General features: G+C 72.6%; 51 protein-coding genes, 1 tRNA gene and 1 pseudogene (2 of these 53 running past the window's edge). 10 read left to right on the forward strand and 43 right to left on the reverse strand.

The window, feature by feature from the left end:
- The 11 genes from rplW to rfbB form a co-directional block, all read right to left on the reverse strand.
- On the reverse strand, positions 1–56 hold the beginning of the coding sequence (gene rplW / locus QMQ26_RS14700; protein ID WP_099899929.1) for a 50S ribosomal protein L23. It extends 262 nt beyond the left edge of the window; only the first 56 of its 318 coding nucleotides appear in the window; the start codon lies at positions 54–56; its stop codon lies beyond the left edge, outside the window.
- Positions 56–733 carry a 50S ribosomal protein L4 gene (gene rplD / locus QMQ26_RS14705; RefSeq protein WP_100837831.1) on the reverse strand — a complete coding sequence of 226 codons (678 nt, stop codon included), beginning with the start codon at positions 731–733 and terminating at the stop codon, positions 56–58. The genes rplW and rplD overlap by 1 nt, the downstream gene beginning before the upstream one ends.
- Before the next feature lie 5 nt (positions 734–738).
- The gene (rplC, locus tag QMQ26_RS14710) at positions 739–1,386 is read right to left on the reverse strand and encodes a 50S ribosomal protein L3 (RefSeq protein ID WP_282205972.1); all 648 of its coding nucleotides are present in this window, start codon (positions 1,384–1,386) and stop codon (positions 739–741) included.
- Between the two features lie 14 nt (positions 1,387–1,400).
- The gene (gene rpsJ, locus QMQ26_RS14715; protein WP_012785157.1) at positions 1,401–1,709 is read right to left on the reverse strand and encodes a 30S ribosomal protein S10; all 309 of its coding nucleotides are present in this window, start codon (positions 1,707–1,709) and stop codon (positions 1,401–1,403) included.
- 426 nt (positions 1,710–2,135) lie between these two features.
- Positions 2,136–4,058: a hypothetical protein gene (locus tag QMQ26_RS14720; RefSeq protein WP_282205973.1), complete on the reverse strand. Its 1,923-nt coding sequence runs from the start codon at positions 4,056–4,058 to the stop codon at positions 2,136–2,138.
- A gap of 13 nt (positions 4,059–4,071) precedes the next feature.
- Positions 4,072–4,986, reverse strand: a complete 915-nt coding sequence (locus QMQ26_RS14725) for a glycosyltransferase family 2 protein (protein WP_282205974.1) — start codon at positions 4,984–4,986, stop codon at positions 4,072–4,074.
- A 3-nt stretch (positions 4,987–4,989) separates the two neighbouring features.
- Positions 4,990–5,385: a DUF2304 domain-containing protein gene (locus QMQ26_RS14730; RefSeq protein ID WP_100837827.1), complete on the reverse strand. Its 396-nt coding sequence runs from the start codon at positions 5,383–5,385 to the stop codon at positions 4,990–4,992.
- Complete coding sequence (locus QMQ26_RS14735; protein ID WP_282205975.1) at positions 5,385–6,149, reverse strand: glycosyltransferase family 2 protein; 765 nt, start codon at positions 6,147–6,149, stop codon at positions 5,385–5,387. Before QMQ26_RS14735 ends, QMQ26_RS14730 begins: the two co-directional genes overlap by 1 nt.
- 2 nt (positions 6,150–6,151) lie before the next feature.
- Positions 6,152–7,477 (reverse strand): polysaccharide biosynthesis protein, encoded by a 1,326-nt coding sequence (locus tag QMQ26_RS14740; protein ID WP_282205976.1) that lies wholly within the window; start codon positions 7,475–7,477, stop codon positions 6,152–6,154.
- The gene (gene rfbD / locus QMQ26_RS14745) at positions 7,474–8,331 is read right to left on the reverse strand and encodes a dTDP-4-dehydrorhamnose reductase (protein WP_404814178.1); all 858 of its coding nucleotides are present in this window, start codon (positions 8,329–8,331) and stop codon (positions 7,474–7,476) included. Before rfbD ends, QMQ26_RS14740 begins: the two co-directional genes overlap by 4 nt.
- Before the next feature lie 71 nt (positions 8,332–8,402).
- Complete coding sequence (gene rfbB / locus QMQ26_RS14750) at positions 8,403–9,380, reverse strand: dTDP-glucose 4,6-dehydratase (protein ID WP_100837823.1); 978 nt, start codon at positions 9,378–9,380, stop codon at positions 8,403–8,405.
- An 82-nt stretch (positions 9,381–9,462) separates the two neighbouring features.
- On the opposite strand from rfbB, the gene rfbA reads away from it, so the two are divergent.
- The 3 genes from rfbA to QMQ26_RS14765 all read left to right on the forward strand — a co-directional run bounded on the left by rfbA (position 9,463) and on the right by QMQ26_RS14765 (position 12,424).
- Positions 9,463–10,341: a glucose-1-phosphate thymidylyltransferase RfbA gene (gene rfbA / locus QMQ26_RS14755; protein ID WP_100837822.1), complete on the forward strand. Its 879-nt coding sequence runs from the start codon at positions 9,463–9,465 to the stop codon at positions 10,339–10,341.
- A complete protein-coding gene (gene rfbC, locus QMQ26_RS14760) occupies positions 10,338–10,937 on the forward strand; it encodes a dTDP-4-dehydrorhamnose 3,5-epimerase (RefSeq protein WP_100837821.1) in 600 nt (199 codons plus the stop codon). The genes rfbA and rfbC overlap by 4 nt, the downstream gene beginning before the upstream one ends.
- A 176-nt stretch (positions 10,938–11,113) precedes the next feature.
- Complete coding sequence (locus QMQ26_RS14765) at positions 11,114–12,424, forward strand: acyltransferase family protein (protein WP_282205978.1); 1,311 nt, start codon at positions 11,114–11,116, stop codon at positions 12,422–12,424.
- Between the two features lie 122 nt (positions 12,425–12,546).
- Here QMQ26_RS14765 and tuf read toward each other — a convergent pair whose 3' ends face one another.
- From tuf to QMQ26_RS14800, 7 genes are all read right to left on the reverse strand, one after another.
- Positions 12,547–13,740: an elongation factor Tu gene (tuf, locus tag QMQ26_RS14770; protein ID WP_282205979.1), complete on the reverse strand. Its 1,194-nt coding sequence runs from the start codon at positions 13,738–13,740 to the stop codon at positions 12,547–12,549.
- Positions 13,741–13,944: 204 nt separating this feature from the next.
- Complete coding sequence (gene fusA, locus QMQ26_RS14775) at positions 13,945–16,050, reverse strand: elongation factor G (RefSeq protein WP_282205980.1); 2,106 nt, start codon at positions 16,048–16,050, stop codon at positions 13,945–13,947.
- Positions 16,051–16,089: 39 nt separating this feature from the next.
- Positions 16,090–16,560, reverse strand: a complete 471-nt coding sequence (gene rpsG / locus QMQ26_RS14780) for a 30S ribosomal protein S7 (protein WP_123554985.1) — start codon at positions 16,558–16,560, stop codon at positions 16,090–16,092.
- A 2-nt stretch (positions 16,561–16,562) separates the two neighbouring features.
- The gene (rpsL, locus tag QMQ26_RS14785; protein ID WP_014136303.1) at positions 16,563–16,934 is read right to left on the reverse strand and encodes a 30S ribosomal protein S12; all 372 of its coding nucleotides are present in this window, start codon (positions 16,932–16,934) and stop codon (positions 16,563–16,565) included.
- Between the two features lie 295 nt (positions 16,935–17,229).
- Complete coding sequence (locus QMQ26_RS14790) at positions 17,230–18,858, reverse strand: DUF2142 domain-containing protein (RefSeq protein ID WP_100837818.1); 1,629 nt, start codon at positions 18,856–18,858, stop codon at positions 17,230–17,232.
- Complete coding sequence (locus tag QMQ26_RS14795) at positions 18,837–20,507, reverse strand: hypothetical protein (RefSeq protein WP_159073177.1); 1,671 nt, start codon at positions 20,505–20,507, stop codon at positions 18,837–18,839. Before QMQ26_RS14795 ends, QMQ26_RS14790 begins: the two co-directional genes overlap by 22 nt.
- Positions 20,508–20,734: 227 nt before the next feature.
- Positions 20,735–21,283 (reverse strand): DUF1707 and DUF4190 domain-containing protein, encoded by a 549-nt coding sequence (locus QMQ26_RS14800; protein ID WP_318552242.1) that lies wholly within the window; start codon positions 21,281–21,283, stop codon positions 20,735–20,737.
- 269 nt (positions 21,284–21,552) lie between these two features.
- Between QMQ26_RS14800 and QMQ26_RS14805 the strand changes: the two genes are divergently transcribed.
- From QMQ26_RS14805 to QMQ26_RS14825, 5 genes are all read left to right on the forward strand, one after another.
- Entirely contained in the window at positions 21,553–22,332 is a 780-nt protein-coding gene (locus QMQ26_RS14805) for an ABC transporter ATP-binding protein (protein ID WP_100837815.1), read from the forward strand.
- Positions 22,329–23,957, forward strand: coding sequence for a transporter (locus tag QMQ26_RS14810; RefSeq protein ID WP_282205981.1), 1,629 nt, complete (start codon positions 22,329–22,331; stop codon positions 23,955–23,957). Before QMQ26_RS14805 ends, QMQ26_RS14810 begins: the two co-directional genes overlap by 4 nt.
- Before the next feature lie 33 nt (positions 23,958–23,990).
- A complete protein-coding gene (locus QMQ26_RS14815) occupies positions 23,991–25,001 on the forward strand; it encodes a hypothetical protein (protein ID WP_282205982.1) in 1,011 nt (336 codons plus the stop codon).
- Between the two features lie 188 nt (positions 25,002–25,189).
- Positions 25,190–26,494: a DUF2786 domain-containing protein gene (locus tag QMQ26_RS14820; protein ID WP_282205983.1), complete on the forward strand. Its 1,305-nt coding sequence runs from the start codon at positions 25,190–25,192 to the stop codon at positions 26,492–26,494.
- Between the two features lie 34 nt (positions 26,495–26,528).
- Entirely contained in the window at positions 26,529–27,674 is a 1,146-nt protein-coding gene (locus QMQ26_RS14825; RefSeq protein ID WP_282205984.1) for an ADP-ribosylglycohydrolase family protein, read from the forward strand.
- A 34-nt stretch (positions 27,675–27,708) separates the two neighbouring features.
- Here the strand turns inward: QMQ26_RS14825 and QMQ26_RS14830 are convergent, their stop codons facing one another.
- The 19 genes from QMQ26_RS14830 to QMQ26_RS14920 all read right to left on the reverse strand — a co-directional run bounded on the left by QMQ26_RS14830 (position 27,709) and on the right by QMQ26_RS14920 (position 50,456).
- Positions 27,709–28,689 (reverse strand): ADP-ribosylglycohydrolase family protein, encoded by a 981-nt coding sequence (locus QMQ26_RS14830; RefSeq protein ID WP_282206523.1) that lies wholly within the window; start codon positions 28,687–28,689, stop codon positions 27,709–27,711.
- 35 nt (positions 28,690–28,724) lie between these two features.
- On the reverse strand, positions 28,725–29,936 hold the full coding sequence (locus QMQ26_RS14835) for a cytochrome P450 (RefSeq protein WP_282205985.1): 1,212 nt from the start codon (positions 29,934–29,936) through the stop codon (positions 28,725–28,727).
- Positions 29,937–30,020: 84 nt separating this feature from the next.
- Positions 30,021–30,770, reverse strand: coding sequence for an SIR2 family NAD-dependent protein deacylase (locus tag QMQ26_RS14840; protein WP_100837809.1), 750 nt, complete (start codon positions 30,768–30,770; stop codon positions 30,021–30,023).
- Positions 30,767–31,348, reverse strand: coding sequence for a hypothetical protein (locus tag QMQ26_RS14845; RefSeq protein ID WP_282205986.1), 582 nt, complete (start codon positions 31,346–31,348; stop codon positions 30,767–30,769). Before QMQ26_RS14845 ends, QMQ26_RS14840 begins: the two co-directional genes overlap by 4 nt.
- Positions 31,349–31,489: 141 nt before the next feature.
- Complete coding sequence (locus tag QMQ26_RS14850; RefSeq protein WP_111554903.1) at positions 31,490–32,164, reverse strand: response regulator transcription factor; 675 nt, start codon at positions 32,162–32,164, stop codon at positions 31,490–31,492.
- A 35-nt stretch (positions 32,165–32,199) separates the two neighbouring features.
- Complete coding sequence (locus tag QMQ26_RS14855; protein ID WP_282205987.1) at positions 32,200–33,396, reverse strand: sensor histidine kinase; 1,197 nt, start codon at positions 33,394–33,396, stop codon at positions 32,200–32,202.
- A 91-nt stretch (positions 33,397–33,487) separates the two neighbouring features.
- Entirely contained in the window at positions 33,488–34,942 is a 1,455-nt protein-coding gene (locus QMQ26_RS14860) for a WGR domain-containing protein (protein WP_282205988.1), read from the reverse strand.
- A 103-nt stretch (positions 34,943–35,045) separates the two neighbouring features.
- Positions 35,046–35,714: a DUF4097 family beta strand repeat-containing protein gene (locus QMQ26_RS14865; RefSeq protein ID WP_282205989.1), complete on the reverse strand. Its 669-nt coding sequence runs from the start codon at positions 35,712–35,714 to the stop codon at positions 35,046–35,048.
- A 338-nt stretch (positions 35,715–36,052) separates the two neighbouring features.
- Positions 36,053–39,946 carry a DNA-directed RNA polymerase subunit beta' gene (locus QMQ26_RS14870; RefSeq protein ID WP_100837804.1) on the reverse strand — a complete coding sequence of 1,298 codons (3,894 nt, stop codon included), beginning with the start codon at positions 39,944–39,946 and terminating at the stop codon, positions 36,053–36,055.
- Between the two features lie 99 nt (positions 39,947–40,045).
- Positions 40,046–43,519, reverse strand: coding sequence for a DNA-directed RNA polymerase subunit beta (gene rpoB, locus QMQ26_RS14875; protein WP_100837803.1), 3,474 nt, complete (start codon positions 43,517–43,519; stop codon positions 40,046–40,048).
- Positions 43,520–44,130: 611 nt separating this feature from the next.
- Positions 44,131–44,514, reverse strand: coding sequence for a 50S ribosomal protein L7/L12 (gene rplL / locus QMQ26_RS14880; RefSeq protein WP_100837802.1), 384 nt, complete (start codon positions 44,512–44,514; stop codon positions 44,131–44,133).
- A gap of 83 nt (positions 44,515–44,597) precedes the next feature.
- A complete protein-coding gene (gene rplJ, locus QMQ26_RS14885; protein ID WP_014136320.1) occupies positions 44,598–45,152 on the reverse strand; it encodes a 50S ribosomal protein L10 in 555 nt (184 codons plus the stop codon).
- Between the two features lie 314 nt (positions 45,153–45,466).
- Positions 45,467–46,270 carry a hypothetical protein gene (locus tag QMQ26_RS14890; RefSeq protein ID WP_282205990.1) on the reverse strand — a complete coding sequence of 268 codons (804 nt, stop codon included), beginning with the start codon at positions 46,268–46,270 and terminating at the stop codon, positions 45,467–45,469.
- Positions 46,271–46,369: 99 nt separating this feature from the next.
- Positions 46,370–47,221 (reverse strand): hypothetical protein, encoded by an 852-nt coding sequence (locus QMQ26_RS14895; protein WP_282205991.1) that lies wholly within the window; start codon positions 47,219–47,221, stop codon positions 46,370–46,372.
- 185 nt (positions 47,222–47,406) lie between these two features.
- Positions 47,407–48,129, reverse strand: a complete 723-nt coding sequence (rplA, locus tag QMQ26_RS14900) for a 50S ribosomal protein L1 (RefSeq protein WP_100837799.1) — start codon at positions 48,127–48,129, stop codon at positions 47,407–47,409.
- Positions 48,130–48,206: 77 nt separating this feature from the next.
- Positions 48,207–48,641, reverse strand: coding sequence for a 50S ribosomal protein L11 (gene rplK, locus QMQ26_RS14905; RefSeq protein ID WP_100837798.1), 435 nt, complete (start codon positions 48,639–48,641; stop codon positions 48,207–48,209).
- A gap of 166 nt (positions 48,642–48,807) precedes the next feature.
- A complete protein-coding gene (gene nusG / locus QMQ26_RS14910) occupies positions 48,808–49,698 on the reverse strand; it encodes a transcription termination/antitermination protein NusG (RefSeq protein ID WP_404814125.1) in 891 nt (296 codons plus the stop codon).
- 177 nt (positions 49,699–49,875) lie between these two features.
- A complete protein-coding gene (gene secE / locus QMQ26_RS14915; protein ID WP_282205992.1) occupies positions 49,876–50,241 on the reverse strand; it encodes a preprotein translocase subunit SecE in 366 nt (121 codons plus the stop codon).
- A gap of 142 nt (positions 50,242–50,383) precedes the next feature.
- Positions 50,384–50,456, reverse strand: a tRNA-Trp gene (locus QMQ26_RS14920).
- A gap of 309 nt (positions 50,457–50,765) precedes the next feature.
- Between QMQ26_RS14920 and QMQ26_RS14925 the strand changes: the two genes are divergently transcribed.
- Both QMQ26_RS14925 and QMQ26_RS14930 read left to right on the forward strand, forming a co-directional pair.
- Positions 50,766–52,004, forward strand: a complete 1,239-nt coding sequence (locus tag QMQ26_RS14925) for a pyridoxal phosphate-dependent aminotransferase (RefSeq protein WP_100837795.1) — start codon at positions 50,766–50,768, stop codon at positions 52,002–52,004.
- A gap of 93 nt (positions 52,005–52,097) precedes the next feature.
- A pseudogene (locus QMQ26_RS14930) lies at positions 52,098–53,125 on the forward strand (adenosine deaminase).
- A gap of 19 nt (positions 53,126–53,144) precedes the next feature.
- Here QMQ26_RS14930 and QMQ26_RS14935 read toward each other — a convergent pair.
- From QMQ26_RS14935 to QMQ26_RS14960, 6 genes are all read right to left on the reverse strand, one after another.
- Positions 53,145–54,182 (reverse strand): UDP-N-acetylmuramate dehydrogenase, encoded by a 1,038-nt coding sequence (locus QMQ26_RS14935; protein WP_282206525.1) that lies wholly within the window; start codon positions 54,180–54,182, stop codon positions 53,145–53,147.
- A 67-nt stretch (positions 54,183–54,249) separates the two neighbouring features.
- Positions 54,250–54,645, reverse strand: a complete 396-nt coding sequence (locus QMQ26_RS14940; protein ID WP_404814126.1) for a DUF3291 domain-containing protein — start codon at positions 54,643–54,645, stop codon at positions 54,250–54,252.
- A 76-nt stretch (positions 54,646–54,721) separates the two neighbouring features.
- Positions 54,722–56,095, reverse strand: coding sequence for an MFS transporter (locus QMQ26_RS14945; RefSeq protein WP_404814179.1), 1,374 nt, complete (start codon positions 56,093–56,095; stop codon positions 54,722–54,724).
- Positions 56,096–56,228: 133 nt separating this feature from the next.
- Complete coding sequence (locus QMQ26_RS14950) at positions 56,229–56,795, reverse strand: TetR/AcrR family transcriptional regulator (RefSeq protein WP_282206527.1); 567 nt, start codon at positions 56,793–56,795, stop codon at positions 56,229–56,231.
- 137 nt (positions 56,796–56,932) lie between these two features.
- Positions 56,933–57,361 carry a MaoC family dehydratase gene (locus QMQ26_RS14955; RefSeq protein ID WP_100837791.1) on the reverse strand — a complete coding sequence of 143 codons (429 nt, stop codon included), beginning with the start codon at positions 57,359–57,361 and terminating at the stop codon, positions 56,933–56,935.
- Positions 57,358–57,491: the final stretch of a MaoC family dehydratase N-terminal domain-containing protein gene (locus tag QMQ26_RS14960; RefSeq protein WP_100837790.1), read on the reverse strand. It continues 328 nt past the right edge of the window; only the last 134 of its 462 coding nucleotides appear in the window; its start codon lies off the right edge, out of view; it ends in the stop codon at positions 57,358–57,360. Before QMQ26_RS14960 ends, QMQ26_RS14955 begins: the two co-directional genes overlap by 4 nt.

Below are 57,491 nucleotides of genomic sequence, written 5' to 3' on the forward strand. Positions count from 1 at the left end.
GGCTTGATCAGGACGTCACGGGGGTCCGTGAACGTCTTGGAGGTGATCTCGCTCATCAGGCGGCAGTCCCTTCGAGCTCGCCCTCAGCAGCAACGGCCTTGGCGGACGCGGCCGGACCGGCCACGAAACGCTCGAAGGCGGCCTGGGTGAAGACCACATCGTCGGAGACGAGCACGTCGTAGGTGTTCAGCTGGCCGGCGTCCAGGATGTGCACGTTCGGCAGGTTGCGAGCGGACAGGATGCCCAGCTCGTCCTCGCGCTCGACCACCAGGAGGAGGTTCTTGCGCTCGGAGATCTTGCCGAACAGGACCTTGGCGGCCTTGGTCGACGGAGCCTCGGTGGCGGTCACGCCGGTCACGACGTGGATGCGCTCGTGGCGGGCCCGGTCGGTGAGCGCGCTGCGCAGGGCGGCGGCGATCATCTTCTTCGGGGTCCGCTGCGAGTAGTCGCGCGGCACGGGACCGTGCACGACGCCACCACCGGCGAACTGCGGGGCGCGGGTCGAGCCCTGGCGGGCGCGGCCGGTGCCCTTCTGGCGGTACGGCTTCTTGCCGCCACCGCGGACCTCGCCACGACGCTTGACCTTGTGGGTGCCCTGGCGAGCCGCGGCGAGCTGCGCCACGACGACCTGGTGCATCAGCGGGACGCTGACCTTGGCGTCGAAGATCTCGGCGGGCAGCTCGACGCTGCCGGCCTTGTCGCCGGCCGGCGACAGGATGTCAATGGTGCTCATATCCTTCACAGCCCCTTCGCCGCGGTGCGGACGAGGACGAGGCCGCCGTTCGGACCCGGGATCGCGCCCTTGATGAGGAGCAGGCCCTTCTCCGCGTCGACCGCGTGCACGGTCAGGTTCTGGGTGGTCACACGCTCGTGGCCCATCCGACCCGCCATGCGCATGCCCTTGAACACGCGGCCCGGGGTGGCGCAGCCACCGATGGAGCCGGGCGAGCGGTGCTTGCGCTGGGTGCCGTGACCGGCGCCGAGGCCCTTGAAGTTGTGACGCTTCATGACACCGGCGAAGCCCTTGCCCTTGGAGGTGCCGGTCACGTCGACCTTGACACCCGCCTCGAAGGTCTCGGCGGTGATCTCCTGGCCCAGGGTGTACTCGGACGCGTCCGCGGTACGGAGCTCGACCAGGTGACGGCGAGGGGTGACGCCGGCCTTGGAGAAGTGGCCCTGGAGGGGCTTGTTCACCTTGCGGGGGTCGATCTCGCCGAAGCCGATCTGGACGGCGTCGTAGCCGGCCGGGCTGTCGGCGGTGTGGACCTGGGTCACGACATTGGGCCCAGCCTTGACGACGGTCACCGGGACGACCCGGTTGTTCTCGTCCCAGACCTGGGTCATGCCGAGCTTCTCGCCCAGGATGCCCTTAATCTGCTTAGCCATCTTCGGTGCGCCTCTCAGAGCTTGATCTCGATGTCGACGCCCGCCGGCAGGTCGAGACGCATCAGCGAGTCAACCGTCTTCGGCGTGGGGTCGAGGATGTCGATCAGACGCTTGTGAGTGCGCATCTCGAAGTGCTCGCGCGAGTCCTTGTACTTGTGCGGCGAGCGGATGACGCAGTACACGTTCTTCTCAGTGGGCAGCGGCACCGGGCCCGCGACCTGCGCACCAGTACGGATCACCGTCTCGACGATCTTCTTCGCCGAAGAGTCGATGACCTCGTGGTCGTAGGCCTTGAGCCGGATGCGGATCTTCTGTCCCGCCATGGCTACTTCGTAGTCCTTTGTGTCGTCCGTTGCTGCACGACCCCTCCTCCGACCCCCGCGCTCGGGCGTGTCGCCCTTGCGCTTGCAAAAACCGGCGAGACATCTCGTCGGTTCGAACTACTGGGGTGGAGTGGGCCGGGCCGGTACCCCGCACACGCTTCCCGGAAGATTCCCGTACTTTCGCCCCGCAGCTGCCGCGGTGTCGCTTACACACCACTGCACCCACACACAGCACGTGGGCACATGAACGGCCATTCACGGGAACGACGAGTACATGGGACTCGCTTCCGGTCCTCCCGGCGGGAGGCGCGCAGCATCGGTACTCAACCGAGCAACCCGGACATCCTGCCACAGAAAGCGGGCGGTACGCCAATCGGCCCCCGACCAGGCGACCTGGTCGGGGGCCGATCGGTCGGCGGACCGGGCCTACCGGGTGCCGGACTTCGTCGCGGACGGCTTGGCGGACTCCGCGGACCTGGCCGACTCCCCCGACGTGGCCGGGTCCTGCGCCGCGCCGCTCGGCCGCGGCGACTCGGACGGGGCCGCCGGCGGGGCGGGCGCCGGGGTCGGGGACGGCTTGGTCGACAGGTCGTCGAAGGGCGCCTTCCGGCCGCAGACCGTCGGCCACTCCGCCGCGACGATCCCGGCGCACCAGAGCACGCCGTCGTCCGGGTACTGGGTGCGGTCCTTGACCTCGTGCACCACGCACTTGCCGTTCGGGGCGTACTTCGGGCACTTCCCGTCCGGTTTCTGCAGCAGGTGGGCCCGCCAGGCGTCCATGCCCATGGTGTTCTTGGCCGGGTCCTCCGGCATGTACCGGTTGATCGACCAGCCGGCCGCCATCGTGCCGAACACCGCGAGCGCGCAGACCATGCCGGCCGCGACCTGCCGCACCACCCGGCGCGGGATCGCCTCGGTCGCCGCGCCGCGCACCGCGAGCACCCGGTCGCCCCAGCCGCTGCCCCGGTTGACCAGGGCCATCACGCCGAACACCGCCAGGATCATCAGGCAGTACATGATGATCCAGGTGGTCCGCGGGTACAGCTGCACCGCCCGGTCGTGGGCCATCCTGCCCGCGTAGTAGAAGCGCAGCAGCCAGGAGCCGATCAGCACCGCCGCCGCCACCCGCACCGTCAGCTGGCGCAGCGCCAGGCCCAGGGCCAGGCCGGCGCCGAGCAGCAGCAGCAGCGAGATGCCGCTCTGCCCGGCCAGGTCGCCGGTGCCGGGCCAGGTGTCGTACGTCAGGTCGCCGCTGCGGTCGGAGACGAAGTTCAGCACGTAGGACGGGTCGGCGTAGACCGCCAGGAAGGCGTACCGGTCGGGGACCGAGCCGCTCGCCTTGGCCAGCTCGTAGAGCAGCGGCGAGCCGACGACGGCGAAGCCCGCGGCCGCCCCGACCAGGTACAGCCCGGTCCGCGCCTTGGCCGACCGGCCGCCCCGGCGCCACGGGAAGCAGAACAGCGCCAGCAGCAGGACGCCGGGCGCGGCCCACAGGAACCAGCCGGAGTACCAGAGGAACAGTGCGCCGAAGGCCGCGCCGAAGGCCAGCCCGAGCAGCAGCACCGTGCGCGGCCGGCGTCCGGGGGCCCGGCCCATCGCGCGGAAGAACGCCACCAGCACCGGGACGAGCATGACCATCACGATGTGGCTGTACGGGCGGATCGGGTCGAGGAAGACCACCGAGGCGGGCAGCGCGATCAGCAGCGCCCAGAACGGGCGCAGCACCAGCCGCCAGGACAGGTACGCCATCGGGCCGAACAGCGCGGTGAACAGGATCTGCAGGTCGTGCAGGGCGAAGCCGGCGCCGGTGCGGCCGCCGTAGAACAGCTCCGACCAGAGGGCCATGACCGCCGGGAAGCCGGGCGGGTAGACCCCGGGCAGGCCCTTGCCGTCCATGATCGTGGTGGCCATCGCCATCAGGACGCCCGGGTCGCCCTCCTGGCCGCCGAGCGGCCAGGGGGTGCCGCGCAGCGCGACCACCACGCCGCCGGCCACCACGCCGGTGGCCAGGCCGGCCAGCGCGGCGCAGACCAGGCGCTTGGTCAGCTGGTGCCGGAGCGCGCTGCCGCGGTAGGCGGTGAAGAGCAGCGCCGCGAGCAGCGGCAGGCCGAGGACGGCCACGTACTCCTGGAGCTTGGCGAGGCCGCTGACCTGGCCGATCCGGTTGATCGGATTGACGCTGATCCTGGTGCACAGCAGGGTGTAGAGGCCGGCGGCGCCCACGCTCACGACCGCCTCGCCCAGCACGGGCGCCCAGCGCCGCCGCCACCAGGGGCGGCCGGGGTCGGCGGCGCCCGGGGTGCCGGGTGCCGGATGGGAGCCCACCGGGTGGGAGGCCAGGTCCGTCATCATCATCCTTGAGTCAGGCCCGCGGCGACGGGCGCTCGCCGGCCGTGAACACGTGCCGGGCCAGCACCTTCACGCCGTCGGACCGGCCGCGGCGCAGCGCGCCGGGCAGCATCGTCATCGCGTGCAGCCGGGAGGCACTGTGCACCCGGGCGGCCTTGGCGGCCTTGGTCCAGCCGCGGGCGTCCATCCGTTCGGCGACCGCGGCGAAGTAGCGCTCGGCCTCGCTGAAGCGGGTGCCCGAGTAGGCCTGCACCGAGGACTCGGAGACCGCGTGCCGGCGGTACCGGAACACCGTGGTGCTGGTGTCCACCGCCATCTGCTCGCCCAGTTCCAGCAGGTCGACGACGAGCGCGAGGTCCTGGATCACCGAGTACTCGTCGCGGAAGTTGACCGCGCGCAGCGCCTCGCCCCGCCAGGTGATCGAGGGGAAGTACAGCCAGTTGCCGCGCAGCACGCTGGCGGCCAGCTCCTCGCCGCCCATCAGCCGCCGGCCCTCGACCTTGGGCGCGTACAGCCGCCGCTTGGTCTGGTCGACCAGGCCGGAGACCGGCCGGCCGTCGCCGTCGATCACCTCGACGCCGGGCTGCACCATGCCGACGCCGGGGTGGTCGGCGAGGATCTTGCGGACGGTCTCCAGGTAGTGCGGGTGCAGCAGGTCGTCGCAGCCCATGATCACCACGTGGTCGGCCTCGGAGAGCCGGACGCACTTCTGGAAGTTCTTGGTGATGCCGAGGTTCTGCTCGTTGCGCAGGTACTCCACCCGGTCGTCGCCGAGCCGGGCGAACCAGCCCGGGACCTCCGGCTCCCGGCCGTCGTCGATGACGACCAGCCGGAAGTCGGGGTCGGTCTGGGCGAGGACGCTGCGCACCGCGTCCTGCATCTGCCTGACGTCCCCGTAGTAGGGGAGCATGAAGTCGAAGCCGGCCATCGCTCAGACCTTGAGGGTGCCGGAGGGCCGGGGGTCCTCGTCGGCCCCGAGGCGCTCGTCGTTGGCGCGCGCGCCCTCGTTGATGGCGACGGTGCGCGCCAGGTCGGTGATCTTCTTCTCCAGCGAGCGGAAGCGCAGGAAGGTGTTCAGGGTGAGGAAGCCCACGCCGAGCACCATCACGTACAGCACCAGGTCGGTGCCGCGGCCGACGCCCATCTGCTTGGCCAGCCAGGTGACGTCGCCGGGGCGGAGCACCGCGAAGATGTTGACGATCACGAAGATCGAGAAGGCGATGCGCTTCCAGGCGCGGGTGTTGGCCCGGTCCCAGCGGCGGATGAACATCAGTGCCAGGGAGAGCGAGCCCAGGATGAGGACCAGCTGGATCCAGAAGTACTTCATTACCGGCCACGCTCCCGGAGCGAGATGTCGAAGAGGATGTTCACGCCGTTGATCAGGGACTGCCCCTTGGCGCGGGAGTATTCGGTGTAGAGCACGTCCACCGGGACCTCGGCGACCTTCAGGTCGGAGCCCGCGAGGAAGCTGACGATCTCCGAGGCGTGGGCCATGCCGTTCATGGTGATCCGGAGCCGTCCGGCGGCCTCCCGGTTGAGCACCCGGAGGCCGTTGTGGGCGTCGGTGAGCTTGAGCTTGCGGGCGGTGGGGCTGACCGCGGCGGCGGTGCGCAGCACCACCCGCTTGATCCACGGCACCTGGCCGTTCTGCTCGATGAACCGCGAGCCCAGCACGACGTCGGCCTGGCCGGTGCGCAGCAGCTGCACCATCACCTCGACGTCCTTGGTCTGGTGCTGGCCGTCGGCGTCGAAGGTCGCGAAGTACTCGGCGCCGGGCTGGGCCAGGGCGTAGCGCAGGCCGGTCTGCAGGGCGGCGCCCTGGCCGAGGTTGACGGGGTGCCGGACCAGGTGGGCGCCGGTGCCCTCGACGTGCTCGCCGGTGTTGTCCGCGCTGCCGTCGTCGACCACCACGATGTTGGGGAACGTCTTGCGGGCCGCCTCCACCACCTCGGCGATCACTTGGCCCTCGTTGTAAGCCGGAATGACCAGCCAGACGTCGTCGTAGTCGGACACAGTGGCTCCAGCATCGGCTAGTCGGGCCTGGTCGGCCGGGTTGATCGGGTTGATCGGGGGGTTCGCGTCGCTCTGCATGGTCAGTCCGCCATGGGGTTGCCGACCAGGCGACCCGGGTCCGCCGAGAGGGGTGACGGCCGACCCTCCGGTGCGCTCGGGAAACTCCTCCTGAGCGCGGCCAGCATACCGAGCACGGTGGCGAGCGATCCAAGCGCGTAGGCCAGGATCACCCGGGTCGCGACGTCCCCGGGGACGGCCGTGACGCCGACCAGCACCGCGGTGCCCAGGCCCCAGCAGGCCAGCTGCAGGTTGTGTCGTTCGAACACCATCAGGGCCTGGCCCAGCACCATCGCGAACATGTAGGCCACGGTGCCGGCCGAGAGCAGCAGGAAGTCCAGGCAGCCGAGCCGGGGCTGGGCGCCGAACAGCACCTGGATCAGCCAGGGGCCGAGCACGGTCGCCGGGATGCCGCCGAGCAGGCCCAGCCCGCCGACCACCACCGCGATCTTGCGGAGCATCGCCGAGAACGCCGCCCGGTCGCCGGCCGCGAAGGCCGCGGACAGGCCGTTGAGCAGCGAGGCCTGGAGCGAGCCGAAGACGAACAGCGGGACGCGGGCCAGCACCAGGGCGTTCAGCAGGGCGGCGATCAGCACGCTGTCGGTCGGGGCCAGCAGCTTGGTGCTCAGCACCGCCGCGTTCACCACCGCCTGCGACAGCAGGGTGGAGCACACCAGCAGGCCGAGGCCGGAGGTCAGCTCGCGCCAGCCGATCCGCTCGCCGGGGCCGACCGCGCGCAGCAGCGGCGGCAGGGTGACCAGCGTGGCGATCACCGGGGCGACGGCCAGCACCAGGCTGAACGCCAGCGCGGAGTGCAGGCCGAACGCCGCGCAGCCGAAGGCCAGCACCATCCGCAGGCCGCCGTCGACGCCCAGCTGGGTGCCGTAGGCGCCGAACCGGCCGAGGCCGGCCAGCACGCCGCGGGTCAGGTAGCAGACCGCCATGCCGGCGAAGGCGCCGCCGAGCGCGGCCACCAGGCCGCGGTCGCCGTGGAACAGGCCGTCCGCGATCGGGCCGGCCGCGACGGCCAGCACCAGCAGCACGGTGCCGAGGATCGCCGCGGTCATCACGGCGGCCCGGCGCAGCACCGGGGCGGCGCCGTGGCCGAGCACCGCGCGGGCGGCGACGATCCGGGTGAGTTCCTGCTCGATCGGGAAGAACACGCCGATGCCGACCGACATCACGATGGTCCACAGCACCGAGACGTTGGCCATGTCCTCGGTGTCGAGGCTGTGCCCGGCCACCCCGAGGTGGACGTAGGAGGCGGCGCCGAGCACGACGGTGCCCCCGGCGACCGCGAGGGTCCCCGGAGGCAGCGCGGAGGCGAGCTTGCGGAGGAGGGATGTCATCTGTCGTTCTTCCCCGCGGCGGCGGCGAGGTCGGTGAAGACGGGATCGGTGAGCGCCTGTGCGAGCTGCTCCCGCCAGTCGGGCAGCGGGGGCAGTCCGGCCTCGGCCCAGCGCGCGTGGCCCAGCACGCTGAACGCGGGCCGGACGGCGGGCCGGACGAAGGCGGCCGAGGTGGTGGGCCGGATCCGCTCGGGGTCCAGCCCGCCGAGGCGGTAGGCCGCCCGGGCCAGGTCGAACCAGGTGGTGCGGCCGCTCGCCGTACCGTGGTAGACGCCCGCCGGGGCCCGGAGGTTGCACCCCAGTTCGACCAGCCGCTCGGCCAGCGCGTACGTCCAGGTGGGCTGGCCCTGCTGGTCGTCGACCACGTCGAGGGTGTCGCGCTGGGCGCCGAGGCGGAGCATGGTGGCGACGAAGTTGTTGCCGCCGGCGCCGTACAGCCAGGCGGTGCGCACCACGTAGCCGGTGTCGGGCAGCAGTTCCAGGACGGCCCGCTCGCCGGCCAGCTTGGAGCGGCCGTAGGCGTTGACCGGGCCGGTCGGGGCGTCCTCGGCGTAGGGCTCGGTGCCGTCGCCGGGGAACACGTAGTCGGTGGAGACGTGCACCAGGCGGGCGCCGGCGGCGGCGCAGGCGGCGGCCAGGTGGCGCACGGCGGTGCCGTTGACGGCGGTGGCGGCGGCCTCGTCGGCCTCCGCGCCGTCGACGTCCGTCCAGGCCGCGCAGTTGACCACCACGGCGTGGCCGCGGACGGCGGCCGCGACGGCGGCCGGGTCGGTGACGTCCAGCTCGGCGCGGGTCAGCGCGGTGGCCCCGACGCCGGCGGCGGCCAGGACGCGGAGCACGTCCCGGCCGAGCATGCCGGCCGCGCCGGTGACCAGCCAGCGGCCGGCCGGGGCGTCCGGGGTGGTGGAGGGGTCCGGGGCGGCGGTCACTTCTGCAGCGCCGCCTTCGCCTTCAGCGGCTCCCACCAGGCGCGGTTGTCGCGGTACCAGGCGATGGTGGCGGCCAGGCCGTCCTCGAACCGGACCTGCGGCTCGTAGCCCAGCTCGGTGCGGATCTTGGAGATGTCCAGGGAGTAGCGCAGGTCGTGGCCCTTGCGGTCCTCGACGTGCTCGACCATGTCCCAGCCGGCGCCGGCCGCGTCCAGCAGCAGGCCGGTCAGCTCCTTGTTGGTGACCTCGGTGCCGCCGCCGATGTTGTAGACCTCGCCGGCCCGGCCGCCGCGCATCACCAGGTCGATGCCCCGGCAGTGGTCGGAGACGTGCAGCCAGTCGCGGATGTTGCCGCCGTTGCCGTACAGCGGCACCTTCAGCCCGTCGATCAGGTTGGTGGTGAACAGCGGGATGACCTTCTCCGGGAACTGGTAGTGCCCGTAGTTGTTGGAGCAGCGGGTGACCACCACGTCCATGCCGTGGGTGCGGTGGTAGGCCAGCGCCAGCAGGTCGGAGCCGGCCTTCGAGGAGGAGTACGGGGAGTTCGGCCGCAGCGGCCACTCCTCGGTCCAGGAGCCCTCGTCGATCGAGCCGTAGACCTCGTCGGTGGAGACGTGGACGAAGCGGCCGACGCCGTGCTCGCGGGCCGCGTCCAGCAGCACCTGGGTGCCGACCACGTTGGTCATCACGAACGGGCCGGCGCCGGCGATCGAGCGGTCGACGTGCGACTCGGCGGCGAAGTGGACCACCACGTCGTGGCCGGCCATCACCTCGCCGACCACCTGCGGATCGCAGATGTCGCCCTTGACGAAGCGGTAGCCCGGCAGGCCCGCGACCGGGGCGAGGTTCTCCTCGACGCCCGAGTAGGTCAGCTTGTCGAGGACGGTGATCTGGGCCGTCGCGTCCGCGGCGAACTGCTGGCGGACGAATTCAGAACCGATGAAGCCGGCACCGCCGGTCACGAGGATGCGCATAGTGGGGCGAGTCTAACCGTCCGTGGAGCAGGCCCCGGCGGCGGGCCCGGAGGCGTCGGGCGCTTTCGCATAGGGTGCACCCATGCGTGGAATCCTTTTGGCCGGCGGCACCGGATCGCGCCTGTGGCCGCTGACCCGGGCAGTCTCGAAACAGCTGCTCCCCGTCTTCGACAAACCGATGATCTACTACCCGCTCTCCACCCTGGTCATGGCCGGGATCAGCGAGGTCCTGATCATCACGACGCCGGAGGACCGAGCCCAGTTCGAGCGGCTGCTCGGCGACGGCTCCCAGCTCGGGCTGCGGCTGGAGTACGCCGTCCAGGAGAAGCCCGAGGGGATCGCCCAGGCGTTCCTGCTGGGCGCGGACTTCATCGGCGACCAGCCGGTGGCGCTGATCCTCGGTGACAACATCTTCCACGGCAGCGGCCTGGGCACCAGGCTCGCCGAGCACACCGAGGCCAAGGGCGGCCGGGTGTTCGCGTACCCGGTGGCCGACCCGACGGCGTACGGCGTGGTCGAGTTCGACGAGCGGGGCCAGGCGATCTCCATCGAGGAGAAGCCGGCCGAGCCGAAGTCCCGGTACGCGGTGCCGGGCCTCTACTTCTACGACAACCGGGTCGTGGAGATCGCCCGCGGCCTGCGGCCCAGCGCCCGCGGCGAGTTGGAGATCACCGCCGTCAACGAGGCCTACCTGGACGCCGGCGAGCTGCACGTCACCATCCTCGACCGGGGCACCGCCTGGCTGGACACCGGCACGCACGTCTCGATGGTGCAGGCCTCGGAGTTCGTCCGGGTCATCGAGGAGCGCCAGGGCTTCAAGATCGGCTGCATCGAGGAGGCCTGCTGGCGGGCCGGACTGATCGGCGCCGCCGAGCTGCGCGAGCTCGCCGAGCCGCTGCTGAAGAGCGGCTACGGCCAGTACCTGGTCCGTCTGCTGGAAGAGGAGGAGAACGAGCGGTGAAGTTCCGCGAGCTGTCGATCCCGGGCGCCTTCGAGGTGACCCCGCAGCAGCACGGCGACCCCCGTGGCCTGTTCATGGAGTGGTACCGCTTCGACAAGCTGTCCGAGGTGGTCGGCCACCCGCTGCGGCTGGCCCAGGGCAACCTGTCGGTGTCCGCGAAGGACGTGGTGCGCGGCGTGCACTTCGCCGACGTGCCGCCCGGCCAGGCCAAGTACGTCAGCTGCGTGCGCGGCGCGGTGCTGGACGTCGTGGTGGACCTGCGGGTCGGCTCCCCCGCCTTCGGCCGCTGGGAGTTCGTCCGGCTCGACGAGGACGACCGCCGCGCGGTGTACCTCCCCGAGGGCCTGGGCCACGGTTTCTGCGCGCTGACCGACGACGCCACGCTGTCGTACGTCTGCTCGGAGACCTACAACCCGACCGGCGAGCACGGCATCCACCCGCTGGACCCGGACCTCGGCATCGACTGGCCGACCGGGGCCCCGCAGCTCTCCGCCAAGGACGAGCAGGCCCCCACCCTGGCCGAGGCCCTGGCCTCCGGCCTGCTGCCGCGCTGGGACGAGTGCCAGGCGTACTACGCCTCGCTGCGCGCCGTCTGAGCACCCCGGGCGCGGCCGGGAACACCGCCCGGCCGCGCCCGGCCCGCACCGCGCCCGGCCCGCACCGCGGCCGCCCCGGGCCGTGCCCGGGGGTCGCGGCGCACCGCCGGTCCGGATCGCTCCGTACCGCGACTCACGGTCCGAAGCCGCGAATATGCCTTTAGTAGCATCGGACCGTGCCGACCCCGACCCTCCTCCGCCGCCGCGCCGGTTCCGCGCCCCGCCCGTCCCAGCCGTCCCAGCCGCCCCGGCCCGCGGGCCGCCGCCCCCGGCTCGTCGCGCTCGACGGCCTCCGGATCGTCGCCGCGCTGCTCGTGGTGTTCCACCACTACGTGGGGTACGGCGGCGGGCCCGACCGCGGCGAGAGCGCGTGGACCAAGCCCGCCTGGGTGGTGTTCCCGACCGCCGAGCGGTTCGCGGCGTACACCTGGACCGGCGTCGAACTGTTCTTCGTCATCAGCGGCTTCGTCATCTGCATGAGCAGCTGGGGCCGCAGCCTCGGCGACTTCTTCAAGTCCCGGGTGGTGCGGCTCTACCCCGCCTACTGGTTCGCCGTGCTGCTCACCACCGCGGTGCTGGTCCTGTGGCCGATCGTGCGCCACCCGCTGGACCCGCAGGACGTGCTGCTCAACCTCACCATGCTGCAGGAGCCGTTCAAGGTCGGTTCGGTGGACGCCGTGTACTGGACTCTCTGGGTGGAGATGCGGTTCTACCTGCTCTTCGCCCTGGTGGTCTGGAAGGGCGTCACCTACCGCCGGGTGGTGGCCTTCTGCCTGCTGTGGAGCGTCGCCTCGGTGCTGGTCGCGGCCGACCGGGCCCCGTTCCCGGACTACCTGCTGATGCCGGAGTACTCGGGGTACTTCATCGCCGGCATGGCGATGTACCTGATGTACCGCTTCGGACCGACCCTGCTGCTGTGGGGGATCGTCGCGGTCTCCTGGCTGTTCTCGGTGCACGACGTCAGCGTGTACAGCGAGAACCTGTCCGGCAGCCTCGGCCGCCCGATGAGCGCCTGGCCCGCCGTGGTCCTGATGACGCTCGCCTACCTGGCCGTGCTCGCCCTGGCGCTCGGCCGGCTCTCCTGGGTGCGCGGCCGCTGGCTCACCACCGCCGGGGCGCTCACCTACCCGCTGTACCTGCTGCACGAGCACATCGGCTGGACCGGCATCCGGCTGCTGCGCCACCACCTGGCTCCGTGGCCGCTGGTCGGCGTCATGACCGCCGGCATGCTGCTGGCCGCCTGGCTGGTGCACCGCTTCGTCGAGCGCCCGCTCTCCGCGCTGCTCTCGCGCGGGATGACCCGCGCGCTGGCGGCCCTGCGGGAGCACCCGGCGGAGCCCGTGGCGGACCCCGGCGCCGCGCGGACGGCGCTGCCCGCCCCGGCGCAGTTGCCGGACCCGGCGCGGCTGACGGACCCGGCGCGGCTGACGGACCAGGTGCAGCTGACGGACCAGGCCACGGCCGAGCGGCCCGTGCTGCGGCCCTGACTCCCCCGCCGCCGGGCCGCGGCACGCGCCCGGCCCCGGCCCCGGGAACGCCGGAGGGCCCGGCCCCCTCCCTTGCGGGACGGGGCCGGGCCCTCGCGGTTGACCAGGGGTCGGATCGACAATTACTTGAGGATCTTGGTGACCTGGCCGGCGCCGACGGTGCGGCCACCCTCACGGATGGCGAACTTCAGGCCCTCCTCCATGGCGACGGGCTGGATCAGCGCGACGGTCATGGCGGTGTTGTCGCCCGGCATGACCATCTCGGTGCCCTCGGGGAGGGTCACGACGCCGGTCACGTCCGTGGTGCGGAAGTAGAACTGCGGGCGGTAGTTGTTGAAGAAGGGGGTGTGACGGCCACCCTCGTCCTTCGACAGGATGTAGGACTGGGCCTCGAAGTCGGTGTGCGGCGTGACCGAACCCGGCTTGATGATGACCTGGCCGCGCTCGACGTCCTCGCGCTTGATGCCGCGGAGCAGCAGACCGACGTTCTCACCGGCCTGGCCCTCGTCGAGCAGCTTGCGGAACATCTCGATACCGGTGACCGTGGTGGTGGTCTTGGTGGTCTTGATGCCGATGATGTCGACGGTCTCGTTGACCTTGAGGATGCCGCGCTCGATGCGGCCGGTGACGACGGTGCCACGACCGGTGATCGTGAAGACGTCCTCGATCGGCATCAGGAACGGCTGGTCGACCAGGCGCTCCGGGGTCGGGATCGCCTCGTCGACGGCGGCCATCAGGCCGAGGAGCTTCTCGCCCCACTCCTTGTCGCCCTCGAGCGCCTTCAGCGCCGAGACGCGGACGACCGGCAGGTCGTCGCCCGGGAACTCGTACTCGGAGAGGAGCTCGCGGACCTCGAGCTCGACGAGCTCCAGGATCTCCTCGTCGTCCACCATGTCGGCCTTGTTCAGGGCGACGACGATGTAGGGGACGCCGACCTGGCGGGCCAGGAGGACGTGCTCCTTGGTCTGCGGCATCGGGCCGTCGGTGGCGGCGACGACGAGGATCGCACCGTCCATCTGGGCCGCACCGGTGATCATGTTCTTGATGTAGTCCGCGTGACCCGGGCAGTCGACGTGGGCGTAGTGACGCGCCTCGGTCTGGTACTCGACGTGCGCGATGGAGATGGTGATGCCACGCTGGCGCTCTTCCGGCGCCTTGTCGATCTGGTCGAACGGCGTGAAGGGGTTGATCTCCGGGTAAGCGTCGTGCAGCACCTTGGTGATCGCCGCGGTCAGCGTGGTCTTACCGTGGTCGATGTGACCGATGGTGCCGATGTTGACGTGGGGCTTCGTCCGCTCGAACTTCGCCTTCGCCACTGCAGTCCTCCTGAGGACAGTTCTGTACGCCGTACGACGTCAGTTGGTCTGGATCGGGTTGTTGGCACGGGGCGCTGGTGTCGCGCCCCGACGCCGTCCCGCGGGTGGGGGTGCCGGAGGGCTCCCGGGTGGAACCCGGACGGGTCTCGCCCGGGTGCCCTCCTTCTAGCCTAAAGGGTGCGTTTCATCCCGATTGCCGGGACGTCACTCGCCCTTGGCCTTGGCGATGATGTCGTCCGCCACGTTCCGCGGAACCTCGGCGTACGAGTCGAACTGCATCGAGTAGCTCGCGCGACCGGAGGTCTTGCTGCGCAGGTCACCGACGTAGCCGAACATCTCGGAGAGCGGCACCAGCGCCTTGACGACGCGGGCACCGTGACGCTCCTCCATGGCCCGGATCTGGCCACGGCGGGAGTTGATGTCGCCGATCACGTCGCCCATGTAGTCCTCGGGGGTGGTGACCTCGACGGCCATCATCGGCTCGAGCAGAGCCGGCGACGCCTTGCGGGCACCTTCCTTGAACGCCATGGAACCGGCGATCTTGAACGCGAGCTCGGACGAGTCGACGTCGTGCGCCGCACCGTCGAGCAGGGTCACGCGGACGCCCTGGAGCGGGTAGCCGGCGAGCACGCCGAACTCCATGGCCTCCTGGCAGCCGGCGTCGACCGACGGGATGTACTCCCGCGGCACGCGGCCACCGGTGACCTTGTTGAGGAACTCGTAGCCCTCGCCGGACTCCAGCGGCTCGATCGCGATCTGGATCTTCGCGAACTGGCCGGAGCCACCGGTCTGCTTCTTGTGCGTGTAGTCGATGCGCTCGACGGCCTTGCGGATCGTCTCGCGGTACGCCACCTGCGGCTTGCCGACGTTGGCCTCGACCTTGAACTCGCGGCGCATGCGGTCGACCAGCACCTCGAGGTGCAGCTCGCCCATGCCGGCGATGATCGTCTGGCCGGTCTCCTCGTCGGTGTTGACCTGGAAGGAGGGGTCCTCCTCGGCCAGGCGCTGGATGGCGACACCCAGCTTCTCCTGGTCGCCCTTGGACTTGGGCTCGATCGCGACGCGGATGACCGGGGCCGGGAAGTCCATGGACTCCAGGATGACCGGGTTCTTCTCGTCGGACAGCGTCTCACCGGTGGTGGTCTGCTTGAGGCCCATCACGGCGATGATGTCGCCGGCGCCCACCGAGTCGATCTCCTCACGCTTGTTCGCGTGCATGCGGTAGATCTTGCCGATGCGCTCCTTCTTGCCCTTGACGGAGTTCAGCACCGAGGTGCCGGACTCCAGGCGGCCGGAGTACACGCGGACGAAGGTGAGCTTGCCCAGGTGCGGGTCCGACATGATCTTGAACGCGAGCGCGGCGAGCGGCTCGTCGTCCGAGGCCTGGCGGACGATCTTCTCGTCGGGGTTGTTCGGCTTGGTGCCCTCGATGCCCTCGATGTCGAGGGGCGACGGCAGGTACTTCACCACCGCGTCGAGCAGGGGCTGGACGCCCTTGTTCTTGAACGCCGAGCCGCAGAAGATCGGGGTGAAGTCCGAGTTCAGCGTGCCCTTGCGGATCGCGGCGACGATCAGCTCCTCGGGGATGTCCTCACCCTCCAGGGCGAGCTCCATCACCTCGTCGCTGACGTTCGACACGGTGTCGATCAGGGCCTCGCGGTACTCCGCGGCCTGCTCGGCGAGGTCGGCCGGGATGTCGACGGTGTCGTACATCTCGCCCTTGGGCGCGTCGGCCGAGTAGACCAGGGCCTTCATCTTCACCAGGTCGACGACGCCGGTGAAGTCACCCTCGGCGCCGATCGGCAGCTGCATGACCAGCGGGGTGGCGCCGAGGCGGTCCACGATGGTCTGCACGCAGAAGAAGAAGTTGGCGCCCGTGCGGTCCAGCTTGTTGATGAAGCAGATCCGCGGGACGCCGTACCGGTCGGCCTGCCGCCACACGGTCTCGGACTGGGGCTCGACACCGGCGACGCCGTCGAACACCGTCACGCCACCGTCGAGCACGCGCAGCGAGCGCTCCACCTCGACGGTGAAGTCGACGTGGCCCGGGGTGTCGATGATGTTGATGGTGTTGTCGACACCGTCGAGGGTCCAGTGACAGGTCGTCGCGGCCGACGTGATGGTGATGCCGCGCTCCTGCTCCTGCTCCATCCAGTCCATCGTGGCAGCGCCGTCGTGGACCTCACCGATCTTGTACGAGACACCCGTGTAGAACAGGATCCGCTCGGTGGTGGTGGTCTTGCCCGCGTCGATGTGCGCCATGATCCCGATGTTGCGGACCTTGGCGAGGTCAAGGGAGGTTGCAGCCATGGTGGCTCGTTCTCTCTCTGTCTAGTGACGGGGTTCGGACTACCAGCGGTAGTGCGCGAAGGCCTTGTTGGACTCGGCCATCTTGTGGGTGTCCTCGCGACGCTTCACGGAAGCGCCCAGGCCGTTGCTGGCGTCGAGGATCTCGTTGAGCAGACGCTCGGTCATGGTCTTCTCGCGACGGGCGCGGGAGTAGCCGACCAGCCAGCGCAGCGCCAGGGTGTTGGCGCGGCCCGGACGGACCTCGACCGGCACCTGGTAGGTGGCGCCGCCGACGCGGCGGGACTTGACCTCGAGGGTCGGCTTGACGTTCTCCAGCGCGCGCTTGAGCGCGATCACCGGGTCGGCACTGGTCTTCTCGCGGACGCCCTCGAGGGCGCCGTAGACGATCCGCTCGGCGGTGGAGCGCTTGCCGTGCAGCAGGATCTTGTTGACCAGCGAGGTCACCAGCGGGGAGCCGTAGACCGGGTCGATGATGACCGGGCGCTTCGGGGCGGGGCCCTTACGAGGCATTCTTACTTCTCCTTCTTGGCGCCGTAGCGGCTGCGGGCCTGCTTGCGGTTCTTGACAGCCTGGGTGTCAAGAGCGCCGCGGATGATCTTGTAACGCACACCCGGCAGGTCCTTCACGCGACCGCCACGCACGAGCACGATGGAGTGCTCCTGCAGGTTGTGGCCCTCGCCCGGAATGTAAGCGGTGACCTCGATCCCGCTGGTGAGGCGCACACGGGCGACCTTGCGGAGAGCCGAGTTCGGCTTCTTCGGGGTGGTCGTGTACACACGCGTGCAGACACCGCGGCGCTGGGGCGATGCCTCAAGCGCGGGGGTCTTGGTCTTCTGGACCTTGTCCTGCCGGCCCTTTCGGACCAGCTGCTGGATCGTAGGCACCGTTTCTCCGTTTTCTGTGTGCCAAGGCTCGGTGGAACTAACCTGCGGTGTGGCCCCGCACTCTCCGACCCACGCGGTCGGGTGTGTTGGGCCTTCTTCGGGGAAGAATCGCGGAATCCCATGAGCTGCGCTGCGGCTACGGCGCACACCGAGCGGGTGGAGTCTCCGCTGCGGCGGCCGATCTGCTGGCACGCACAAGGACCCGGGCACACCCCAGGCACAAGGTCAGAGCGTACCTAGCGCACAGGCGGCGGTCAAAACAAATGGAGTGCGCCCGGTTGCGCGGGCCCGTAGATCAGTCCACGGCCGCCAGCGGCGGGCCGTCGGCGCGCAGCCGGTGGCGGCGTCCGGCGCGGCGCCCGGCGGACGGGGTGCCGGCGTGGTCGGAGGCGAACGCCGGGACGACCAGCAGCAGCGCGGCCAGCGCGTACAGCGCGGTCCACACCACCCAGCCGCCCGGGGGCAGCCAGTGCGCGTGCCGGTTGAACAGCGAGCCGCCGGTGCCGACCACGAAGCGGCGCAGCGTCCAGTAGAAGGCCGCCAGGTTGGCCAGGGCCAGCGGGAGCACCACCGTCGCGGTGAGCCGGCGCCAGGGCAGCGCGGGGCCGCCGGAGGCCGTCCGGTCGGCCAGCACGGCGCCGCACAGCAGCGGCAGGCCGACCGCGAAGGGCATCAGGTAGCGGCCCTGCCAGACCGGGCCGAGGTGGTACTGGGCGGCCTGGGCGAGCGGTGGGGCGAGCACGATGCCGAGCGCGACCAGGACCGCCGAGAGGGCGTCCCGGCGGCGGCCCAGCACCACCGTCAGCACCGCGAGCAGGCCGATCGCCGCGGTCCACACCACCCAGGTGAAGACCGTCGGCTTGGTGTCCAGCCAGCCGAACCAGCCGATCATCTGGTGGATGTAGTCCATGCTGTTGCCGAACGCGTCCTTGGCCGCGACGGCGGGCGAGTTGTACCAGGGCGGGAGCGTGATCACCGAGTGGTCCGGGTGGCTGCGGGACCAGAGCAGCGCCCCGACCGAGGCGGTCCCGAGCAGCACCGTCCAGCCCCACAGCGCCTTGCGGCGCAGCAGCGGGCGCAGCGCCCCGCGGCGGTGCACCAGCAGGCCGACGACGGCCGCGCCGGCGAACCAGAGCAGGCCCAGCGGACGGATGTTGATCAGCACCAGGCCGCCGATGCCGAGCCGGGCCAGCCGGCGGTTGAGCAGCAGCGGGTCGGGCGAGCGCAGCATCGCCAGCATCGCCGACCAGACCAGGATGCCCGCCGCGATCTCGCCGCCGCTGGGGTTGACCATGCCGGCCAGGAACAGCGCCGTCGGGGTCGCGGCGACCAGCAGGCCGGTCATCGCGGGCCGTCGGCTGCGCCACTCCGCGGCGGTGACCATCGCGCTGGCCAGCAGGGCGGCGCAGAGCACCGCCGACAGCAGGCGCATCAGGTAGAGCGCGGTCGGGCCGTCGGTGACCAGGCTGGGCAGTCCGGCGTACAGGTAGTAGGCCGGGTGGTAGCGGCCGGCCGCGGTGGTGACCTGGACGGTCGGGCCGCCGGAGCCGATCTTCGGGGCGCAGCTCGCCGGGACGGCGGGCTGCCAGCTGTAGCACTCGTGCTCGTGCGGCAGTTGGGCGTACCAGCCGGGCAGTTGGACGCCGGTCTCGGCGAACTCCGAGTCCACCCCGGCGACGGTGTGCTCGACCATCACCTCGGGGCCGCCGAACTGGCCGCGGGCGACCGCGGCGGCCCGGATGAAGTGCGCGTGCTCGTCCGGGGAGGCGGCCAGCGGGGTGGCCGCGGCCCAGGCCCCGGCGAGGGCGAGGAACACCGCGAAGGAGCACAGCCACAGGCGGCGGCGGGTGCGGACGGCCCGGTCGGCCAGCCGGGTCAGCCCGGCGGCGAGGCGGCTGGGCCTCACCGGATGTAGCTCAGCCACGACTGGTCACCCTCCGCGGAGCAGGTGTGGCCGGGCGCGAACTTCGGGCAGCTGCCGTCCAGTTTGCGCACGGTGTGGGAGACCCACGGCAGCACCCGGTAGGTGCCGTCCTGGGCAGGCATGTAGCGGTCCGCCATCGAGGAGGAGACGGTGCCGAGCAGGAGCAGCAGCCCGACCAGGGCGCCGGCCACCGCGCCGGTGCGGCCGACCGGGCCGAACAGCGCGGCCGGGTCGGTGTCGCCGGCGGTGTTCCGCCGCTCGGCCAGCCGCTTGGTGACCAGGTGCACGGTCAGCGCGCACACCACCATGCCGCAGTACAGCAGTTGGTTGTTGGTGCGGGTGTACAGCTGCACGGTCTGGGTGGAGTACATGTGCGAGGCGATGTACATCCGCATCAGCCAGGCGCTGACGAACATCGCCACGATGGTGACCGGCAGCGGCTGGCGCAGGCCCATCCAGAGCACCAGGCCCAGGCAGACGAAGGTGACCACCGCGAACAGGCCGACGCCGCCGTACTCGCCGAGCGGCGGCCAGTCGCCGACGTTCTTGCCCGGCATGTCGGTGCGCCACATCAGGTAGTAGGCGGGGTCGGTGTAGTTGTCGAACCGGAAGTTCGTGTCCTTGGTGTTCTGGCCCTCGACCAGCATCACGTGCAGGTAGCTCCCGGCCACCACCAGGAACCCGACCAACGAGGCGGCCAGGTAGCCGAGGCCCTTCCACCGGCCGGTGCGCCACGGGAAGTACAGCAGGGCGGCGAGCAGCACGCCGGCCGCGCTCCACAGGAACCAGCCCGAGTAGGTGAGGAACATGACGCCCAGCAGCACGCCGAAGCCGCCGCCGACCGCCAGCAGCAGCGGCCAGCGCTGGTTCCCGCTGCGGCGCAGCGCCACCACCATCGCCACCAGGGTGGGGATCAGCACGGCGAGCACGGTCTGGCTGTACGGCTTGTAGGCGTCGATCAGGGTGAAGGCGGGGGCGACGCCGAAGGCCAGCGCCCGGACCGGGCTGAGCAGCATCCGCCAGGCCAGGTAGGTCAGCGGGCCGAACGCCGCCGCGCCCAGGATCTGGAGGTCCTTGAAGGCGTAGGCGGTGTTGCCGCCGCGGAACCACTCGGCGTAGTAGCCGAGGGTGTAGAGCGGGCCGGGCGGGTACACCGGGGAGCCGGACGGCTGCCCGTTGGCGACCGCGTGCGCCCACTCGACGATCCGGCCGCTGTCGCCGTTCAGGCCGAACATCGGCCAGGGCGTGCCGAGCAGCGCCACCACGGCGCCCGCGGCGACGAAGCCGCTGGCCAGGCCGACCACGGCGGCCGCGGCGAACCGGGTGACCAGGTCGAAGTGCCGGCCGCGGCGGAACCGGGCGGCCAGCAGCACCGCGGCGATGCACAGCAGGCCCAGCAGGGCGAACCGGAACTGGATCGCGGCCAGGCCGCTGACCTGCGCGATCCGGTCCAGCGGGTTGAGCTTGAAGCGGTGCGCCAGGTACGGGAGGACCAGCGCGGCGGCGAAGGCCACCGCCGCCTCCGCGGCCAGCAGCGCCGGCGGGGAACCCAGCAGCCGGGCCCATCCGGACCCGCCGCGGCCGCGCGCGCCGCGGTTCTTGTCGGGGCCCGGCACGACGGCAGCCGACCCTTCGGTACTGACAGTCACTGGTTGGCTTCCTCGATCGCTGGTCGACGTCCGGCGCCGCAGAGGGGGCAGCGATCTCGCATCCTACTGGGCGGCCCACGAACGGGGGTTTGCGGGCGCGGACACCGGGGAAGCCGGGCCGGGGGCCACGCGGCGCGGCGCGGCGCGGGCGCGCACCGGACGCGGCGGGGCACCGGCCGGATGCGGCCGGGCCCGGACCGGGCGGCCCCGGACCGGACGGCCCCGGCTCAGGCCGAGACGAGGGCCAGCAGGAGGAAGAGCACCCAACCGGCCACCGACAGCCAGCCCAGGACCAGGCCGAGCACCGCCAGGCCGTCGCCGTCCTCGCGGGTGACGCGCATCCGGTTGCGGGCCATGTGGCCGGTGATCACGGCGGGCAGCCCGGTGACGCCGAAGGTGAGCACGGTCAGGCAGCCGAGCGTCGCGGAGGCCACCGCCAGGCCGTTGTTGCGGGCGGGGGCCGGCGGCGGCAGGTAGGCCGGCATGAAGGTCGGCGGCACCACCGGGACGGGCGCGCCGAAGGGCTGCACCATCGGCCCGGACGGCAGGTCGGCCACCAGCGAGGCCAACTGCCCGTAGGTGGCGGCCTGGTGGGCCGCGGACATCCGGTGCTCGTACTCGGCGGCGGTCAGCCGGCCCTCGGAGAAGGCCGCCTTCAGCACGTCGATGGTGCGTTCCCGGTCGGAGTTGGCGGCCCGCATCGCGGACTGCGGCGTCGGCACCGGCTGCCAGGGCTGCTGCCCGTACGGCACCGGCGACCCCCACTGACCTGCCACCGCGGCCTCCTCCCGTTCCCCGTGCTGCGCGTGCGCTCCCAGCATGCAGGACGAACGGAGGGCCCGGGTAGTTGCCGGTCCCGGCGGGGAAGGGATGGCGTACCGCCGAACGGGGGATGTGCGGGTAAAGGAATGATCATAGGGTCACGTCAGGCCCGCCCTCGGCCGTCGCCCCGCCCGCCCGGGCACCCGGCCGGAACCCGTCGGAAAAAAATCCGTCCGGACCGCGGGACCCGTCCGGACCGCCCTCGACCAGGAGGCCACCCGCCATGGAGGCGACCACCCCGCCGCCCGCCGTCTCGATCCGCGACCTGTGGAAGCGCTTCGGCGCGCAGACCGCCGTCGCCGGGCTGAGCCTGGACCTGCCCGCCGGGTCGTTCATCGGCCTGGTCGGCCCGAACGGGGCCGGCAAGACCACCACGCTGTCGATGGTCACCGGGCTGCTGCGGCCCGACCGGGGCACGGTGCTGGTGCACGGCGCGGACGTGTGGCGGGACCCGGTCGCGGTGAAGGCCAGGATCGGCATCCTGCCCGAGGGGCTGCGGATGTTCGAGCGGCTCAGCGGGCGCGAGCTGCTGCGGTTCAACGGCCGGCTGCGCGGGCTGGACGGCCCGGAGACCGACCGGCGGGCCGAGGAGCTGCTGGCGGTGCTCGACCTGACCGGCGCCGCCGACAAGCTGGTGGCCGACTACTCCACCGGCATGCGCAAGAAGATCGGCCTGGCCGCCGCGCTGCTGCACAACCCGGACGTGCTGTTCCTGGACGAGCCGTTCGAGGGCGTCGACCCGGTCTCCGCGCAGACCATCCGCGGCGTGCTCACCCGGTACGCCGCCTCCGGGTCGACGGTGGTGTTCTCCAGCCACGTGATGGAACTGGTCGAGTCGCTGTGCGACTGGGTCGCGGTGGTGAACGCCGGGCAGGTGGTCGCCGCCGGGCCGCTGGACGGGGTGCGCGGCGGGACGTCGCTGCACCAGGCGTTCCTCGGGCTGGTCGGCGTCCGCGAGGACGACGGGCAGGCGCTCGACTGGTTGGGCGGGGGCCACCGGTGAGCACCGCCACCACCGCCACCGCCGCCGGGGACCGCGCCGCCGTCCGGGCCCTCGTCGCGCTCAAGCTCCGGCTGCTGCGGAACGGGCTGCGGCGCACGCCCGGGCTGGCCGCCGGGTACGTCCTCGGCCTGGTCGTCGGGCTGCTGTTCGGGCTGGGCGCCGCCACCGGGCTGGCCGTGCTGCACGGCCGGGCGGGGGCGGCCGACGCGGCCGCGGTGCTGGTCGCCGGGCTGACGGCGTCCTGGGCGGCGATGCCGCTGTTCTTCTTCTCCAGCGACGAGAGCGCCGACCCGACCCGGCTGACCATGCTGCCGCTGCGGCCGGCCGTGCTGCTGCGCGGCACCCTGCTGGGCGGCCTGGTCGGGCCGGGGCCGCTGGTCAGCCTGCTGCTGCTGGCCGGCGCCGCGGTGGCGGCCGGGCGGGGCGCGGCCTCGGCGGTGGTGGCGGTGCTCGCGGTGCCGCTGACCCTGCTGGTGCTGGTCGCGCTGATCCGGGCGGTCGGGGCGGCCAACGCCCGGATGCTGTCCAGCCGGCGCGGCAAGGACTTCGCCGTCTTCGGCGGCCTGCTGTTCGCGGTGCTGGCGCAGGGCGGCAACCTCGCCCTGCAGAGCTCGCTGAACGGCTCCGGCCCGGGCGTCGACCTGTCGGTGCTGCACCCGTACGCCTCGGTGGTGCGGTGGCTCCCGCCGGTCGCGGCGATCGACGCGGTGCGCTCGGCCGGGGAGGGCGCCTACCCGGTCGCGGCCGGGCAGCTGCTGCTGACCGCGGCCCTGCTGGCCGGGCTGCTGCGCTGGTGGCTGCGGAGCCTGCGGGACCTGATGGTCAGCGGCGACTCCTCGACCCTGCTGGAGCGCTCGCCCACCGCCTCGGCCCGGGCGGCGGGCCGGTGGCGGCTGCTGCCCCCCGGCCGGGTCGGCGCGGTCGCCCAGCGGCAGCTGCGGTACGCCTGGCGGGAGCCGCGGGCGAAGGCCGCGGTGTTCACCGGCATCGGGATGACCGCGGTCTTCTCGGTGCTGTCGGTGGTGCAGGGCTGGGGCTCGGTGTACGTGATCGCGGTCGGCGGGCTGATGCTCGGCCTGCAGGCCGGCAACCTGTTCGGCATGGACGGCTCCGGCTTCTGGATGATCGCCGCCACCCTCGCCACCCGGCGGGACGCTCGGGACGAGCTGCGCGGCCGGGCGCTGGCGGTCCTGGCGTACGCGATGCCGGTGCTGCTGCTGTTCGGCCCGCCGGTGGCCGCCCTCACCGGCGACTGGAGCGACCTGGCCCCGGCGCTCGGGCTGGCACTGGCCGTGCTCGGCACCGCGGTCGGCCTGGGCTGCGTGATCAGCGTCCGCGCCCCGTACGCGCTGCCCGCCGACGGCAACCCGATGCGCAACGCGGCACCCGGCCAGAACGGCGCGGTGCTGCTCAACGCCTTCGGCTCGATGATCGGCGTGGCGGTGCTCTGCCTGCCGCTCGGCACGCTGCTCGCCCTCCTGCTGCACGGCCACCACCCGGCCTGGCCGGTGCTGCCGGTCGGCGTGCTGTACGGGACGGGCCTGGCCCTGCTGGGCGTCCGGCTGGCCTCGGGGCGGCTGGTGGAGCGGGCGCCGGAGATCCTCGCCAGGGTGATCGAGCGGTGACGGCCCGCCGCCCGGTGTCGCCGCGGGACCGCCGTGGGGCCCGGTGGTCCGCGTCGGCGGCCGCGGTGCTGCTCGCGGTGGCGGGCTGGTCGCTGCTGTCCGCGCTGCCGGACGCCCGGGGCCGAGCAGCGGGCGTTCGCCGCCGCGCCGCGCTGCCCGGCCCCGGGCGGCGGGGACTGCGTCCTGGACACCCCGCTGACCGTCGTCGGCAAGGACCACCGGGCCGGGAAGGGCGAGACCTGGCGGCTGCGGCTGGCCGGCGCCGACGGCGCCGCCCACCGGCCCGAACTGCCGGACGGGGACTCGCTGTTCAAGGCGCCGGACGGCTCCGCGGTCACCGCCGAGTTCTGGCACGGCGCCCTGGTCGCGCTCCGGCTGGACGGCGTGCGCCAGGAGACCGCGGCCACCCCGTCCGGCCTCCACCGCCTCCCGCTGGGCCTGGGCCTGGCCGCCGCGGCGGCGGCTGCCGCCGCGCTGTGGCAGGCGCTCTGGCTGGGCCGGTGGTCCCGGCACAACCCACTGCGCCGGCCCTGGCAGCTGCGGGCGGTCCGGGAGGCCGCGATCGCGCTGGCCGCGGCCGGCGGGCTGGCCGGGGCCGTCGACGCACCCGGCACCCCGGCCCTGGCGGTCCTGTCGGTCCTCGGCGCGCCGGTACTGCTGGCGGCGGGCGCGCGGACGGTGCTGCTGCGCCGTCGCGACCGCTCCTGCCTGGTCGACGTCCCGGCCGTGCCGCCCCCGGGCCGGGTCAGCGTCCCGGGGGCGGTGTCCGGCCCCGGCGCTCCCCCGCGCACGCTCGGACACCTCTTCCTGGTCGCCGACCGCGGCACGCTGTCCACCGCCCTGGACGGCGGGCTGGCAGCACGCCCGTACCCGGCCCCTCTGGTGGTCGAACGGGTCCGCCGCCCGTTCCGGGACGACCCGGTCACGGGCACCGGCCGGAGACCGCTGACCGTCGAGTGCCGGGAAGCCGACTCCGGCGCCCCGGTCCTCCTCGCCCTGGACGCCCCCGACGCGCCCGCGCTGCTGGCCGCCCTGCGCGCGTGACGCCGCCGGTCGGAGCCCGCCGGCCCGCCGGAGCTCCGCGCCGCCGCCGGCCGTGCACGGGACCCGCGGCCGGGACGCGCCCCGGCGGTGGACCGCCCGCAGCCACGGCCCCACCGCTCCCGGGCTCCCGGTCCTGGCCCTCCGGCATCATGGAGGGGTCCCCTCCCTCGTAGGAAGCAGGAACCGCCGTGGCCAGCACCGATCAGCCCGTGGACGAGCTGGTGGCGGAGGCGGTGGCCCGGGTGGCGGGGGCGCCGGCCGGGGGGCTGGAGTACGTGGTGGACGGGGCGGCGTCGCTGCTGGCGGCGTCGGCGGAGCGGTGGCCGGGGGTGAGCCGGGCGCTGCTGGGGGCCGCCGAGCGGGCGGTGGGCCGCTGCTGGGCGGCCGGGTGGCAGCCGGCCGACCTGGTGCGGGTGGCGCGGCGGGAGCTGGGCCCGGTGCAGGTCGCGCTGGCGGTGGACCTGATCGCGGCGGAGGGCCGGCGGCACCCGGCGGCGGCGCTGGACCGGCGCTGGCGCGAGCAGTTGCGGGAGCTGGAGGCCCACCCGTGGTGGCCGTCCGACGAGGCGTACCTGCCGGAGTTCGCGGCCCGGCACCGGCTGGACCGGTTCGCGCTGGCGACGGCGGCGCTGGAGCTGCTGCGGGTCTGGGCGCTGCTGCCGCCGGTGCAGCCGGTGGGTCCGGGGCCCGGGCAGTCGGCCCCGCGGGCGGGCGCGCCGCGCGCGGACGAGCCGCGGATGCTGGGGCGGATCAGGGCGCTGCTGGCGAAGGCCGAGTCGACCGGGTTCCCGGACGAGGCGGAGGCGCTGACCGCGAAGGCGCAGGAGCTGATGGCCCGCCACTCGATCGATGAGGCGCTGCTGGCGGCGGGCGGCGGCCGGTCGGCGGACGACCCGGCGGCGGTCCGGATCGGGGTGGACAACCCGTACGAGGGCCCCAAGACGATGCTGCTGGACGCGGTGGCGGCGGCGAACCGGTGCCGGGTGGTGTGGGCGAAGGAGTTCGGGTTCTGCACGGTGGTCGGCTTCGACGCCGACCTGGACGCGGTGGAGCTGCTGTACACCTCGCTGCTGGTGCAGGCGACGGCGGCGATGCACCGGGCGGGCAGCCGCAAGCACAAGGACGGCGCGGCCCGGACCAAGGCGTTCCGGCAGTCCTTCCTGGTGGCGTACGCGGCCCGGATCCGGGAGCGGCTGGCCGAGGCCACCGAGCGGGCCACCGCGCAGGCCGACGAGGACGTCGCGGCCGGGCGCACGGCCGGGCACCCGGACGGCGCCGACCCGGACCGCGCGCCGCTGCCGGCCGTCCCGGACGGCGGTCTGCTGCCGGTACTGGCGGCCCGGGCGGAGGCCGTCGACGACGCGGTGGGCAAGATGTTCCCCAAACTGGTGTCGCAGCGGGTGCGGGTGAGCGACGGCGAGGGCTGGGTCGAGGGCCGGGCCGCCGCCGACCGGGCTTCCCTGCACCGCGGTTCGGGGCGCATCGCGCGCTGACCGGCCGGCGGCACCCCGTGACGGGGGAGGACCGATGGATTTCACCGACCGGGTGCGCGGCGCGCTGCTCGGGGGCGCGCTGGGCGACGCCCTGGGCTGGCCGATCGAGTTCCAGCGGCTGGAGCGGATTCGGGAGCGGTTCGGGCCGGACGGCCTGACCGACCTGGCGGACGCCGGGCTCGGCGGGCAGGTCACCGACGACACCCAGATGACCCTGTTCACCGCGGAGGGCCTGCTGCGCGGCGGCCGCCCGGAGGACCTGCACGCCGCCTACCGGCGCTGGTTCCTCACCCAGCGGCTGCCCGGGCCGGGGCGCGACCCCGACGGCTGGCTGGCCGCCCAGGACTTCCTGTACGCCTCCCGGGCCCCGGGCAACGCCTGCACCACCGGGGTGGCCGCCGCCTACCGGCCGGCCGCCCCGTTCGGCCAGGACGGCCCGGTCAACCCGGGCTCCAAGGGCTGCGGGACGGTGATGCGCTCGGCCCCGTTCGGCCTGCTCGGACTGGGCCCGGAGGAGGCGTTCCGGCAGGCCGCGGTGGCCGCGCAGCTGACCCACGGCCACCCCACCGGCTACCTCGCGGCGGGCGCGTTCGCGGCCCTGGTCGACCGGGTCGCCGCCGGGACGCCGCTGCGCCCGGCCGTGGACGCGGTGCTCGCCCAGCTGGACGCGCACCGGCTGGGCGCGGAGACCGGCGACGCGCTGCGCCGGGCCGTCCGGATCGCCGCGGAGGGCCCGGGCACGGCGGAGGCCGTGGAGCGGGTCGGGCTGGGCTGGATCGCCGAGGAGTGCCTGGCCGTCGCCGTGTACGCGGCGCTGGCCGGGCCGGACGCCCGCACCGCCCTGGTGCTGTCGGTCAACCACTCCGGCGACAGCGACTCCACCGGCGCGGTCTGCGGCAACCTGGTCGGCGCCCTGCACGGGCGGTCCGGCCTGCCCGCCGACTGGTGCGCCCTGGTGGAGGGCCGCGAGGTGGTCCTCCAGGTCGCCGACGACCTCGTCACCGCCGCCGCGGTCGCCGCCACCGGCGGCGACCGGTCGGCCCTGGACGCCCGCTACCCGCGGCCCGCGACGGCGCCCGGACCCGCCGCCGGGCCCGCCTCCGTTGCCACGCCCGCCCCCGCGCCCGTCCCCGCCGCCCCGGGCGGGCCGGAGGGGGCGCGGTTCCGGCCGCGCGGCTGAGCCGCTCCCCGGCGGCGGCCCGGGAGCCCGCGGTTCAGTCCCAGAGCGCCCCGAGGGCCAGCAGTTCGCGGCGGTACTCGATCCGGTCGGTCCACTCGCGCGGCCAGGCGTCCGCGCCGTGCCGGGCCCCGGCGAAGGCGCCGGCCAGGCAGGCCAGCGAGTCGGAGTCGCCGGAGGAGACCGCGGCGCGGCGGACGGCGGCGACCGGGTCGTCGGGCAGCAGCAGGAAGCAGAGCAGGGCGGTGGCGAGGGCCTCCTCGGCGATCCAGCCCGCGCCGGTGCGCCCGCACGGGTCGGCGTCGAGGTCGAGGTCGGGGTCGGCGAGCGCGGCGTCGAGCCGGTCCAGGACGTCCAGGCAGTCGTCCCAGCCGCGGGCGATGAACTGCTCCGGGGTGCCGGTGTGGTCCCGGGCCGCGAGGTCGCCGAGCCAGAACTCGTCGTAGCGGGTGCGCTGCCGGTGCGCGTGGGCGCGCAGCCGGGCCGGGAGTTCGGCCGGTTCGACGCCCTGGGCGAGCCAGCGGACGGTGAACGCGGTGAGTTCGCTGGCGGCCAGTGCGGTGGGGTGGGCGTGGGTGAGGCCGGACTGCAGCTGGGCGGCGCCGGCGACCTGGCGGTCGGTCAGTTCGCGGACCAGGCCGAGCGGGGCGACCCGCATGTTCGCGCCGCAGCCCTTGGAGCCGAGGTCGCCGGCGTCCTGCCAGGGGCGGCCGGTGGAGAGCCGGAAGCAGGAGCGCAGGCAGGTCATGCCGGGGGCGCGGTCGTTGTCCGGGGAGCGCCACCAGTCCACGAACTCCTCGCGCAGCGGGAGTTCGAGGCGCAGCGGGACGAGCGGACCCTCGGCGAGGGCGTCGCGCAGGGCGCGGGCCAGCGCGAGCGTCATCTGGGTGTCGTCGGTGACCACGGCCTTCTCCGGGAGCGGGAGGCGCCGCCAGTCGGCGCTGATCCGCCCGATCTCGTCCAGGTCGAGGAACTCGGTGGGCTTGCCGAGCGCGTCCCCGATCGCCAGTCCCAGCATCGCCCCGGTCGCCCGCTTCACCGTGCGTTCCCCCCTCAGACCTCGACCAGCAGTTCCTCCAGCCCCCGGATCACGTAGCCGGGGCGCCAGTCGGGCTCGCGCCGCAGCGTCAGCCCGGGGGCCTTGCGGAGCAGTGCGCCGTAGGACTCGGTGAGTTCCATTCTGGCGAGCGGGGCGCCGAGGCAGAAGTGGATTCCGGCGCCGAAGCTGAGGTGCGGGTTGTCGGTGCGGCCGAGGTCGAGCCGTTCGGGGTCGGTGAAGCGCTCGGGGTCGTGGTTGGCGGAGCCGAACAGCAGGGCGACCTCGGCGCCGCGCGGGATGTGCGTGCCGGCCACCTCGATGTCGTCCAGCACCCAGCGTTCGAACATCTGCAGCGGGGTGTCGTAGCGCATCAGCTCCTCGACGGCGGTGGGCAGCAGTTCGTCCACCGCGCCGCGCAGCCGGGCGAGTTCGCCGGGGTTGCGGAACAGGGCGAGCCAGCCGTTGCCGGTGGTGTTGACGGTGGCCTCGTGGCCGGCGTTGAGCAGCAGCACGCAGGTGGAGACCACCTCCTGTTCGCTGAGCGACTGCCCGTCCTCGGCGGCCAGGGCCAGCGCGCTGATCAGGTCGGGGCCCGGGTCGGCGCGCCGGCGGCGGATCAACTCCCGCAGGTAGGACGAGAATTCGATGCTGGCGGTGACGGCGCGGCGGGCCGTCTCCGCGCTCGGGTGGAGTTCGAACATGCCGGTGATGTCGGCGGACCAGGGGCGCAGCAGGTGCCGGTCCGGCTCGGGGACGCCCAGCAGCTCGGCGATCACCGCGACCGGCAGCGGTTCGGCGACCCGGGCGATCAGGTCGCCGCCGCCCTCGGCGAGCAGGCCGTCGACGAGTTCGCCGGCCAGCTTGCGGACGGCGGGGCGCAGCGACTCGACCGTGCGCGGGGTGAAGACCTTGGCGACCAGGCGGCGGATTCGGGCGTGGTCGGGGCCCTCCAGGTCCAGCAGGCCGTGGTCGTTGAGGGTGTGGAACGGCTCGTGGGCGGGGTCCGGCGCGGGCCGCCCGAACTCCTCGTGGGTGAACCGGTGCGTGTGGGTGCGGCCGAGCCGCCGGTCCCGCAGCAGCGCGTTGACGTCGGCGTGCCGGGAGACCAGCCACTGGCCGGTCGGCGCGTAGTGGTGGACGGGCGCCCGCTCGCGCAGCGCGGCGTACGCCGGGTAGGGGTGCGCCACGAACGCGGCCGACCACGGGTCGAAGGCGTCGATCGCCATGGGGTCCTCCCTGCTCGTCGGGCCGCCATGCTACGGGCCCCGGCCCGCGCCGCGGCGGGCCGGGCGCCCCGGGCGGGCGGCGGCTCAGAGCCCGGACAGGTCGCCGTCCACCAGGCGGGCCACCAGCGCGGGCAGCGCGGTCGAGATCGGCGTGCGGACCACCTCGTGCGCCTCCGCGTCGTACGGCGTGGGCTCGCCGTTGACCACGATCAGCCGCGCGCCGTGCTCCAGCGCGATCCGCGGCAGCAGCGCCGCCGGGTGCACCTGGAGCGAGCTGCCGACCGCCAGGAACACCTGGCAGTTCCGGGCGATCGTCTCCGCCTGCTCCAGCACCCGCTCGTCCAGCGGCTCGCCGAACATCACGGTGCACGGCCGCAGCACCCCGCCGCAGCGCGCGCAGGCCGGGTCGTCCTCGCCGGCGGCGACCCGCGCCAGCGCCGCCGCCATCGGGCCGGACTCCCCGCAGCCCGCGCACCGCACCCCGGTGGCCGTGCCGTGCAGTTCGAGCACCTTGCGCGGGGAGACGCCGGCCGCCTGGTGCAGCCCGTCCACGTTCTGGGTGAGCACCCGCACCGGGACGCCGGCCCGCTCCAGGTCCGCCAGCGCCCGGTGCCCGGCGTTCGGCCGGGCGCCGATCGCGCCCGCGTCCCGCCGCATCAGCCAGGCCCGGCGCCGCACCTCGGTGCTCGCCAGGTACGGGCCGATCGTGACCAGTTCCTGCGCGCTCGGGTCCCGCTGCCAGAGCCCCTGCGGGCCCCGGTAGTCGGGGATGCCCGAGTCCGTGGAGATGCCCGCCCCCGTCAAGACCGCCACCAGCGGCCGCTTCCCGTTCATGCCCCGGACGGTACGGCCCTCGGCCCGCCGCGGCCAGCGGTTATCACCGGCCGGAACGCCAGCAGGTAGAGCGCCGCGCCGAGCGCCAGGAAGTCCAGCGACGCGCCCGTCGCCAGGGTGCCCAGCAGCACCAGCGCCGGGCTCCACCACGGGACGGTCCGGCGGAGCGCCAGGCGGGCCAGCAGCCCGAGCAGGCCGACGTACAGCAGCAGCGGGACGACGGTGTACACCAGCGGCAGCACGCCCGGCACCGACTGCACCCGGTCGAACAGCGCCGAGCGGGCCGCCCGGTCGGCCGAGACGGCGTTCGCGTACAGGTCGATCCCGGCCTGCGCCAGGCCGGCCGCCACCCCGGCCCAGCCGAGGCCGAGCCAGGCCCGGCCCCACGCCCCGTCCCGGCCGCCCAGCCGCCACAGCTCCGGCAGCCCCGCGCCCAGCAGCGCCAGCCCGGCGAACAGCGCCAGGTGCCCCACCGTCCAGCCGGCGCCCACCCCGCGCGAGCCCGGCAGCAGCCGCACCAGCCCGTACACCGCCATCAGCCCCGCCGCCCAGCCCAGCGCCCGACGTCCCGTCACCATCGCCCCGACCCCCTCGTGAGTGTGCCTTCCCGGCACCCCCACCCTCCCGCGACGCCCGCCGCCGCGCCTCCCCCGCGACGGCGATGCCCGGGCCTCCCTCCCGAGGGGGAGCCCGCCGCCCGCCGCGGCGGCGGGCGGGTCTCACTCCCCCGCCGTGACCGCCCCCGCCTCGTACGCGAAGACCACCGCGTGGACGCGGTCGCGCAGGCCGAGCTTCTGCAGCAGGTTGCTGACGTGGGTCTTCACGGTGTGCTCGCTGACCACCAGTTCGGCGGCGATCTCGGCGTTGGACATGCCCCGGGCGACCAGCCGCAGGGTCTCCGACTCGCGGGCGGTGAGCGACTCCAGCAGGCGCCGCAGCGGCCGGGCGACGGCCGGGGCGGCGCCGGTCTTGCGGGCGGTGACCTCGCCGATCACCCGGCGGGTGACGGACGGGGCGAGCAGCGCCTCGCCGGAGTGGACGACCCGGACGGCGTGGGCGAGGTCGTCGCGGCGGACGTCCTTGAGCAGGAAGCCGCTGGCCCCGGCGTACAGCGCGTCGAAGACGTAGTCGTCGACGTCGAAGGTGGTGAGCATGATGACCCGGCAGCCGGGGTGCTCGGCGCAGACCCGGCGGGCGGCCTCCAGGCCGTCCATGACGGGCATCCGGACGTCCAGCAGCAGGACGTCGGGGGCGTGCGCGCGGACGGCCTCCACGGCCTGCCGCCCGTCGCCGGCCTCGGCGACGACCTCGATGTCGGGCTGGGCGTCGAGGATCATGCCGAACCCGGCCCGGACCAGTTCCTGGTCGTCGGCGATCACCACGCGTATGGTCAACTTCCGTCCCTCTCCCAGTTGTTGATCGGCAGCCCTCAGGCGTCGAGCGGCAGCACGGCGGCCACCAGGTAGCCGGGCCCGTCGGGTCGGGGCCCGGTCTCGGCGCTGCCGCCGCAGGCCGCCGCGCGCTCCCGGATGGAGAGCAGGCCGCGCCCGCCGGAGCGCCCGTCGACCCCGGCCGCCGCGCCCGCCCCCGCTCCCGCGCCGTCGTCGACCACCTCGACCGCCAGCAGCGCCCCGTCGCGGACCGCGACCCGGACGCCGACCCGGCGGGCGCCGGCGTGCTTGACCACGTTGGTGAGCGCCTCCTGGACGATCCGGAAGGCCGCCGCCTGCACCTCGGCCGGCCCGGCCTCCTCGATCTCGGCGTCGACCGCCACCCCGGACTCGCGGACCCGCTGCAGCACCTCCGCGAGCTCGGCCAGCCGGGGCTGCGGGGCGAGCGCGGGCGCCGCGCCGCCCTCCTTCAGCACGCCCAGCGAGCGCCGGAGCTGGACCATGGCGTCGCGCCCGGAGTCGGCGATGGCGTCGAACGCGCGGACCGCCCGGTCGGGGTCGCCGCGCACCACCAGCGGCCCGGCCTCGGCCTGCACCACCATCAGCGAGACCGCGTGGGCCAGGATGTCGTGCATCTCGCGGGCGATCCGGGCGCGCTCCTCGGCGACCGCGCGGGCGGCGTCGCTGGCGGCCCGCAGCCCGGCCTGCCGGGCCCGTTCGGCCTCGACGCCGGCCAGCCGGCGCAGCTCCCGCACCAGCGAGCCGAGCACGAAGCTGCCGACCGACACCACCAGGCTGAACAGCATGCCGCCGAAGGAGCGGGTGCCGACCACGTTGCCGACCACCGCGAAGGCCAGCAGCGCGGCGCGCTGCCAGTCCCGGCCGCGGTCGGCGACGGTGTAGACGGCGACCGCCATGGCGACCTGGATCTGCGGCATCGCGAAGTGCGCGACCACCGACAGCGCGCAGGTGGGTACCGCGCAGGCCAGCAGCACCGCCCACGGGGCGCGGCGGCGCCACCACAGCGGCAGCGACCCGGCCAGCGCCAGCGCGTAGGCCCACCACCGCCGTTCGGCCGCGTGCCCGTCGGTGTACACCCCCCAGAGCGAGACGCCGACGGCGAGCGCCAGCAGCGGCCCGTCCACCGCCCAGGCCCGGGCCCGCCCCCAGGCCAGCAGCCCGTCCGTCCGCTTCCCCCACGTCCCCCACGTCCCCCGCGTCCCCCGCGTCCCCATGCCGCGCATCCTCCCGCATCGTCGGCCGGCCGCCGCGCGCGCCTCCCGGCACGGGGCGCCGGGGAGCGCCCCGGGCGAACGCCCCGGGGCGTCACAGCAGCCGCTTGATCTCCCCGCGGGCCCGGTAGAAGCCGCCGGACTCGGACCGGCGCACCTCGGCGACCAGGTACCGCGCCCCGGCGACCCGGACGTCCTTGGGGAACTGCACCCGCAGCGTGGCGTCGTAGCCGGGCGTGACCACCCGGACCCGCAGCCGCCCGCCCTCGGCCACGCACTCCACCTCGACGCCCCCGGCGCCCGCCACCGCGCCGGCGCTGACGGTCTCCAGCTCGGCGCCGGCCGCGACCCGCTCGACGCCCGCGCCGCTCACCTCGGCGGTGGCCGGCAGGGTGCCCTGCTCGGCGGCCCGCACGGCGCCCTGGGAGGCGTCCAGGCAGGCCAGCGAACCGTCGGTGGTGACCAGGTACAGCCGCCCGTCGCGGTACTGCATGCTGTACGCCGAGCCGCAGCCGGTGCCCAGCTTCCACAGCCGGGTGCCGTCGGCGGCGAAGCAGTAGACGGACGAGTGGTTGTCGCCCGCGAACACGAACTCCCCGTCCGGGGAGGCCGCGCAGGAGAACACCGCGGCGTCGCACCGGTACGCGGCGGTCTCCGCGCCGTCGGACTTGCGCAGCCGGTGCACCCAGCCCTGCGAGGTGCCGGCGAACACCTCGTCCCGCTCCTGCCAGCCGAACAGCACCGAGCCCTTGGTGCGGGTGTGCCAGAGCTGGTCGCCGCCGCGCTTGGCGTACCGGGCCACGCCCGCCGACCAGCCGTGGTAGACCGACTCGGCGTCGCAGCGCACCATCCAGCCGGAGGAGCCCTGGGCGTTGCGCCGCCACTGGAACTCGTCCTCGTGGTCGACGGTGGTCAGCCCGCCGCGCTCGTCGGCGACGCCGAGCACGCCGTCGTGGATGTCCAGCCAGTAGATGTCCACGTCCTGGGCGATCTCGTACGCCACCCGCGGCACCTTCCCGCCGAGGTCGTACACCTTGCCGTCGTCGCAGCCCGCGTAGATCCACCAGTCGTCGGCGACGATGCACTTGACGCCGTCGGGCAGGCCGAACCGGCCGGTGACCCGGCCGTCCGTGGTCAGCGTGTAGACGTCGCCCTGCTCGTTGCCGACCCAGGCGTGCTCCTCGCCGACGTACACCCCGAACGCGGGCGAGCCGGAGCGGAAGCGCCACAGCAGCGGGGCCTGGCGGGCGGTGGAGCGGGTCGAGGTGATCTGCCGGCGGGTCACCGACCGGCGCTGGCGCACGCCCCGCACGGCCGGGGCGTAGCCCTTGCGGACCTTCTCGCCGATCTTCCTGGCGGCCTGCGCGGCGGCCTTCTCGGCGCTCGCGCAGACCGTGGTCCTGGTGGTGCCCGGCTCGCCGATCCGGCCGTAGCGGATGGTCAACTCGGCTTCCTTGACCGTGACTTCGTAGAACTTGTGGGCACTCCCCTCGTCCTCGGAGAGCTCCAGGTAGGTCACCTGCGGGTCGGCGGAAACGGTGGCGGACATGGCCGACGCCCCTTTCGGGCACGGAGTTCGGGAGGGGTGCCGGCGGGGCCTGCGCCCTCCGTCCGACACCCTCAATCTACGTCCCGGCACCGACAGTTGGCGATCAGCCGGTGGCGACCTTCACGCCGCCGGTGTCCGCCCGGGCGACCAGCGCGTGCCCGGCCCCGGCCTGCGAGGGGACGCTCACCTCGGTGCCGCCGGTCGAGGCGTGCGCGTCCACCGTGTACGCCTCCCCGGCGGGCACCGTCAGCTCCACCCCGCCGGTCCCGGTGCGCAGTTCGGCCCGGGTCGGCGCCGCCGCGAACCGGGCGCTGACGCCGCCCGTCCCGGCCTCCAGCGTGACGTTCGCACCGCGCAGCCCGGTCGCCTCCACGCCGCCGGTGACGGTCCGCGCGGTGATGTCGCCGCTCAGGTCGCGCAGCGTGATGCCGCCGGTGGTCTCCTTCAGCCGCAGCACCGTCCCGGCCGGCACCCGCACCTGGTAGCCGATCCCGCACTGCGAGCAGGAGTACGTCAGCTTCAGCACCCCGCCGCTCAGCTCGTGGCCGGCCCGCGGCTCCTCGTCCTGCCAGGTGCGCTTCTCCACCACCTGCACCGGCCCGTCCCCGGCCCGCACCTCGATGCCGCCGACCTCCCCGGTCACCTCCAACGCGGTGACCTGCCCGGGCACCTCGTACGACACCGTCTTGCGCTGCTCGTCCCACGGCCCGCACCCGACCGCCCCGACCGCCAGCAGCCCCACGACCGCCGCCGCCCCCACGAACCGCTTCACCGCGGCCTCCTCTCGACGACCACCAGTCTCCCGGCCCGCCGCCCCCGGCCGCCTCCCTCCGGAGAGTGGTTCCGGCGCCTCCTCCCCCGGGGGATGTCCCCTAGGCCCTGTCCGGCCGATCTTGCCGGGCGCGCGACGCCGGATCATCCCGCCTGGCAGCACCGGCGAAACACCCGAGTACACCCAGTACGAGGGCGTTCCGCCGGCACTCCCAGCCGGGCGCCCGACGCCGCGCGCCGATCCGACAAGACCGACCGGACAGGGCCTAGTGGACGCCGGGAACGCCGCAGGGCGGCCACCCCGAGTGGGGTGACCGCCCTGCGATCGGGACCGGAGGATCAGCCGGTGTACGGGCCGTAGTCGTAGTCGTCCAGCGGGACGGCCTGACCGGAGCCCGCGCCGAACGGCGACAGGTCGTAGTCGTCGTAGCCGACGGCCGAGTACATCGCGGCCTTGGCCTCCTCGGTCGGCTCGACCCGGATGTTGCGGTAGCGGGGCAGACCCGTACCGGCCGGGATGAGCTTGCCGAGGATGACGTTCTCCTTGAGGCCCAGCAGCGGGTCCGACTTGGCGTGGATCGCCGCGTCGGTGAGCACCCGGGTCGTCTCCTGGAAGGAGGCGGCCGACAGCCAGGACTCGGTGGCCAGCGAGGCCTTGGTGATGCCCATCAGCTGCGGGCGGCCGGAGGCGGGGTGGCCGCCCTCGGAGACCACCCGGCGGTTCTCCTGCTCGAAGCGGCCGCGCTCGACCAGCTCGCCCGGCAGCAGCTCCGCGTCGCCCGACTCGATGATCGTCACGCGGCGGAGCATCTGCCGGATGATGATCTCGATGTGCTTGTCGTGGATCGACACGCCCTGCGAGTTGTAGACCTTCTGGACCTCGGCGACCAGGTGGATCTGGACGGCCCGCTGGCCCATGATGCGCAGCACGTCGTGCGGGTTGGTGGCGCCGACGGTCAGCTTCTGGCCGACCTCGACCGCCTCGCCCTCGCTGACCAGCAGCTTGACGCGCTTGGAGACCGGGTAGGCGATCTCGTCCGAGCCGTCGTCGGGGGTGACGACGACCTTGCGGGTCTTCTCGGTGTCCTCGATCCGGACGCGGCCCTGCGCCTCCGAGATCGGGGCCACACCCTTGGGGGTGCGGGCCTCGAAGAGCTCGACGACACGCGGCAGACCCTGGGTGATGTCGTCACCGGCCACACCACCGGTGTGGAAGGTGCGCATGGTCAGCTGGGTGCCGGGCTCACCGATGGACTGGGCGGCGATGATGCCGACCGCCTCACCGATGTCGACCAGCTTGCCGGTGGCCAGCGAGCGGCCGTAGCAGAAGGCACAGGTGCCGACCGCGGACTCGCAGGTCAGGATCGAGCGGACCTTGACCGAGCTCACGCCGTGCCGGATCAGCTCGTCCATCAGGACGTCGCCGAGGTCGGTGTTGGCGGTGGCGATCAGCTTGCCGTCGACGGTGATGTCCTCGGCGAGCATGCGGGCGTAGACGCTGGTCTCGACGTCGTCGGCCTTGCGCAGCACGCCGTCCGCGCCGACCGAGCCGATCGACAGCTTGAGGCCGCGCTCGGTGCCGCAGTCCTCCTCGCGGATGATCACGTCCTGCGAGACGTCCACCAGACGACGGGTCAGGTAGCCCGAGTCGGCGGTGCGCAGCGCGGTGTCGGCCAGACCCTTACGGGCACCGTGGGTGGAGATGAAGTACTCCAGCACGGACAGGCCCTCACGGAACGAGGCCTTGATCGGACGCGCGATGGTCTCGTTCTTCGCGTTCGACACCAGACCGCGCATACCGGCGATCTGACGCATCTGCATCATGTTTCCGCGCGCGCCCGAGTCGACCATCATGAAGATGGGGTTCGTCTTCGGGAAGTTCGCGGCCATCGCGTCGGCGACCTCGTTGGTCGCGCGGGTCCAGATGCCGACCAGCTCGGACTTGCGCTCGTTGTCGGTGATCAGACCGCGCTCGTACTGCTTCTGGACCTTCTCCGCCTGCGCCTCGTAGCCCTCCAGGATGGCGGGCTTGCTCGGCGGGACGATGACGTCCGAGATCGAGACGGTGACACCGGAACGGGTCGACCAGTGGAAGCCGGACGCCTTCAGGTTGTCGAGCGTCGCGGCGACGACGACCTTCGGGTAGCGCTCGGCGAGGTCGTTGACGATCGCCGACAGCTGCTTCTTGCCGACCTCGTAGTCGACGAACGGGTAGTCCTCGGGCAGCAGCTCGTTGAAGAGCGCGCGGCCCAGGGTGGTGGTGATCCGGAACGGCTCGCCCTCGGTCCAGGCCGGCTGCCCGTCCTCGTCCACCGGCGGGGTCCAGCCGCGCGGCGGCACGGTGCCGCCGGCCAGGCGCAGGTCGATCGGGGCCTGGACGTCCAGCTCGCGGGCGTCGAAGGCCATGATCGCCTCGGCGGTCGAGGAGAAGGAACGGCCCTTGCCCTTGACCTCCTCGCGGTCCGAGGTGAGGAAGAACAGGCCCAGCACCATGTCCTGGGTCGGCATGGTGACGGGGCGGCCGTCGGCCGGCTTCAGGATGTTGTTCGAGGACAGCATCAGGATGCGGGCCTCGGCCTGCGCCTCCGCGGACAGCGGCAGGTGCACGGCCATCTGGTCGCCGTCGAAGTCCGCGTTGAACGCGGTGCAGACGAGCGGGTGGATCTGGATGGCCTTGCCCTCGACCAGCTGCGGCTCGAAGGCCTGGATGCCGAGGCGGTGCAGGGTGGGCGCGCGGTTCAGCAGCACCGGGTGCTCGGCGATGACCTCTTCGAGGACGTCCCACACCACGGGGCGGGCGCGCTCGACCATGCGCTTGGCCGACTTGATGTTCTGCGCGTGGTTCAGGTCGACCAGGCGCTTCATCACGAACGGCTTGAAGAGCTCCAGCGCCATGGCCTTGGGCAGGCCGCACTGGTGCAGCTTGAGCTGCGGGCCGACGACGATGACCGAACGGGCCGAGTAGTCGACACGCTTGCCGAGCAGGTTCTGCCGGAAGCGGCCCTGCTTGCCCTTGAGCATGTCGGACAGCGACTTCAGCGGACGGTTGCCGGGGCCCGTGACCGGGCGGCCGCGGCGGCCGTTGTCGAAGAGCGCGTCGACGGCCTCCTGGAGCATGCGCTTCTCGTTGTTCACGATGATCTCGGGCGCGCCGAGGTCGAGAAGCCGCTTCAGGCGGTTGTTGCGGTTGATGACGCGGCGGTACAGGTCGTTCAGGTCGGAGGTGGCGAAGCGGCCACCGTCGAGCTGGACCATCGGGCGCAGGTCCGGCGGGATCACCGGGACGCAGTCGAGCACCATGCCCTTGGGCTTGTTGCTGGTCTGCAGGAAGGCGGAGACGACCTTGAGGCGCTTGAGCGCGCGGGTCTTCTTCTGGCCCTTGCCGGTGCGGATGATCTCGCGGAGGCGCTCGGCCTCCTCGCCCAGGTCGAAGGACTCCAGGCGGTCCTTGAGGGCCGCGGCGCCCATCGAGCCGGAGAAGTAGGTGCCGAAGCGGTCGCGCAGCTCGCGGTAGAGCAGCTCGTCGCCCTCCAGGTCCTGGACCTTGAGGTTCTTGAACCGGGTCCAGACCTCGTCGAGGCGGTCGATCTCGCGCTGCGTGCGGTCGCGCAGCTGCTTCATCTCGCGCTCGGCGCCCTCGCGCACCTTGCGGCGCACGTCGGCCTTGGCGCCCTCGGCCTCCAGCTCGGCCAGGTCGGACTCGGCCTTCTTGGCCCGGGCCTCCAGGTCGGCGTCGCGCCGGTTCTCGATCTGCTGGCGCTCGACCGAGACGTGCGCCTCCAGGGACGGGAGGTCGCGCTGGCGGCGCTCGTCGTCCACCCAGGTGATCATGTAGGCGGCGAAGTAGATGACCTTCTCGAGGTCCTTCGGCGCCAGGTCGAGCAGGTAGCCCAGGCGCGACGGGACGCCCTTGAAGTACCAGATGTGGGTGACCGGGGCGGCCAGCTCGATGTGGCCCATCCGCTCGCGGCGCACCTTGGCGCGGGTCACCTCGACGCCGCAGCGCTCACAGATGATGCCCTTGAAGCGGACGCGCTTGTACTTGCCGCAGTAGCACTCCCAGTCCCGGGTGGGACCGAAGATCTTCTCGCAGAAGAGGCCGTCCTTTTCCGGCTTCAGCGTGCGGTAGTTGATGGTCTCCGGCTTCTTCACCTCGCCGTGCGACCACTGGCGGATGTCGTCGGCGGTGGCCAGTCCGATGCGGAGCTCGTCGAAGAAGTTGACGTCAAGCACTGGTCGTCAAGCCCTCTTTCGTGATTCGAGAGTCTGTCTGTTGGTCTGAGGGGGGCCTGGGGGCGGGCCGGCCCGGACTAGGGGTCGGCCCGACCTCCGTCAGACCTCTTCGACGCTGCTCGGCTCGCGCCGGGACAGGTCAATGCCGAGCTCCTCGGCGGCGCGGAACACGTCCTCGTCGCTGTCGCGCATCTCGATGGACTGGCCGTCCGAGGACAGCACCTCCACGTTGAGGCAGAGCGACTGCATTTCCTTGATGAGGACCTTGAAGGACTCGGGAATGCCGGGCTCGGGGATGTTCTCGCCCTTGACGATCGCCTCGTAGACCTTCACACGGCCCAGGACGTCGTCGGACTTGATGGTGAGCAGCTCCTGCAGCGCGTAGGCCGCGCCGTACGCCTCGAGGGCCCACACCTCCATCTCACCGAAGCGCTGACCACCGAACTGCGCCTTACCACCGAGCGGCTGCTGGGTGATCATCGAGTACGGACCGGTCGAACGGGCGTGCAGCTTGTCGTCGACCAGGTGGTGCAGCTTGAGGATGTACATGTAGCCGACCGAGACCGGCATCGGGAACGGCTCGCCGGAGCGGCCGTCGAACAGCCGGGCCTTGCCGGTGGAGTTCACCAGGCGCTCACCGTCACGGGTGAGGGTGGTGTTGTCCAGCAGGCCGGTGATCTCGTCCTCGCGGGCGCCGTCGAAGACGGGGGTGGCGAGGTTGGTGCCGCCCTCGACCGTGTCGGCGCCGATCGCCTGGAGGCGCTGGGCCCACTCGTCGGCGAGGCCGGAGACGTCCCAGCCCTGCATGGCGAGCCAGCCGAGGTGGATCTCCAGGACCTGTCCCGGGTTCATCCGGGACGGGACGCCCAGCGGGTTCAGGATGATGTCGACCGGGGTGCCGTCCTCCAGGAACGGCATGTCCTCGACCGGCAGGATCTTGGAGATGACGCCCTTGTTGCCGTGGCGGCCGGCCAGCTTGTCACCGTTGGTGATCTTGCGCTTCTGGGCGACGTAGACGCGGACCAGCTGGTTCACGCCCGGGGGGAGCTCGTCCCCCTCCTCGCGGTCGAAGACGCGGACGCCGATGACCTTGCCGGACTCGCCGTGCGGCACCTTCAGCGAGGTGTCGCGGACCTCGCGCGCCTTCTCGCCGAAGATCGCGCGGAGCAGGCGCTCCTCCGGGGTCAGCTCGGTCTCGCCCTTCGGGGTGACCTTGCCGACCAGGATGTCGCCGGTGACGACGTCGGCGCCGATCCGGATGATGCCGCGCTCGTCGAGGTCGGCGAGGACCTCCTCGGAGACGTTCGGGATGTCCCGGGTGATCTCCTCGGGGCCCAGCTTGGTGTCGCGGGCGTCGACCTCGTGCTCCTCGATGTGGATCGAGGAGAGGACGTCGTCCTGGACGAGGCGCTGCGACAGGATGATCGCGTCCTCGTAGTTGTGGCCCTCCCAGGACATGAACGCCACCAGGAGGTTCTTGCCGAGGGCCATCTCGCCCTCGTCGGTGCACGGGCCGTCGGCCAGCACCTGGCCGGCCTCGACCCGGGCGCCCTCGTCCACCAGGACCTTCTGGTTGAAGGCGGTGCCCTGGTTGGAGCGGGTGAACTTGGCGGCCCGGTAGGTGTTGTACGTGCCGTCGTCGTTGGCGACGGTGACGTAGTCGGCCGAGACCTCCTGCACCACGCCGGCCTTGTCGGCGGTGATGACGTCCGCGGCGTCGACGGCGCAGCGGTACTCCATGCCGGTGCCGACCAGCGGCGCCTCGCTGCGCAGCAGCGGGACGGCCTGGCGCATCATGTTCGAGCCCATCAGCGCGCGGTTGGCGTCGTCGTGCTCGAGGAAGGGGATCATGGCGGTCGCGACCGACACCATCTGGCGCGGCGAGACGTCCATGTAGTCGATCTCGGTGCCGGGGATGTAGTCGATCTCGCCGCCGCGGCGGCGGACCAGGACGCGGGGCTCGGCGAAGGTCAGCTCCGCGGTGAGCGGGGCGTTGGCCTGCGCGATGACGTACCGGTCCTCCTCGTCGGCGGTCAGGTAGTCCACCGACTCGGTGACCACGCCGTCGACGACCTTGCGGTACGGGGTCTCGATGAAGCCGAACGCGTTGACCCGGCCGTAGGAGGCGAGCGAGCCGATCAGGCCGATGTTCGGGCCTTCGGGGGTCTCGATCGGACACATGCGGCCGTAGTGCGAGGGGTGCACGTCACGGACCTCGAAGCCGGCCCGCTCGCGGGACAGACCACCGGGGCCGAGCGCGGACAGACGGCGCTTGTGGGTCAGGCCCGACAGCGGGTTCGTCTGGTCCATGAACTGCGACAGCTGGCTGGTGCCGAAGAACTCCTTGATGGAGGCGACGACCGGCCGGATGTTGATCAGGGTCTGCGGCGTGATCGCCTCGACGTCCTGGGTGGTCATCCGCTCGCGGACCACCCGCTCCATGCGGGCGAGGCCGGTGCGGACCTGGTTCTGGATCAGCTCGCCGACGTTGCGCAGGCGGCGGTTGCCGAAGTGGTCGATGTCGTCGACCTCGATGACGATGTCGCGGCCCTCGTCATCGCGCCACTCGGTCTCGCCGGCGTGCAGCTTCACCAGGTACTTGATGGTGTTGATGATGTCCGGCTCGGTGAGCACGCCGGAGTCGAGCGACTCGGCGTTGCCCAGCTTCCGGTTCACCTTGTAGCGGCCGACCTTGGCCAGGTCGTAGCGCTTCGGGTTGAAGTACAGGTTCTCCAGCAGCGTCTGCGCGGCCTCGCGGGTCGGCGGCTCGCCCGGGCGCAGCTTGCGGTAGATGTCGAGCAGCGCGTCGTCCTGGCCCTGGGTGTGGTCCTTCTCCAGGGTGGCGCGCATCGACTCGTACTCGCCGAACTCCTCCAGGATCATCTCGGTGGTCCAGCCGAGGGCCTTGAGCAGCACGGTGACCGACTGCTTGCGCTTGCGGTCGATGCGGACACCGACCATGTCGCGCTTGTCGATCTCCATCTCCAGCCAGGCACCGCGGGAGGGGATGATCTTGGCGGAGAAGATGTCCTTGTCGGACACCTTGTCCAGGGTGGAGTCGAAGTAGACGCCCGGGGAGCGGACCAGCTGGGACACGACGACACGCTCGGTGCCGTTGATGATGAACGTGCCCTTGTTGGTCATGAGCGGGAAGTCGCCCATGAACACGGTCTGGGACTTGATCTCACCGGTCTCGTTGTTGGTGAACTCCGCGGTGACGAAGAGCGGGGCCGCGAAGGTGAAGTCGCGGTCCTTGCACTCGTCGATGGAGTTCTTCGGCGGCTCGAAACGGTGGTCCCGGAAGGTCAGGGACATCGACCCGCTGAAGTCCTCGATCGGGGAGATCTCTTCGAAGATCTCCTCCAGACCGGACTTGGTGGGGACGTCCTGACCACTCTCCAGGGCAGCCTCGACCCGGGACTTCCAGGCCGCGTTGCCGAGCAGCCAGTCAAAGCTCTCGGTCTGCAGGGCCAGGAGGTTCGGGACCTCGAGGGGCTCCTTGATCTTCGCGAACGAGACGCGGAGCGGGGCGGTGGATGCGGAATTGTTCGAGGCGTTGCGCGGCGCGGCCAAGAGGGGGGTCCTTCCGAGGGCTCGGAGCTCACTACGCGCATACCGGCCGGGCCTTGGCCGAGGCGGAAAACCCCAGGTCAGGACAGGGACCACTCCGGGCGACGAGTCACGGAGCAGCTAACAGGCAGCGCAAAGGGACAGTGTAGCCAAAGGCAACACTGCTAGCAAGCCCTGATTCGGAGACCGAATCGGACGCTCCTCCCGTACAACCGACAACCCGGGCAGTGATCCCTCACCGGCCGGGCCGTCGCACCCACGTCTGCGTCACCGGGAACCTTCCCAGTGCCGCCGCCGAATATGCATCGGAGGCGGTTCCGCTTGGGCACGCGCCTCGAGAATCGCGCGCCTCGTGCTGTTCGTCAAGGCCCGCACCAGGGTGTGGACCTCGCACTGCCCATCGTCCGGACCTCGCCGCGCGTTACACGCCGCCCGCAGCGGGAGGGCCGGTGACAGCGATCACCCTACCCCCGGGCCCCGACAGCGGCCGAGTCCGGCTTGGGCCATCGGGAGCAACCCCGGCCGACCCGGCCCGGAACGCGCGCAGGCCGGGTCGGCCACCCCGAAGGGTGGCCGACCCGGCCCGTGGAGCACCTCTCAGAGAGAGGAGGGAGTCACTTGACGGTGACCTTGGCGCCGGCGCCCTCGAGCTGGGCCTTGGCCTTCTCCGCGACGTCCTTGGCGACCTTCTCCAGGACCTTCGCACCGGCGGTGTCGACGAGGTCCTTGGCCTCCTTCAGGCCGAGGGAGGTGAGGGCGCGCACCTCCTTGATGACCTGGATCTTCTTGTCGCCGGCACCCTCGAGGATGACGTCGAACTCGTCCTGCTCCTCGACGGCCTCGGCCGGGGCGCCCGGACCTGCAACGCCGGCAACGGCGACCGGGGCGGCGGCGGTGACGTCGAACTTCTCCTCGAAGGCCTTCACGAACTCGGAGAGCTCGATCAGGGTCATGCCCTCGAACTGCTCGAGCAGGTCCTCGGTGCTGAGCTTCGCCATGATTGGCGTCCTTCCACTAAATCGGCAGGTGCCGGATGTACGGGTTGGCGGGCGTGCTTACGGGCCCGCTGGGACGGGAGTGGTTACTCCGCGTCCTCGGCGGGAGCCGGAGTACCGGCACCGCCCTGCTCGACCTTCTCGCGCAGCGCTTCCACGGTGCGAACGAGCTTGGACGGGAGCGCCTGGAACACGGCGGCAGCCTGGGAGGGCTTGGCCTTCAGGGCGCCCGCCAGCTTGGCGAGCAGCACCTCGCGGGACTCGAGGTCCGCGAGCTTCTTGATCTCATCGGCGGACAGCGCCTTACCGTCAAGGACACCGCCCTTGATGATGAGAGCAGGGTTCTCCTTGGCGAAGTCACGCAGAGCCTTCGCCGACTCCACCGGGTCACCGGTGACGAAGGCGACAGCCGTCGGACCGGCGAACAGGTCGTCGAGCTCGGAGATCCCGGCCTCGTTGGCCGCGATCTTGGTCAGCGTGTTCTTCACCACGGCGTAATCGGCGTTGCCGCCGAGCGAGCGACGCAGCGTCTTCAGCTGCTTCACCGTGAGACCGCGGTACTCGGTCAGAACGGCGGCGCTGGAGGCACGGAACTTGTCCGTGATCTCGGCGACGTCGGCAGCCTTGTCGGGCCTGGCCATAGGCTTACGCCTCCTTCCGTGATGTCGAAGTCGGGCCGACCTTCGAGAAGTCGACCATCCATCGCCGCGGACCCCGGGAAAACGAAGAAGCCCCGGCGCGCAGGCGCACGGGGCTCGCAGTGACCTCGACGGACCGGATCGGTCCGGAAGTCCTCACTAGGCTCCACAACCTGCGCGGGCGATCCGCAACGAGTGCGGACCCTTCGGTGCCGTTCCCCTCGCGGGGCGCGGCGACAACCAGCGGTCTTTGGCTCGGCCAGCGTAACGGGACGGGACGGGTTTGACCAAATCGCCCCCGGGGAAGCCGGACCGCCCTACGGGAAGGCCGGCGGGCTGGCGCCGGTGCCGGGCGCGGTGTCGGCCTCGGCGGGGGCCTGGACCGAGAGCGCGGAGCTGCCGAACTCGCTGTAGTCGACGGTGTCCACCGCGGCGGCGGCCCGGCGCAGCCGGACCAGTTGGTCGCCGTCGTCGAGCCAGAGGTCGAGCACCACGTCGCCGGGGCCCAGCGCGGTCTCCAGCGCCTGCCGCCGGGCCGGGTCGAGCTGGGTCTGCGCGGCGGCGTACCGGGCGGCGCCGAGGGTGACCCGGTAGTGCCGGACGGTGGTGTCGAGCAGCTTCTCCTCGCCGACCAGCAGCGGGTCGTCCGCGGCGGCCGCGGCGGCCACCGCGACCACCGGGCTGAGCCGGTCGATCAGGTCGCCGTACGGAATCCGGCCGTTGGAGAACTTCTGCCAGTGCGGGCCGCCGAGCCGCGCCGCGCTCTCCGCGTCGCCGCCCAGGTAGGCGGAGGTGTCCAGCACCATCAGCGTCCGGTCCTCGCCGTCGGCCTGGTACTTCAGCACCGTCTTGGGGGCCCAGAACAGCGCGCCCCGGGCCTCCTGGCCGCCGAGCACCGCCGTGTACTCGGCCCGCCGGGCGTCGTGCAGCACCAGCTGGGCGGAGAGCAGCACCCCGTGCGGGGAGCGGTCGGTCGGGCTGGGCTGCCCGGTGGACGGGACGGCGCTGGACGAGGAGGCGGGCGGCTGCGCGGCCCGGCCCGCGCCGGTGCAGGCGGCGGCCGTGCCGGCCAGCAGGACGGCCGTCAGCAGGACCGCGGCCCCACGCGCCGGTGCCGCCATCAGGTCCTCCTCCCGCTCTCGTGCCCGTCCGTCCCCCCACGATGCCATGCGGCCCGTCCGGGCCCCGGAGCCACCCCCAGGGCCCGGACGCGGGTACCGCTACTGCTGGAGCAGGTCGGAGAGGGAGAACACCTCGGCGGCGGCCGGGGCCGGGGTGGCCTTGACCGAGCCCAGCTGGGCGTAGGTGACCACGTTGGTCGCGTCGCCGGTCTCGGCCGTCGGGTCGACGCTGGACTGCTGGACCAGCTCGCCCTTGGCGTTGATCCACAGGTCGACGGTGGCGGTGCCGCTCTTCTTCTTGAGCTCGGCGAGCACCTGGGCCTTGAGCGCCGGGTCGAGCTGCATCTTGGCGACCTGGTCGTCCACCTTGAGCTCGCTGCGGTAGTGCGTGGCGCTCTGGCCGGCCACGGTCTCGGTGCCGACCAGGGTGGCGGTGGGCGCGGCGGCGGTCAGCTGCACCGACGGGTTCATCAGCTGCATCATCGCGGCGAAGGAGCCGGCCTCGGCGCTGTCGGCGCCGGCGGCGTCCTTGGTGCTGATGACCATCCACTTCTTGCCCTGGGCCACGGCGGCCATCTCGGGGGTGGCGCCGATGTACATCTGGTCGCCGGTGAACAGGACGTTGACGTCCTTGCCCTCGGTCTTGCTGGTGAGCAGGAAGGAGGACGGGGAGGCCCAGACGTAGTCGGCGGTGCCGTCGGTCTCGCCGCCCTTGACGGTCAGCTTGGCACTGCCCGCCTTGTCCATGACCGCGGCCGAGGCGAGCAGGGCCTCCTTGGGCGCGAGCTTGGCCCCGCCCTGGCCGGCTCCGTCCGCCGCCGGGGCGGAGGCGCCCGTGCTGCCGGTGCCGCCCGCCGGGGCGGTGGAGCCGGCCGGGCTGTTCGCAGCGGTCGAGCCGGTCGAGCCGGAGCTGCTGCAGGCGGTCAGGGCGCCGAGGGCCAGACAGGCCACGGCAAGGGTACGCAGTGCGCGCACGGAGGTCCCCCTCTAATCGGATTCTCATCCTGGTGATGACCTCCGGACTCTACCGAACCGCTCCGACGGCCGCGCAAACCGTTTGCACAGACCACCGGGCCCGCACCCCCGAGGGGGTGCGGGCCCGGTCAGGCGTGCTCCGCGCGGGGGCTGACTCCGGGTCAGACCGCCGCCGGGTCCTCCTCGACGAGGAGGTTGCGGGTGCGGTTCGGGTCGACCTGGATGCCGGGGCCGATCGTGCTGGAGAAGGCGATCTTCTTCAGGTAGCGGCCCTTGGCGGCGGACGGCTTGGCCCGGAGGACCTCGTCGAGCGCGGCGGCGTAGTTCTCGACCAGCTGCTCGTCGGAGAACGAGGTCTTGCCGATGATCAGGTGGAGGTTCGAGTGCTTGTCGACGCGGAACTCGATCTTGCCGCCCTTGATCTCGTTGACGGCCTTGGCGACGTCCGGGGTCACGGTGCCGGTCTTCGGGTTCGGCATCAGGCCACGGGGACCGAGCACGCGGCCCAGGCGGCCGACCTTGCCCATCAGGTCCGGGGTGGCGACGACGGCGTCGAAGTCCAGACGACCCTTGGCGACCTCGTCGATCAGCTCGTCGGAGCCGACGATGTCGGCACCCGCGGCACGCGCGGCCTCGGCACGCTCACCGTTCGCGAAGACCAGGACCCGGGCGGTCTTACCGGTGCCGTGCGGGAGGATGACGGTGCTGCGGACCATCTGGTCGGCCTTGCGCGGGTCGACGCCCAGACGCATGGCGACCTCGACGGTGCCGTCGAACTTCGAGGTGGAGGTCGCCTTGGCGAGGCGGACGGCCTCGAGCGGGGCGTAGATCCGGGCGCGGTCGACCTGGGCGTCCGCGGCCTTGAGGGCCTTGCTGCGCTTCACTGCTGCTCCTGTGGTTAATGGAGTCGTGGTACCGACGGGCCGCGCTGGGCCCTACCACGGAAGGACGTACGGGCTGGTCAGCCCTCGACGGTGATGCCCATCGACCGGGCGGTGCCGGCGATGATCTTCTCCGCGGCGTCCAGGTCGTTGGCGTTCAGGTCGGGCAGCTTGGTGGTGGCGATCTCGCGCACCTGGGCCGAGGTCAGCTTGGCGACCTTGGTCTTGTGCGGCTCCTTGGAGCCCTTGTCGACGCCCGCGGCCTTGAGGATCAGGCGAGCGGCCGGCGGGGTCTTCGTGACGAAGGTGAAGGAGCGGTCGTCGTAGACCGTGATCTCCACCGGCACGATCATGCCGCGCTGCGACTCGGTGGCCGCGTTGTACGCCTTGCAGAATTCCATGATGTTGACGCCGTGCTGACCCAGCGCGGGGCCGACCGGCGGGGCCGGGTTGGCCGCACCGGCGTTGATCTGGAGCTTGATGAGCCCCGTGACCTTCTTCTTCTTGGGAGGCATGTCTCTCCGGGTCCTTCCGAGAGGTGATTGCTGATGTGCCCGGCCCCGGGGCGAAACCCGGCCGCCAGGACACACATCGGACCAGGCTAACCGCTGAGGCGGTGCCGGACCAAAACGGTGCCGGGGCGGAGGCTCTCGCCCCGCCCCGGCACCGGAGACCTGTGGGTCAGTTCTTCTGGATCTGGTCGAAGGAGAGCTCGACCGGGGTCTCCCGGCCGAAGATCTCCACCAGGCCCTTGACCTTCTTCGAGTCGGGGTTGATCTCGTTGATGGTCGCCTGCAGGGTGGCGAACGGACCGTCGGTGACGGTGACCGAGTCGCCGACCTCGAAGTCCAGCACCTGCACCTCGACCGGGCGCACCGGCGAGGCCTTGCCGGCCTCCTTGGCGGCGGCGCGCTCCACGTCGGGGGCGAGCATCTTGACGACCTCGTCCAGGGTCAGCGGGTACGGGTCGTAGGCGTTGCCGACGAAGCCGGTGACACCGGGGGTGTTGCGCACGACGCCCCAGGACTCCGGGGTGAGGTCCATCCGGACCAGCACGTAGCCGGGGAGCTTGTTCTGCCGGATGGTCTTGCGGTCGCCGTTCTTGATCTGGACGACCTCCTCCTGCGGAACCTGGGACTCGAAGATGTAGTCCTCGACGTTCAGCGAGACGGAGCGCTGCTCCAGGTTCTGCTTCACCCGGTTCTCGTAGCCGGCGTAGGTGTGGATGACGTACCACTCGCCGGGGGCGCGGCGCAGCTGCTCGCGGAACTCGGCGACCGGGTCGCTCTCGACCTCCTCGGCGGGCTCCTCCGCAGCCTCCTCGGCCTCCGCCTCGGTGGGGGCCTCCTCGGCCGCGGCCTCGGTCTCGTCCACCTCGTGCACGGCGGCGGCCTCGGCCGGCTCGCCCGCCTCCAACTCGTCGGCGGCCTCGACCTCGTCCTCCTCGGCGTCCGCCTCGGCCACGATTTCCTCAGCGGCCTCGGCATCGGCAGCCTCGGCCGCGTCCAGCTCGGCGGCGACATCCGCCTCGCGGACGGTCTCGTCGGCGTCGTACAGGGGGGACTCAGACACGGTCGCTGCTTCTTTCCTGGTTGTGGAACGGATACCTCAACAGTACCGACTCAACGGTAGTCGCCCGCTGTCCTTCGCGCCGACAGCTCGACCCGGGCCGAAGGATTCGGCCCGGGTCGGGGTGAGGTATGCGGTGCGGGGCCTGCGGGCCCCTGCGGAGTCCGGCCGGATCGGGCGTCAGCCGAAGATCCAGAAGGCACCCTTGGCGAAGACCCAGTCGAGGCCGGCGACGACCAGCATCAGCACGATCACGAAGGTCACCACGACGGTGGTGTACTGGATCAGCTGGCTGCGGGAGGGCCAGACCACCTTGCGGAGCTCGGCGATGATCTGGCGGTAGAAGATCGCCGCCCGGGCGAACAGGCCCTTCTTGGCCCGCTTGCCGGACTTCTTGCCGCCCTCGCCGTCGGCGGACTTGTTCGCCCGTCGACGCTCGCGGCGGGAGAGCTTGCCGCCCTCGGTGGTGGTCTCGTCCGCGGCGCCTTCGGTCCCCTCGGGGTTGCCGCTCTCAGGCGTTGCGGTGGAGCCCGTGGTCTCCGTCACTCGTCCTCACCTGAATCCGGGTCCTGCGGAGGTCCGTGCCTGGTGCACGGGCGATCCGGCGAAAGCTGTGCTTGGGTGGGGCCCTCTCCGCATCAAGCCCGCTCGCTCTGCGGAGCGAACGGGCTTGTCACGGATCAAGCAGCAGGGCACGAGGGACTCGAACCCCCAACCGCCGGTTTTGGAGACCGGTGCTCTACCAATTGAGCTAGTGCCCTACGGAGCCTCGCGGTTCCGCTGCGGCCCCCAACCTACCGCATCCCGTCGGCCGTGTGGTGTACCCGGCCGAAGGAACCGCACTTCGGAAGCCATCGAGCAGTGAGTGTACGGGTTCTTCGCCGATTGGTCGAACCTCATTCACCGAGATCCACATTCGCCGACTTTCGACGCCGTCCGCCCGAGATCCTCCGGCTTCGATCGCCTTCCGCCCGAGATCGTCCGGGTCGGCGACGCGGCCGCTGGAACGCCCCGGAGCGCCCGCCGGAACCGCGATGACCGGCGCCCGTGCGGTCTGGGAGCATTCAGGCATGAGCGCACCCACCCCCGAGAACGTCCCCCCCGCGAACCGCCGGGTCTCCGCCCGGGTCGGCGCCATCGCCGAGTCCGCCACCCTCGCCGTCGACGCCAAGGCCAAGGCCCTCAAGGCCGCCGGGCGCCCGGTGATCGGCTTCGGCGCCGGCGAGCCCGACTTCCCGACCCCCGGCTACATCGTGGACGCCGCCGTGGCCGCCTGCCAGGACCCGGCGAACCACCGCTACACCCCGGCCGGCGGCCTGCCGGAGCTGAAGGCCGCGATCGCCGCCAAGACGCTGCGCGACTCCGGCTACCAGGTGGACGCCTCGCAGGTGCTGGTGACCAACGGCGGCAAGCAGGCGATCTACAACGCCTTCGCCGCGATCCTCGACCCGGGCGACGAGGTGATCATCCCGGCCCCGTACTGGACCACCTACCCGGAGGCCGTGAAGCTGGCCGGCGGCACGCCCGTCGAGGTCGTCTCGGACGAGACCACCGGCTACAAGGTCTCGGTGGAGCAGCTGGAGGCCGCCCGCACCGCGCACACCAAGGTGGTGCTGTTCGTCTCGCCGTCCAACCCGACCGGCGCGGTGTACACCGAGGCCGAGGCCGAGGCGATCGGCCGCTGGGCGCTGGAGCACGGCCTGTGGGTGCTCACCGACGAGATCTACGAGCACCTGGTGTACGGCGACGCGACCTTCACCTCGCTGCCGGCCCTGCTGCCCGAGCTGGCCGACAAGTGCGTCGTGGTCAACGGCGTGGCCAAGACCTACGCGATGACCGGCTGGCGGGTGGGCTGGCTGATCGGCCCCAAGGACGTCGTCAACGCGGCCGCCAACCTGCAGTCGCACGCCACCTCGAACGTCTCCAACGTGGCGCAGCGCGCGGCGCTGGCCGCCGTCTCCGGCGACCTGGCCGCGGTGGACGAGATGAAGACCGCGTTCGACCGCCGCCGCCGCACCATCGTGGCGATGCTGAACGAGATCGACGGCGTGCTCTGCCCCGAGCCGGAGGGCGCGTTCTACGTGTACCCGTCGGTGAAGGACCTGCTGGGCAAGGAGATCCGCGGCAAGCGCCCGCAGAGCTCCGCCGAGCTGGCCGCGCTGATCCTGGACGAGGCCGAGGTCGCGGTCGTCCCCGGCGAGGCCTTCGGCACCCCGGGCTACCTGCGGCTGTCCTACGCGCTGGGCGACGCCGACCTGGTCGAGGGCGTCAGCCGGCTGCAGAAGCTGCTCGCCGAGGCCCGCGACTGACCCGCCGTCACGGCCGCCCCCCGCACCTCACCCCTTCGGGCGATGTGCGGGGGGCGGTTCCTGTTCCGGGGGGTTTTGCGGCAGGATCGGTGAATGGATCGCCTGCGTGATGTCCGGGGCCTGCCGAAGGCCCATCTGCACCTGCACTTCACCGGTTCGATGCGCCCCGCGACGCTGCTCGAACTCGCCGACAAGCACGGCATCCGGCTGCCCGAGGCGCTCAGCTCCGAGCATCCGCCCAAACTCCGGGCCACCGACGAACGCGGCTGGTTCCGGTTCCAGCGGCTCTACGACACCGCGCGCTCCTGCCTGCGCGACGAGTCCGACATCCGCCGGCTGGTCCGGGAGACCGCCGAGGACGAGCGCGCCGACGGCTCGCGCTGGCTGGAGATCCAGGTCGACCCGACCTCGTACGCGCCGCTGCTCGGCGGCCTGATCCCGACCCTGGAGCTGGTCCTGGACGCCGTCCGGGAGGCGTCCGAGGCCACCGGCGTCGGCATCCGGGTGCTGGTCGCCGCCAACCGGATGAAGTCCCCGATGGACGCCCGGACGCTGGCCCGGCTCGCCGTCCGGTACGCCGACCGGGGGGTCGTCGGCTTCGGCCTGTCCAACGACGAGCGCCGGGGCCTGGCCCGGGACTTCGACCGGGCCTTCGCGATCGCCCGCAACGGCGGCCTGATCGCCGCCCCGCACGGCGGCGAGCTCGCCGGGCCCGGGTCCGTCCGCGACTGCCTGGACGACCTGGGCGCCACCCGGATCGGCCACGGCGTGCGCGCCGCCGAGGACCCGCGGCTGCTCCAGCGCCTCGCCGACCGCCAGGTGACCTGCGAGGTCTGCCCCGCCTCGAACGTCGCCCTGGGCGTCTACGACAGCCCCGAGCAGGTCCCGCTGCGGACGCTCTTCGAGGCCGGCGTGCCGCTCGCCCTCGGCGCGGACGACCCACTGCTGTTCGGCTCCCGGCTCGCCGACCAGTACACCCTGGCCCGCGAGTCGCACGCCTTCACCGACCCCGAGCTGGCCGAACTCGCCCGCCAGTCGATCCGCTCCTCGCAGGCCCCGAGCACGTGGTGAAGGAACTGCTGGGCGAGGTCGACGCCTGGCTGGCGGCGGAGCCCGCCTAGGGCCCACCCGCCCGCGGGCTCAGAGGCTGACGCCGACCATCACCGGCTCGTTCACCAGCTCCACGCCGAACGCCGCGCGCACGCCGTCCCGCACCTCGCGGGCCAGCGCGAGCAGGTCCTCGGTGGTCGCCGAGCCCCGGTTGGTCAGGGCCAGGGTGTGCTTGGTGGAGAGGGTGGCCGGGCCGCTGCCGTGGCCCTTGCGGAAGCCCGCATTGTCGATCAGCCAGGCCGCGGAGGTCTTGACGCGGCCCTCCCCGGCCGGGTAGCTCGGCGCCCGCAGGTCGCCCAACCGGGCGGTGAACGCGGCGAACTGATCGTCCGTCAGGATCGGGTTGGTGAAGAACGAGCCCGCCGACCAGGTGTCGTGGTCGGCGGCGTCCAGCACCATGCCCTTGCCCTTGCGCAGCCGCAGCACCTCGGCGTGGGCGTCGCCCAGCTTCACCCGCTGCCCCGGCTCGACGCCCATCGAACGGGCCACCTCGGCGTACTTCACCGGCGAGGACAGCCCGCCCTCGTCCGCGAGCCGGAAGCGCACCCGCAGCACCACGTACCGCTCCGGGTCCGCCTTGAAGCGGCTGTGCCGGTACGAGAAGGCGCAGTCCGCGTTGGCCAGCGTGACGGTCTCGCCCAGCAGGCGGTCGTAGGCGTCCACCTCGGTGACGGTCTCGGCGACCTCCTGCCCGTACGCCCCGACGTTCTGCACCGGGGTGGCCCCGGCCGAGCCCGGGATGCCGGCCAGGAACTCGATCCCGGCCAGCCCGGCGGCGACGGTGCGGGCCACCGCGTCCGACCAGACCTCGCCGGCGGCCAGCTCCAGCAGCGTCCCGTCCAGGGCGAAGCCCTCGGTGGCGATCCGCAGCACCGTCCCCGGGAAGCCGGCGTCCCCGATCACCAGGTTCGAGCCGCCGCCCAGCACCAGCAGCGGCTCCCCGGCCTGGTCGGCCGCGCGCACGGCGGCCACCACCTCGGCGTCCGTCCGGGCCGTCACCAGCCGCCGCGCCGGTCCGCCCAGCCGCAGCGTCGTCAACGGGGCCAGCGGCGCATCCATCTCCTCGATCACCGCCCCAGCGTAAGCCAAGCCCCGCCCCCGCCCGGCTCCTCCGGGCCGACCGGGGAGCCGGGGGCTAGCCGTCCGCCGCCAACCGCCGCTCGGCCTCGGTCCACCCCGGCTCGGCCGCCGTCTCCGCCTCCCAGGTGGCGAACGCGGAGTGGGCCATCGCGGGGCGCAGCGCGGTCATCGCCCGCCGGTGGGTCTCGGAGCGGACGAACGCGGCGAGCGTCTCGGGGTCGCTCCAGCTGGAGAGCACCCAGAAGGTGCGGCGCAGGGGCGCGGCGCGCAGGCCGACGCCGAGCGCGCCGGGGGCCCGGCGGGCCTGGTCGCGGACCTTCAGGGACTGCCGCAGGAAGCCGGGGACGTGCCGCAGGCCGCGGACCCGGAGTTCGGCGGCCATCACCACGGGCCGCTCCGGCGGCTGCTGCGCGGCGGGCCCCGGCGTCCAGGGGAGTGTCATGGCGATCACGGTGGTTCCTCCTCGTCGGTGCGGTGCGTTGCGGTGCGGTGCGGTGCGGGGGGCTCGGGGGCTCGGGGACGCCGGGTCAGGACCGGCCGGCCGGGACGGCCGCGGGCCGCTCCCCGGTGGCGGTCCGCACCGTCCGCCCGTCCCGCCGCCGCGGGATGAGCGCCGCGGCGACCGCGCCGGCCCCGATCGCGGCGGCGCCGACCAGCAGCGCGGCGGTGAGCCCGTCGGTGAAGGCCGCGGTGCTGCCGTAGCCGCCCCGGGCGGAGAACACCGCGGACAGCACGGCCACCCCGAGCGCGCCGCCGACCTCGCGCATGGCGTTGTTCGCGCCGGAGGCGATGCCCTGTTCGGCGGGGCGGACGCTGGCCATCACCAGGTTGGCGGTGGGGGCGAAGTACAGGGACATCCCGACGCCGCAGACCATCAGGACCGGCACCTGCTGCCCGTACCCGGCGGAGTGCCGGGCGAGCAGGGCGATGCCGAGCAGGCCGAGGGCCTGGAGGACGAGTCCGGTGACGACGATGGGGCGGCCGCCGATCCGGTCGGTGAGGAGTCCGGCGACCGGGGCGACCAGCAGCGGCATGGCCGTCCACGGGAGCATCCGGACGCCGGCCTGTTCGGCGGTGTAGCCGTTGACGCCCTGGAAGTACTGGCTGATCAGGAAGATCGAGCCGAACATGCCGAGGTACATCAGCAGGCTGGCGGCGTTGACGGCGCTGAACGCCCGGCTGCGGAACAGCCGCATCGGGAGCATCGGCTGCGGGGCCCGGCGGATCTCGTACCCGACGAAGGCGGCCAGCAGCAGGGTGCCGGCGGCCAGCGCGGTGAGGACCAGCGGGTCGGTCCAGCCGTCGGGGTTGCCGCGGACCAGGCCGAGGACGAGGCCGAACAGTCCGGCGCTGACCAGCGCGGTGCCGGGCAGGTCGAGGCGGCGGTCCGCGCTGCGGCTCTCGCCGAGCACGGCGCGGGCCAGCGGCAGCAGCACCAGGCCGACCGGGACGTTCACCCAGAAGATCCACTGCCAGGAGAAGTGCTCGGTGAGGCTGCCGCCGATCAGCGGCCCGGTGGCGACGGCCAGCCCGGCGACGCCGGACCAGATGCCGAAGGCCGTTCCGCGTCTGGCGGCGGGCACCGCGACGGTCAGCAGGGTCAGGGTGAGCGGCACCATGACCGCCGCGCCGGCGCCCTGCACGGCGCGGGCCGCGATCAGCGCGCCCATGGTCGGGGCGAGCGCGGCGGAGGCCGAGCCGAGGGTGAAGACGGCGAGCCCGGCGACGAACATCCGGCGGCGGCCGAAGCGGTCGCCGAGGGCCGCGCCGAGCATCAGCAGGACGGCGAAGGTCAGGGTGTACGCGCTGACCGTCCACTCCAGGTCGGCGAGGGCGCCGCCCAGGTCGGTGCGGATCGCGGGGAGTGCGGTGGTGACCACCAGGTTGTCGAGTCCGGCCATGAAGCTCGCCACGCTGACGACCACCAGGGTCCAGACGGCTTGCCTGTTCACGTGTGGTTCCCCCAAAGGTTGTGATTGATCAATAACTTTTGTGGGCCGAAAAAAGGGCGCGCCGCCGTCCGGACGGAGCGCCTCAGTCCTGCTTCCCGGCCCGCTTCCCGGCCTGCTTCTCGCCGAGCTCGTCGAACCCCGACCAGATCGGGTGCTCCCCCGGGTACCCGAGGGCCACCAGGGTGTTGATCAGCATGCCGTGCGCCATGAACTCGGTGGCCAGCGCCCGGTCGCCGATCCGCTCCCGGATTCGCTCGAACAGCCGCAGCCAGCCCGCGCGGGCCGTCTCGCCGACGCCCTCCTCGCCGGCCGACTCCGCCGCGAACACCGAGACGTAGATCTGCATCTGCATCATGACCTGCTCCCGGTCCTCGACCAGGCTCAGGTACGCCTCGCCCATCGCGTCGCAGGCCGCCTCCCCCGTCAGGCCCTCCGACGCCCGGTCGAAGATCCCCCAGGTCTGCTCGATGCAGTGCTCGGCCGCGGCCTCGAAGATCGCCTGCTTGTTGGGGAAGAGCCGGAACAGGTACGGCTGCGAGACGCCCACCCGGCGGGCGATCGCCTCGGTGGACGTCCCCCGGTACCCGCCCCGGGCGAACTCCACCATGGCCGCCCGGACGACGCTCTCGCGCCGCTCCTCGGCGGACATCCGGATGCTGTTCCTGGCCACACCCACAGATTAGTGATTGGCCAATAACTTTGGCAAGCGGGCGGGTGGGCGCAGACCGACCGGACTGGTGTCCGGGCGGACCGGCAGGGCCCGCCGGGGGCCCTGCCGGGAGCGCCTCAGCCCAGCCGGACGACCGCGCGGGCCATGCCGAGCACCTTCTGGCCCGCGCTGGTCGCGACCAGGTCGACCCGGACCCGGTTGTCCTCCAGCAGCGCGGCCACCTTCGCGGTGACCTCGACGGTGGCGCCGACGCCGTCGTTGGGGACGATCACGGGCTTGGTGAACCGGACGCCGTACTCGACGACGGCGGCCGGGTCGCCGACCCAGTCGGTGACCACCCGGGCGGCCTCAGCCATGGTGAACATGCCGTGCGCGATCACGTCCGGGAGGCCGACCTCCAGGGCGAACTTCTCGTTCCAGTGGATCGGGTTGAAGTCCCCGGAGGCTCCGGCGTACTGCACCAGCGTCGCCCGGGTGACCGGGAACGACCGCGCCGGCAGCTCGGTGCCGACCTGGACCTCGTCAAAGCGGACCGCCACGGTCACTCCTCCCCGGCTTCGTCGGCGGCGCGCGCCACCAGCGTCATGGTCGACGTCACGACGTGCTCGCCGCTGGCGTCGTCCACCTCGCCGCGGACGGTCAGCACGTCGTTGCCCGCCAGCGACTTGATCGCGT

It is taken from the genome of Kitasatospora fiedleri, from assembly GCF_948472415.1.
GTDB lineage: Bacteria > Actinomycetota > Actinomycetes > Streptomycetales > Streptomycetaceae > Kitasatospora > Kitasatospora fiedleri.

Excerpts from the sequence above, each read along its gene's own strand:
- QMQ26_RS14855 (WP_282205987.1), bottom strand. The coding sequence starts at position 33,396 with ATGGGGACGCGGGGGACGCGGGGGACGTGGGGGACGTGGGGGAAGCGG.
- QMQ26_RS14835 (WP_282205985.1), bottom strand. The coding sequence starts at position 29,936 with ATGGCGATCGACGCCTTCGACCCGTGGTCGGCCGCGTTCGTGGCGCAC.
- QMQ26_RS14740 (WP_282205976.1), bottom strand. The coding sequence starts at position 7,477 with ATGACATCCCTCCTCCGCAAGCTCGCCTCCGCGCTGCCTCCGGGGACC.
- QMQ26_RS14720 (WP_282205973.1), bottom strand. The coding sequence starts at position 4,058 with ATGACGGACCTGGCCTCCCACCCGGTGGGCTCCCATCCGGCACCCGGC.
- rplD (WP_100837831.1), bottom strand. The coding sequence starts at position 733 with ATGAGCACCATTGACATCCTGTCGCCGGCCGGCGACAAGGCCGGCAGC.
- QMQ26_RS14845 (WP_282205986.1), bottom strand. The coding sequence starts at position 31,348 with ATGGTGACGGGACGTCGGGCGCTGGGCTGGGCGGCGGGGCTGATGGCG.
- fusA (WP_282205980.1), bottom strand. The coding sequence starts at position 16,050 with ATGGCTGCAACCTCCCTTGACCTCGCCAAGGTCCGCAACATCGGGATC.
- rfbB (WP_100837823.1), bottom strand. The coding sequence starts at position 9,380 with ATGCGCATCCTCGTGACCGGCGGTGCCGGCTTCATCGGTTCTGAATTC.
- rpsG (WP_123554985.1), bottom strand. The coding sequence starts at position 16,560 with ATGCCTCGTAAGGGCCCCGCCCCGAAGCGCCCGGTCATCATCGACCCG.
- QMQ26_RS14860 (WP_282205988.1), bottom strand. The coding sequence starts at position 34,942 with ATGTCCGCCACCGTTTCCGCCGACCCGCAGGTGACCTACCTGGAGCTC.
- QMQ26_RS14825 (WP_282205984.1), top strand. The coding sequence starts at position 26,529 with ATGGATTTCACCGACCGGGTGCGCGGCGCGCTGCTCGGGGGCGCGCTG.
- QMQ26_RS14725 (WP_282205974.1), bottom strand. The coding sequence starts at position 4,986 with ATGGCCGGCTTCGACTTCATGCTCCCCTACTACGGGGACGTCAGGCAG.
- QMQ26_RS14805 (WP_100837815.1), top strand. The coding sequence starts at position 21,553 with ATGGAGGCGACCACCCCGCCGCCCGCCGTCTCGATCCGCGACCTGTGG.
- rplC (WP_282205972.1), bottom strand. The coding sequence starts at position 1,386 with ATGGCTAAGCAGATTAAGGGCATCCTGGGCGAGAAGCTCGGCATGACC.
- QMQ26_RS14830 (WP_282206523.1), bottom strand. The coding sequence starts at position 28,689 with ATGCTGGGACTGGCGATCGGGGACGCGCTCGGCAAGCCCACCGAGTTC.
- QMQ26_RS14735 (WP_282205975.1), bottom strand. The coding sequence starts at position 6,149 with ATGCAGAGCGACGCGAACCCCCCGATCAACCCGATCAACCCGGCCGAC.
- rplL (WP_100837802.1), bottom strand. The coding sequence starts at position 44,514 with ATGGCGAAGCTCAGCACCGAGGACCTGCTCGAGCAGTTCGAGGGCATG.
- QMQ26_RS14950 (WP_282206527.1), bottom strand. The coding sequence starts at position 56,795 with ATGTCCGCCGAGGAGCGGCGCGAGAGCGTCGTCCGGGCGGCCATGGTG.
- QMQ26_RS14730 (WP_100837827.1), bottom strand. The coding sequence starts at position 5,385 with ATGAAGTACTTCTGGATCCAGCTGGTCCTCATCCTGGGCTCGCTCTCC.
- QMQ26_RS14840 (WP_100837809.1), bottom strand. The coding sequence starts at position 30,770 with ATGAACGGGAAGCGGCCGCTGGTGGCGGTCTTGACGGGGGCGGGCATC.
- rfbD (WP_404814178.1), bottom strand. The coding sequence starts at position 8,331 with ATGCTCGGCCGGGACGTGCTCCGCGTCCTGGCCGCCGCCGGCGTCGGG.
- rfbA (WP_100837822.1), top strand. The coding sequence starts at position 9,463 with ATGCGTGGAATCCTTTTGGCCGGCGGCACCGGATCGCGCCTGTGGCCG.
- rpsJ (WP_012785157.1), bottom strand. The coding sequence starts at position 1,709 with ATGGCGGGACAGAAGATCCGCATCCGGCTCAAGGCCTACGACCACGAG.
- QMQ26_RS14925 (WP_100837795.1), top strand. The coding sequence starts at position 50,766 with ATGAGCGCACCCACCCCCGAGAACGTCCCCCCCGCGAACCGCCGGGTC.
- QMQ26_RS14890 (WP_282205990.1), bottom strand. The coding sequence starts at position 46,270 with ATGGCGGCACCGGCGCGTGGGGCCGCGGTCCTGCTGACGGCCGTCCTG.
- rplJ (WP_014136320.1), bottom strand. The coding sequence starts at position 45,152 with ATGGCCAGGCCCGACAAGGCTGCCGACGTCGCCGAGATCACGGACAAG.
- QMQ26_RS14945 (WP_404814179.1), bottom strand. The coding sequence starts at position 56,095 with ATGGCCGGACTCGACAACCTGGTGGTCACCACCGCACTCCCCGCGATC.
- rplK (WP_100837798.1), bottom strand. The coding sequence starts at position 48,641 with ATGCCTCCCAAGAAGAAGAAGGTCACGGGGCTCATCAAGCTCCAGATC.